The 55,235-nt window shown below is 67.6% G+C and carries 57 protein-coding genes (2 of these 57 running past the window's edge); 25 read left to right on the top strand and 32 right to left on the bottom strand.

Features of this window, described 5'->3' with window-relative positions:
- From ACFVVI_RS19000 to ACFVVI_RS18980, 5 genes are all read right to left on the bottom strand, one after another.
- Positions 1-1,344 carry the 5' portion of a DUF2339 domain-containing protein gene (locus tag ACFVVI_RS19000; protein WP_387446127.1) on the bottom strand. The gene continues 861 nt to the left of window position 1, outside the view, so 1,344 of the gene's 2,205 nt are visible here — the first part of the coding sequence; the start codon lies at positions 1,342-1,344; the stop codon falls past the left edge of the window.
- A gap of 114 nt (positions 1,345-1,458) precedes the next feature.
- On the bottom strand, positions 1,459-2,130 hold the full coding sequence (locus tag ACFVVI_RS18995) for a DUF1707 domain-containing protein (RefSeq protein WP_378653837.1): 672 nt from the start codon (positions 2,128-2,130) through the stop codon (positions 1,459-1,461).
- A gap of 62 nt (positions 2,131-2,192) precedes the next feature.
- Complete coding sequence (locus ACFVVI_RS18990) at positions 2,193-2,843, bottom strand: response regulator (RefSeq protein ID WP_378916257.1); 651 nt, start codon at positions 2,841-2,843, stop codon at positions 2,193-2,195.
- A 16-nt stretch (positions 2,844-2,859) separates the two neighbouring features.
- Positions 2,860-4,038, bottom strand: coding sequence for a MacS family sensor histidine kinase (macS, locus tag ACFVVI_RS18985; RefSeq protein ID WP_387446126.1), 1,179 nt, complete (start codon positions 4,036-4,038; stop codon positions 2,860-2,862).
- Positions 4,019-5,260 (bottom strand): AI-2E family transporter, encoded by a 1,242-nt coding sequence (locus tag ACFVVI_RS18980; protein ID WP_378989211.1) that lies wholly within the window; start codon positions 5,258-5,260, stop codon positions 4,019-4,021. The genes macS and ACFVVI_RS18980 overlap by 20 nt, the downstream gene beginning before the upstream one ends.
- A 72-nt stretch (positions 5,261-5,332) precedes the next feature.
- Here ACFVVI_RS18980 and ACFVVI_RS18975 point away from each other — a divergent pair, with 72 nt between their 5' ends.
- Both ACFVVI_RS18975 and ACFVVI_RS18970 read left to right on the top strand, forming a co-directional pair.
- Entirely contained in the window at positions 5,333-6,916 is a 1,584-nt protein-coding gene (locus ACFVVI_RS18975; protein WP_378989532.1) for an adenylate/guanylate cyclase domain-containing protein, read from the top strand.
- Between the two features lie 9 nt (positions 6,917-6,925).
- Positions 6,926-7,999, top strand: coding sequence for a YbhN family protein (locus ACFVVI_RS18970; protein WP_378989212.1), 1,074 nt, complete (start codon positions 6,926-6,928; stop codon positions 7,997-7,999).
- Here ACFVVI_RS18970 and ACFVVI_RS18965 read toward each other — a convergent pair whose 3' ends face one another.
- Together ACFVVI_RS18965 and ACFVVI_RS18960 are read right to left on the bottom strand one after the other, a co-directional pair.
- Positions 8,000-8,356 carry a DUF3054 domain-containing protein gene (locus tag ACFVVI_RS18965; protein ID WP_378989213.1) on the bottom strand — a complete coding sequence of 119 codons (357 nt, stop codon included), beginning with the start codon at positions 8,354-8,356 and terminating at the stop codon, positions 8,000-8,002.
- A gap of 73 nt (positions 8,357-8,429) precedes the next feature.
- Complete coding sequence (locus ACFVVI_RS18960) at positions 8,430-10,109, bottom strand: NTF2-like N-terminal transpeptidase domain-containing protein (RefSeq protein WP_378989214.1); 1,680 nt, start codon at positions 10,107-10,109, stop codon at positions 8,430-8,432.
- A gap of 396 nt (positions 10,110-10,505) precedes the next feature.
- Between ACFVVI_RS18960 and ACFVVI_RS18955 the strand changes: the two genes are divergently transcribed.
- Positions 10,506-11,066 (top strand): hypothetical protein, encoded by a 561-nt coding sequence (locus tag ACFVVI_RS18955; protein ID WP_378635010.1) that lies wholly within the window; start codon positions 10,506-10,508, stop codon positions 11,064-11,066.
- 202 nt (positions 11,067-11,268) lie between these two features.
- Positions 11,269-11,715, top strand: coding sequence for a type II 3-dehydroquinate dehydratase (gene aroQ, locus ACFVVI_RS18950; RefSeq protein WP_387446125.1), 447 nt, complete (start codon positions 11,269-11,271; stop codon positions 11,713-11,715).
- On the opposite strand, the gene ACFVVI_RS18945 is transcribed toward aroQ, so the two are convergent.
- Positions 11,712-12,158, bottom strand: a complete 447-nt coding sequence (locus ACFVVI_RS18945) for a nitroreductase/quinone reductase family protein (protein ID WP_387446124.1) — start codon at positions 12,156-12,158, stop codon at positions 11,712-11,714. The two genes, aroQ and ACFVVI_RS18945, sit on opposite strands and share 4 nt — an antisense overlap.
- 180 nt (positions 12,159-12,338) lie before the next feature.
- On the opposite strand from ACFVVI_RS18945, the gene ACFVVI_RS18940 reads away from it, so the two are divergent.
- The 3 genes from ACFVVI_RS18940 to ACFVVI_RS18930 are packed head-to-tail and all read left to right on the top strand — an operon-like array spanning position 12,339 to position 14,345.
- Positions 12,339-13,268, top strand: coding sequence for an ABC transporter ATP-binding protein (locus tag ACFVVI_RS18940; RefSeq protein ID WP_379311834.1), 930 nt, complete (start codon positions 12,339-12,341; stop codon positions 13,266-13,268).
- Positions 13,265-14,113 (top strand): ABC transporter permease, encoded by an 849-nt coding sequence (locus ACFVVI_RS18935; protein ID WP_387446123.1) that lies wholly within the window; start codon positions 13,265-13,267, stop codon positions 14,111-14,113. Before ACFVVI_RS18940 ends, ACFVVI_RS18935 begins: the two co-directional genes overlap by 4 nt.
- Entirely contained in the window at positions 14,103-14,345 is a 243-nt protein-coding gene (locus tag ACFVVI_RS18930) for a helix-turn-helix transcriptional regulator (RefSeq protein ID WP_056823747.1), read from the top strand. The genes ACFVVI_RS18935 and ACFVVI_RS18930 overlap by 11 nt, the downstream gene beginning before the upstream one ends.
- Before the next feature lie 46 nt (positions 14,346-14,391).
- Here ACFVVI_RS18930 and ACFVVI_RS18925 read toward each other — a convergent pair whose 3' ends face one another.
- Positions 14,392-15,057 carry an NAD(P)-binding domain-containing protein gene (locus ACFVVI_RS18925; protein WP_387446122.1) on the bottom strand — a complete coding sequence of 222 codons (666 nt, stop codon included), beginning with the start codon at positions 15,055-15,057 and terminating at the stop codon, positions 14,392-14,394.
- Entirely contained in the window at positions 15,057-15,938 is an 882-nt protein-coding gene (locus ACFVVI_RS18920; protein WP_387446121.1) for an NAD(P)-dependent oxidoreductase, read from the bottom strand. The genes ACFVVI_RS18925 and ACFVVI_RS18920 overlap by 1 nt, the downstream gene beginning before the upstream one ends.
- A gap of 176 nt (positions 15,939-16,114) precedes the next feature.
- Between ACFVVI_RS18920 and ACFVVI_RS18915 the strand changes: the two genes are divergently transcribed.
- Positions 16,115-16,459, top strand: a complete 345-nt coding sequence (locus tag ACFVVI_RS18915) for a winged helix-turn-helix transcriptional regulator (RefSeq protein WP_378989533.1) — start codon at positions 16,115-16,117, stop codon at positions 16,457-16,459.
- A 3-nt stretch (positions 16,460-16,462) separates the two neighbouring features.
- Here the strand turns inward: ACFVVI_RS18915 and ACFVVI_RS18910 are convergent, their stop codons facing one another.
- Positions 16,463-17,599 (bottom strand): glycerate kinase, encoded by a 1,137-nt coding sequence (locus tag ACFVVI_RS18910; protein WP_378989220.1) that lies wholly within the window; start codon positions 17,597-17,599, stop codon positions 16,463-16,465.
- Positions 17,600-17,757: 158 nt separating this feature from the next.
- Here ACFVVI_RS18910 and ACFVVI_RS18905 point away from each other — a divergent pair, with 158 nt between their 5' ends.
- Positions 17,758-18,069, top strand: coding sequence for a GNAT family N-acetyltransferase (locus tag ACFVVI_RS18905; RefSeq protein ID WP_387446120.1), 312 nt, complete (start codon positions 17,758-17,760; stop codon positions 18,067-18,069).
- Here ACFVVI_RS18905 and ACFVVI_RS18900 read toward each other — a convergent pair.
- Entirely contained in the window at positions 18,063-18,821 is a 759-nt protein-coding gene (locus ACFVVI_RS18900) for a lysophospholipid acyltransferase family protein (protein ID WP_378634992.1), read from the bottom strand. The two genes, ACFVVI_RS18905 and ACFVVI_RS18900, sit on opposite strands and share 7 nt — an antisense overlap.
- A gap of 105 nt (positions 18,822-18,926) precedes the next feature.
- Here ACFVVI_RS18900 and ACFVVI_RS18895 point away from each other — a divergent pair, with 105 nt between their 5' ends.
- The 3 genes from ACFVVI_RS18895 to ACFVVI_RS18885 all read left to right on the top strand — a co-directional run bounded on the left by ACFVVI_RS18895 (position 18,927) and on the right by ACFVVI_RS18885 (position 20,837).
- A complete protein-coding gene (locus tag ACFVVI_RS18895; RefSeq protein WP_378989221.1) occupies positions 18,927-19,565 on the top strand; it encodes a YqgE/AlgH family protein in 639 nt (212 codons plus the stop codon).
- A gap of 67 nt (positions 19,566-19,632) precedes the next feature.
- Positions 19,633-20,142: a sigma-70 family RNA polymerase sigma factor gene (locus ACFVVI_RS18890; protein WP_067455024.1), complete on the top strand. Its 510-nt coding sequence runs from the start codon at positions 19,633-19,635 to the stop codon at positions 20,140-20,142.
- On the top strand, positions 20,139-20,837 hold the full coding sequence (locus tag ACFVVI_RS18885) for an anti-sigma factor family protein (RefSeq protein WP_387446119.1): 699 nt from the start codon (positions 20,139-20,141) through the stop codon (positions 20,835-20,837). The genes ACFVVI_RS18890 and ACFVVI_RS18885 overlap by 4 nt, the downstream gene beginning before the upstream one ends.
- Before the next feature lie 52 nt (positions 20,838-20,889).
- Here the strand turns inward: ACFVVI_RS18885 and ACFVVI_RS18880 are convergent, their stop codons facing one another.
- The 3 genes from ACFVVI_RS18880 to ACFVVI_RS18870 form a co-directional block, all read right to left on the bottom strand.
- Positions 20,890-21,672, bottom strand: a complete 783-nt coding sequence (locus tag ACFVVI_RS18880) for an ABC transporter permease (RefSeq protein ID WP_378989223.1) — start codon at positions 21,670-21,672, stop codon at positions 20,890-20,892.
- Positions 21,669-22,628, bottom strand: coding sequence for an ATP-binding cassette domain-containing protein (locus ACFVVI_RS18875; RefSeq protein WP_387446118.1), 960 nt, complete (start codon positions 22,626-22,628; stop codon positions 21,669-21,671). The genes ACFVVI_RS18880 and ACFVVI_RS18875 overlap by 4 nt, the downstream gene beginning before the upstream one ends.
- 119 nt (positions 22,629-22,747) lie before the next feature.
- A complete protein-coding gene (locus ACFVVI_RS18870) occupies positions 22,748-23,275 on the bottom strand; it encodes an EXLDI protein (protein WP_378989225.1) in 528 nt (175 codons plus the stop codon).
- 140 nt (positions 23,276-23,415) lie between these two features.
- Between ACFVVI_RS18870 and ACFVVI_RS18865 the strand changes: the two genes are divergently transcribed.
- From ACFVVI_RS18865 to ACFVVI_RS18850, 4 genes are read left to right on the top strand one after another with little or no spacing between them, the layout of a single operon-like run.
- Positions 23,416-25,137 (top strand): thiamine pyrophosphate-binding protein, encoded by a 1,722-nt coding sequence (locus ACFVVI_RS18865; RefSeq protein WP_387446117.1) that lies wholly within the window; start codon positions 23,416-23,418, stop codon positions 25,135-25,137.
- Positions 25,134-25,793, top strand: coding sequence for an SRPBCC family protein (locus ACFVVI_RS18860; protein ID WP_378989227.1), 660 nt, complete (start codon positions 25,134-25,136; stop codon positions 25,791-25,793). The genes ACFVVI_RS18865 and ACFVVI_RS18860 overlap by 4 nt, the downstream gene beginning before the upstream one ends.
- A gap of 2 nt (positions 25,794-25,795) precedes the next feature.
- Entirely contained in the window at positions 25,796-26,809 is a 1,014-nt protein-coding gene (locus tag ACFVVI_RS18855; protein WP_387446181.1) for a 3-oxoacyl-ACP synthase III family protein, read from the top strand.
- Between the two features lie 11 nt (positions 26,810-26,820).
- Entirely contained in the window at positions 26,821-27,834 is a 1,014-nt protein-coding gene (locus tag ACFVVI_RS18850) for an aminotransferase class I/II-fold pyridoxal phosphate-dependent enzyme (protein ID WP_387446116.1), read from the top strand.
- A gap of 89 nt (positions 27,835-27,923) precedes the next feature.
- Here ACFVVI_RS18850 and ACFVVI_RS18845 read toward each other — a convergent pair whose 3' ends face one another.
- The 6 genes from ACFVVI_RS18845 to ACFVVI_RS18820 form a co-directional block, all read right to left on the bottom strand.
- Positions 27,924-28,271, bottom strand: coding sequence for a hypothetical protein (locus ACFVVI_RS18845; protein ID WP_387446115.1), 348 nt, complete (start codon positions 28,269-28,271; stop codon positions 27,924-27,926).
- A 112-nt stretch (positions 28,272-28,383) separates the two neighbouring features.
- Positions 28,384-28,635, bottom strand: a complete 252-nt coding sequence (locus tag ACFVVI_RS18840) for a hypothetical protein (protein WP_387446114.1) — start codon at positions 28,633-28,635, stop codon at positions 28,384-28,386.
- 497 nt (positions 28,636-29,132) lie between these two features.
- Positions 29,133-29,441, bottom strand: a complete 309-nt coding sequence (locus ACFVVI_RS18835; RefSeq protein WP_387446113.1) for a hypothetical protein — start codon at positions 29,439-29,441, stop codon at positions 29,133-29,135.
- A 75-nt stretch (positions 29,442-29,516) separates the two neighbouring features.
- Complete coding sequence (locus ACFVVI_RS18830; RefSeq protein ID WP_378989232.1) at positions 29,517-29,810, bottom strand: hypothetical protein; 294 nt, start codon at positions 29,808-29,810, stop codon at positions 29,517-29,519.
- A gap of 613 nt (positions 29,811-30,423) precedes the next feature.
- A complete protein-coding gene (locus ACFVVI_RS18825) occupies positions 30,424-30,831 on the bottom strand; it encodes an SdpI family protein (protein ID WP_378989233.1) in 408 nt (135 codons plus the stop codon).
- Between the two features lie 152 nt (positions 30,832-30,983).
- Entirely contained in the window at positions 30,984-32,399 is a 1,416-nt protein-coding gene (locus tag ACFVVI_RS18820) for an RNA-guided endonuclease InsQ/TnpB family protein (RefSeq protein WP_387446112.1), read from the bottom strand.
- Between the two features lie 95 nt (positions 32,400-32,494).
- On the opposite strand from ACFVVI_RS18820, the gene leuS reads away from it, so the two are divergent.
- Positions 32,495-35,335 (top strand): leucine--tRNA ligase, encoded by a 2,841-nt coding sequence (gene leuS, locus ACFVVI_RS18815; protein ID WP_387446111.1) that lies wholly within the window; start codon positions 32,495-32,497, stop codon positions 35,333-35,335.
- A gap of 116 nt (positions 35,336-35,451) precedes the next feature.
- On the opposite strand, the gene ACFVVI_RS18810 is transcribed toward leuS, so the two are convergent.
- Both ACFVVI_RS18810 and ACFVVI_RS18805 read right to left on the bottom strand, forming a co-directional pair.
- Entirely contained in the window at positions 35,452-36,240 is a 789-nt protein-coding gene (locus tag ACFVVI_RS18810; protein WP_387446180.1) for a polysaccharide deacetylase family protein, read from the bottom strand.
- A gap of 194 nt (positions 36,241-36,434) precedes the next feature.
- Positions 36,435-37,124 carry an SDR family oxidoreductase gene (locus ACFVVI_RS18805; protein WP_387446110.1) on the bottom strand — a complete coding sequence of 230 codons (690 nt, stop codon included), beginning with the start codon at positions 37,122-37,124 and terminating at the stop codon, positions 36,435-36,437.
- A gap of 85 nt (positions 37,125-37,209) precedes the next feature.
- On the opposite strand from ACFVVI_RS18805, the gene ACFVVI_RS18800 reads away from it, so the two are divergent.
- Complete coding sequence (locus ACFVVI_RS18800) at positions 37,210-37,752, top strand: DUF6069 family protein (RefSeq protein WP_379318613.1); 543 nt, start codon at positions 37,210-37,212, stop codon at positions 37,750-37,752.
- A gap of 54 nt (positions 37,753-37,806) precedes the next feature.
- Positions 37,807-39,147: a glycogen debranching protein gene (locus tag ACFVVI_RS18795; protein ID WP_378989237.1), complete on the top strand. Its 1,341-nt coding sequence runs from the start codon at positions 37,807-37,809 to the stop codon at positions 39,145-39,147.
- Here the strand turns inward: ACFVVI_RS18795 and ACFVVI_RS18790 are convergent.
- On the bottom strand, positions 39,144-39,830 hold the full coding sequence (locus ACFVVI_RS18790; RefSeq protein WP_387446109.1) for a pentapeptide repeat-containing protein: 687 nt from the start codon (positions 39,828-39,830) through the stop codon (positions 39,144-39,146). The genes ACFVVI_RS18795 and ACFVVI_RS18790 overlap by 4 nt on opposite strands.
- 130 nt (positions 39,831-39,960) lie before the next feature.
- On the opposite strand from ACFVVI_RS18790, the gene ACFVVI_RS18785 reads away from it, so the two are divergent.
- Positions 39,961-40,695, top strand: a complete 735-nt coding sequence (locus ACFVVI_RS18785) for a glycoside hydrolase family 25 protein (protein WP_387446108.1) — start codon at positions 39,961-39,963, stop codon at positions 40,693-40,695.
- Between the two features lie 67 nt (positions 40,696-40,762).
- Here the strand turns inward: ACFVVI_RS18785 and ACFVVI_RS18780 are convergent, their stop codons facing one another.
- The 3 genes from ACFVVI_RS18780 to ACFVVI_RS18770 all read right to left on the bottom strand — a co-directional run bounded on the left by ACFVVI_RS18780 (position 40,763) and on the right by ACFVVI_RS18770 (position 44,333).
- Entirely contained in the window at positions 40,763-42,823 is a 2,061-nt protein-coding gene (locus ACFVVI_RS18780) for a PhoX family protein (protein WP_387446107.1), read from the bottom strand.
- 155 nt (positions 42,824-42,978) lie between these two features.
- Positions 42,979-43,779 (bottom strand): hypothetical protein, encoded by an 801-nt coding sequence (locus ACFVVI_RS18775; protein WP_378989241.1) that lies wholly within the window; start codon positions 43,777-43,779, stop codon positions 42,979-42,981.
- A 38-nt stretch (positions 43,780-43,817) separates the two neighbouring features.
- A complete protein-coding gene (locus ACFVVI_RS18770) occupies positions 43,818-44,333 on the bottom strand; it encodes a lipoprotein LpqH (RefSeq protein WP_379315771.1) in 516 nt (171 codons plus the stop codon).
- A gap of 158 nt (positions 44,334-44,491) precedes the next feature.
- On the opposite strand from ACFVVI_RS18770, the gene ACFVVI_RS18765 reads away from it, so the two are divergent.
- From ACFVVI_RS18765 to ACFVVI_RS18750, 4 genes are read left to right on the top strand one after another with little or no spacing between them, the layout of a single operon-like run.
- Positions 44,492-45,799, top strand: a complete 1,308-nt coding sequence (locus ACFVVI_RS18765; protein ID WP_387446179.1) for a hypothetical protein — start codon at positions 44,492-44,494, stop codon at positions 45,797-45,799.
- Positions 45,799-46,908, top strand: coding sequence for a hypothetical protein (locus ACFVVI_RS18760; RefSeq protein ID WP_387446106.1), 1,110 nt, complete (start codon positions 45,799-45,801; stop codon positions 46,906-46,908). The genes ACFVVI_RS18765 and ACFVVI_RS18760 overlap by 1 nt, the downstream gene beginning before the upstream one ends.
- Complete coding sequence (locus ACFVVI_RS18755; protein ID WP_387446105.1) at positions 46,908-48,422, top strand: tetratricopeptide repeat protein; 1,515 nt, start codon at positions 46,908-46,910, stop codon at positions 48,420-48,422. Before ACFVVI_RS18760 ends, ACFVVI_RS18755 begins: the two co-directional genes overlap by 1 nt.
- A 44-nt stretch (positions 48,423-48,466) precedes the next feature.
- On the top strand, positions 48,467-49,705 hold the full coding sequence (locus tag ACFVVI_RS18750) for a CHAT domain-containing protein (protein ID WP_387446104.1): 1,239 nt from the start codon (positions 48,467-48,469) through the stop codon (positions 49,703-49,705).
- Between the two features lie 4 nt (positions 49,706-49,709).
- Here the strand turns inward: ACFVVI_RS18750 and ACFVVI_RS18745 are convergent, their stop codons facing one another.
- From ACFVVI_RS18745 to ACFVVI_RS18725, 5 genes are all read right to left on the bottom strand, one after another.
- The gene (locus ACFVVI_RS18745) at positions 49,710-50,777 is read right to left on the bottom strand and encodes an alpha/beta hydrolase (protein WP_387446103.1); all 1,068 of its coding nucleotides are present in this window, start codon (positions 50,775-50,777) and stop codon (positions 49,710-49,712) included.
- Between the two features lie 137 nt (positions 50,778-50,914).
- Complete coding sequence (locus ACFVVI_RS18740) at positions 50,915-51,211, bottom strand: hypothetical protein (protein ID WP_378989247.1); 297 nt, start codon at positions 51,209-51,211, stop codon at positions 50,915-50,917.
- Positions 51,212-51,323: 112 nt separating this feature from the next.
- Complete coding sequence (locus ACFVVI_RS18735; protein ID WP_387446102.1) at positions 51,324-52,049, bottom strand: amino acid ABC transporter ATP-binding protein; 726 nt, start codon at positions 52,047-52,049, stop codon at positions 51,324-51,326.
- A 76-nt stretch (positions 52,050-52,125) separates the two neighbouring features.
- A complete protein-coding gene (locus ACFVVI_RS18730) occupies positions 52,126-53,907 on the bottom strand; it encodes an ABC transporter substrate-binding protein/permease (protein WP_378989248.1) in 1,782 nt (593 codons plus the stop codon).
- A 122-nt stretch (positions 53,908-54,029) separates the two neighbouring features.
- Entirely contained in the window at positions 54,030-54,824 is a 795-nt protein-coding gene (locus ACFVVI_RS18725) for an LLM class F420-dependent oxidoreductase (RefSeq protein WP_387446101.1), read from the bottom strand.
- A gap of 136 nt (positions 54,825-54,960) precedes the next feature.
- Between ACFVVI_RS18725 and ACFVVI_RS18720 the strand changes: the two genes are divergently transcribed.
- Positions 54,961-55,235, top strand: partial view of an ABC transporter ATP-binding protein gene (locus ACFVVI_RS18720; RefSeq protein WP_379314159.1) — the 5' end (the start) only. It continues 805 nt past the right edge of the window; the window shows 275 of its 1,080 coding nt (coding positions 1-275); the start codon lies at positions 54,961-54,963; its stop codon lies beyond the right edge, outside the window.

The following is a 55,235-nucleotide window of genomic DNA, read 5'->3' as shown; positions in this document are numbered from 1 at the left end:
GGCCGCGAGGCCGAGCAGGACAGCGGCCAGAGCCGCGGTGATCGAGGCGCTCACCATTCGGTCGAACAGTACGGCGACGGCGAGCACCGGAAGGGCGGTCAGCGCGATCGTGATGCTCGCGGTGATGTCATCGTGCCTGCGCCGCACCGCGAGCAGCGCGCCGACCAGACCGACCACCGCACAGGCGATCGCGGCGACCAGCAGACCCTGCCGCTGCTGCGCCTCCGAGCCGGAGATCACCCCTTCGATCCCGCTGAACGCCACCATCCCCAGCACGGCGAGCACCACCGGCACAGTGCGCGCCACGTGGAGCACCGGCCAATCCCTGCGCATCTGCACCGGCACCCCGGCCGCCTGCAACACCACCAGGAACCCGAGCAACATCAACTCGGTGGTCAACGCGGGTGACAGCACCGCGGCCCCCACCACCACCCCCACGGCCAGCGGCTGCGACTGCCACCGCACCGCGATTCCCACCCCGATCAACGCCACCACCAGCGCCACCGCGAGCCCCACCCCGCCAGGGACCCATCGGTAATATCCCGTCACCGCAACGACATCCAGATACATCCCGGCGATACCGGTGGCCACCAACGCGATTGCGCCGACCCGGCCGCCGGGCCGACCGAAGACCCGCCACCCGAGACCCACGAGGACCAACGAAAGCCCCTCCCCAGCAACGACTCTCGCTATCGGGCCGAAGAACCCCGCCTGTGCGGCCAACACCAACAGCATCAGCACGCCGACCAAGGTCACGCCGACCCCGGCCACCGCCAGCACCCGGGAAATCACCCCTTCCCGCTGCCACCACGGCACCCGAGCCTCGCGCCCCGGCCCACGCATCTGCATCGGCATCGGCATCGGCATCGGCATCGGCGCGAAGGGTCGACCAGCCGGATAAGTTCCCTGCCCCCACCCGGACCCGACCTGACGCCCCTGCCCCGCGCCCACGGGCACAGCCGCTCCCGGCGCAGGCGCGTAGGTCGCTGTGTGGCCACCACCTGGCCACTCCGCCGGACCGAGGTCAGCGCCCCGAGGCGGACCGCCGCGACCAGGCCCGAAGCCCGCAACAGTCGGCGGGCCCACAACGGGCGCAGGCCCCACAGCAGGCGACCCCGCAACAGCCGCAGGCCCCACAGCAGGCGACCCCGCAACAGCCGCAGGCCCCACAGCAGCCGCACTCGACTTCGAGGGCACCACCTCACCCGCGCGCAGCGCTTCTTCGGCCCGCAACTGCGCGGAAAGCACGTCCAGATCGCCCCCCAGCTGACCCATCCTGGCGCCCAGCGCGGTGAACTCCCCCGAGAGCCGCGCTACGAGCGCGGGATCAATAGCGGTACTCATATCCCCATCGTCGGCGCCCGACACCCGCCGAACATGAGTAGAAACCCCCGTCAGCCCCCGGTTCCTACCCGAATCAGCCCGGGTAGCCCTCGATGTCTCCCCGACTACCCGGGATCATGACCCCAGAAACCGTCGCCACTGCACCATCAACGGATACTTCGCCGTCACCGACCCGAACCGGATACGTCCGTGCACAACAAGGTGCAGAGGTCCGATCGGCGGCCCCGTACGCACCTTGTTGTTGGCCGAGGACCCCACCAGATCGAGACCGTTGAGGTCGACGGTGGCCGCCGCTGGGACGAGCAATGTGAGGCTCGTGCAGTAGTCGTCGACCTGAATCTCCACGATCTGCGTCTGCATCACCGCCTCGGTGAAGTCCAAGGTCACCCCGGACATCAGGTTGTTGAGGTGCAGCACCGGCGGCACCTGCCACGGCCCGCGTCGATGCACCCCCGACAACCGGCTGCGGATCGCGCTCGGATTCGATCCACCGGCCGGAACCGGGATGTGTCGTGGGCGCGGCATCGCGGCGGGCTGCGGTGTGCCCGCCACCCGCATACCGGGCAAGTCGACCAGCACGGCGTTGAGTTCACCGCGGGTCTTGGCGGCCAGCGCGGTGTCCATCCGCTCGGTGAACTCCCCGAGCGACAACATGCCGAGCCCGACGGCACGCTGCAGTAGCTGACCGACATGCTCACGTTCGGCATCGGAAACACGCAGCTCACGGTCACCGACGGGACCAGCCGTCGCGGCACCGGGTACGAAGAGGGATTCAGGACCGCCCATGTCATCGAGGGTAGCCAGACACCCCTACCGAGCACATCAGGGCAAACCCCTAATCACTGTGGCTACTCGAGCCCCTGCTCGATCGCGTAGCGGGTGAGTTCGACCCGATTCGCCAGCTGCAACTTGCGCAGCGTCGCCTGCACGTGGTTCTCCACGGTCCGGTGCGAGAGATTCAATCGAGTAGCGATCTGCTTGGCCGACAACCCCTTGGCCACCATCCGCAGAACTTCGGTCTCCCGCTCGGTCAACGACGGCCGATGCGGCTGATCGGCGGCCGCCGGTGCGGTCGCCATCCGCCGATACTCGCCGAGCACCAACCCGGCCAGCCCGGGCGTGAACACCGGCTGACCAGCGGCAGTGGCCGTCACAGCGTCGATCAGCTCGGCGGCGGACGCGCTCTTCACCAGATATCCGCTGGCTCCGGCCTTGATCGCGTCGAGCACATCGTCGCGCTCGGCCGAGGCCGACAGCACCAGCACCCGGCTGTGCGGTGACACCCGCAGCACTTCGGCGGTGGCCGCGGCCCCGTTCCCGTCGGTGAGCTGCATATCCATCAACACCACGTCCGGCTGTACGGCCGCGGCCCGGCGGGAGGCCGTGCCGACGCCGTCGGCGGTGGCCAGTACCTCGAAACCGGCTTCGGCGAGATCGCGCGAAACACCCTCACGCCACATCGGATGGTCGTCGACCACCATCACCGTGATCACCGGCATCGCCCAGCTCCTCTTCTCAGCGCGCCGGATGGCGCGGAATCCGGAATTCCCACTCGGTACCGAGGTCCGCGCCCTCGGTCAACAACTCTGCACTGCCGCCCAGCGTCTCGATCCGGCCGACGATCGACCGCGAAACCCCCATCCGCCCTTCGGCTTCGGCCGCTTCCAGCCGTCCCGTCGCGATCCCCACACCGTCGTCGCGCACGCTCACCACCAAGCCGTCACCGGTGTCTTCGAGCAGCACATAGGCTTTCGCGTCGGCGCCGGCGTGCAGCGAGACATTCGACAGCGCGGTGTTCACCGCCGCCGCGATCTCCTGGGCGACCATCCGTCCTACCAGCACCGGATCGCCCGGCGTGGCCACCGATATCTTCGGCGTGGCGTGCGCGGTCAGCAGTGGCCGCAGATCCACGTCGCCCGACCCCGGATCTGGCAGCTCCGCCTGCTCGGACAGCAGCACCCGCAACGCCACCTCCTGCTCTCCGGCCCGCTGCGCGAGTTCCTGTGCGGGCCCGCCTATCTCGCTTCCACGGCGTTTGATGAACGCCAGCACCTGCAACACCCCGTCGTGCACCTCGCGAGCCAGCCGCTCCCGCTCCTGCGCCGCCGCCGTGATTCGCAAAGCCCGTTCGAGCTGCCCCTGCGCCCGTCGAGCGGTATTGGCGGCCAACCCGAGCGCCAACCCGACCGAAACGAGTACCGGTGCGGTCGCGTCGCCCCAGACGTCCTGTCCCCACTGATCCCGCACGGTCACCACGACGGCCGACATGGCAAGTCCGGCGCCAACACCCGCGACAGGTCCGCGCAGAATGGCCATCGAGATCACCGAGTTCGCGATCCACAACGTCGTCGGCAGGGTCTGATGTCCGTGGTACCAATCGTAGTCCGCGACAAGCCGAGTCGAGGCGATCAGCGCGATCGTCACCACCTGGTCGCCGAACACCACCCAGCCGCGGATCTTCCCGGTCGCCTCGGGGAAGTACCACTGCGACAGCAGCAGCGCCGAACTGCCCGACCAGATCGCCATCACCGCGATCAGCATCCAGCTCAGTCGCGGATGCTCGTAATACGACACCGACGCGATCTGCTGACCGATCGCGTACAGCAGCGTGACCAGCCGAAACGCCTGCGCCGCCCGCCACAGCGGCGCGGTGGCGGCGTCGGCCGAGCTCAGCTCAGCGGTGTGAGTCCGCATCGCCGGACTCGGCTTCTTCCATGCGCAGCCGCTTCGCCACATCGAAGCGGCCCGGCGGCTCCGGCTTGTCGGGTTCGGCGCTGAACCGTTTTCGCTCCTCGGTGGCGACCAGCTCGCCGAAGGCCTCCTCCGGACTGTCGGCGAGCAGATAGCGAATCGCCGTGTTGCCCACCGCGATCAACGGCACGGCGAGCAGTGCGCCCGCGATCCCGCCGACGACCAAGCCCGCGGTGATGGCCAGCACCACGGCCAGCGGATGGATACTCACGGCCCGCCCGAGCAGCAGCGGTTGCAGCACATGGCCTTCCAGCTGCATCACCGCGATGATGATGCCGAGCACGATCAGCGCGGTCACCAGGCCCTTGGTGACCAAGGCGATGAACACGGCGACGAACCCGGCGAAGAACGCGCCGATGATCGGGATGAACGCGCTGATGAACACCAGCGAGGCCAGCGGCAAGGCCAACGGCACATGCAGAATCGCCAGCCCTGCTCCTATACCGATCGCGTCGACGGCGGCCACCGCGACGGTGGCACGCACGAACCCGACCAGCGTTCCGAAGCCCAGTTCACCGGCGGTGCGGACCTTTTCTCGGTGCGCGGTGGGGATGATCCGGGTGACGAAGTTCCAGATCTGATCTCCGCCGTAGAGGAAGAAGATGAGAATGAACAGGATCAGGAAGGCACCGGTGAGAATGTGGCCGATGGCGGTGGCGGTGGTCAGCGCGCCGCTGGTCAGGCTCTCGCGGTTGTCCTGAATGGTGCGCACGATGGTGTCGCCCGCGCTGCGGATCTGCTGATCGCTCAGATGGGGCGGACCGTTGATCAGCCAGTCCTGCACTTTGTGCACGCTGTTGGTGACCTCGTTGGACAGCCCCGGCACACCGTCGACGAACTGTTCGACGACGAAGGTCAGCACCCCCGCCAGCAGACCGATCGACCCCAGCAGCGCGACGAACACGCCCAGCGAACGCGGAATCCCCACCCGCTGCATCCAATCGACCATCGGCGCGAGCAGCGCGGCGGCGAGCAGCGCGATGGCCAGCGGGATCACCACCGTGGCGAACTTCTGCACGAGCATTCCGACCGCGAGCAGGGCGCCGAAGATGATCAGCAGCCGCCAACTCCACGCGGCGGCTTTGCGGACCAGGGGATGAACTGCCTCGGCGTCCGAGCGCCACGGCGTTGACGCGGTCCCGGAATCTACCTTCTGGTCGGTCACTCGAGAGAGCCTATCGGTCCGAACGCTAGATTGGTGGTCGTGTCGGCGCCCCTGGAAGCGGTCAAACAGACCATGCGAACGCGCTGGCCGCTGTATCTGACGTCTGTGCTGCTGGCGAACGCCTTCGGCGCGGTGCTGGTGTGGGCCTTCATCCAATACGGCCTGCCGGTTCCGGAGGGCGATCCGGGTGGGGTGCGCCAGACCGGTCTGCTCGCGCCGCTGCTCGTTTTCGGGGTGGCCGCGGTGCTGAGCATCTTCGCCGCGGCCCTCATGCTGCGGCCGGTGATGCGCTGGCAGATGCGCGGCGGGCCACCGAGCAGACGCGAGCAGATGGCGGCCCTGCACGTGCCGCTGCGGCAGTCGATCGTGCACCTGGTGCTGTGGATCATCGGCGGCGGGATCCTGGCCGCGCTGATCATCACCGAATCGCCCGAACTGGCGGGGGCGGTGATCGTCACCGAATGTATGGCCGCCACCATCGTGTTCGGCTTCACCTACATGCTGGGTGAACGCATCCTGCGCCCGGTCGCCGCGGAGGCGCTGACCGAGGGCACCTTCGACCACACGCTCACCCCCGGCGTCGGCACCCGGATGGCGATGACCTGGGGCATGGGCACCTTCGCGCCGACCATCGCGATCGTGCTGCTGTGCGTCACCCAGATCTCCTCGGACGTGAAGTTCTCGGCGAAGTCGCTCGCGATCTCGATCCTGCTGCTGTGTGGCGTGGTGATCCTGCAGGCGCTGGCGCTGTCGATGCTGACCGGTTCCTCGATCTCCGACCCGGTGCGGCAGTTGTCCCAGGCCATCAACAGGGTGCAGGCCGGCTCGCGTGACGTGCAGGTGGAGGTCTACGACGGGAGCGAGATCGGGCTGTTGCAGGTCGGCTTCAACCGGATGATGGACGAGGCGGCCAAGCGCCGCAAGCTGCAGGAACTGTTCGGCCAGCACGTCGGCGAGGACGTGGCGCAGCGGGCACTGGACTACGGCACCGAACTCGGTGGTGAGACCCGATTCGTCGCGGTGCTGTTCGTGGACATGGTCGGTTCCACCGCCGCCGCGGCCGAACGCCCGCCGACCGAGGTGGTGAGCCTGCTCAACGAGTTCTTCCGGGTGGTGGTCGACGTGATCGACAGCCACCACGGTTTCGTCAACAAGTTCGTCGGCGACGCGGCGCTCGCCATCTTCGGCGCCCCGCTGGATCGCCCCGACGCGCCGAGCGCCGCCCTCGCCGCGGCCCGCGACTTGCGCGAGGCCCTGCGCGAGGTGACCAGCCTCGATATCGGCATCGGCGTCTCGGCGGGCCTGGCGGTGGCCGGAAACATCGGCGCCGCAAATCGTTTCGAATACACCGTGATCGGCGACCCCGTCAACGAGGCGTCGCGGCTCACCGAATTGGCCAAAGATCATCCCGGCCGCGTTCTCGCTTCGGGCAGCGCGCTCTACTTCGCCGACGAAAGCGAGCAAGAACATTGGATAACCGGAGACGAGGTCCAATTGCGCGGCAGACGCAGAAAAACCCGCCTGGCCTGGCCGAAGTCGGCGATCGCCGCGCCGCGCGGGGACGAGGAAGAACAGATGCGTTCGTTGGGCGTACCTGCGCCTTCGCTCCGGCCGTGCGCAGTCTGCGGACGGCCGGAAGCCGACTGTGTTCACTAGGCTGAGACCGTGACGGCCGACGGCGACCTAGCAGGCGCACCGGCCGAGCGCCGCCGCCGCCGCTTTCGGTGGGTCAAGTGGGTGCTCGGCGCGGTGATCCTCGCGCTGCTCGTCGGCGAAGGCGTGTACCTGTGGCCCCGCCTGCACGAATCCTGGCGCACGCTCACCGAGATCCACTGGGGCTGGCTGTTCCTGTGCATCGTGTTGCAGGCGATGTCGATGAGCGGTTTCGGGCGGGTGCAGAAACAACTGCTGCACGCCGGTGGGGTGGACGTCAGTCAGGGGAAATCGGTATCGGTGGTCTACGGCGCGACCGCGATGTCGCTGACGCTGCCCGCCGGACAGGTCTTCTCCACCGCGTTCACCTATCGCCAGACCCGGCGCTGGGGCGCGAGCCCGATCGTGGCCTCCTGGCAGCTGGTCTTCTCCGGCGTGGTCGCCGCCGCGGGGCTGGCGCTGCTCGGGATCGCCGGCGCCGCGCTGGTCGGACAGGGAATCGGCTTCAAATTCGTCGTCTCGCTGGTGGTCCTCGCCCTGGTGGTGTTCGCAGGCAACTATCTCGCCCGCCATCCCGGCACGCTCGAGGCCGTGCTGCGGCGGGTACTCGCGCTGGTGAATCGGCTGCGGAAGAAACCCGCCGATCACGGCATCGCCAAGCTGGCCGAGATCCGGGCGCAACTCGAGTCGGTCGATCTGGGGAAGAAGGACGCGGCGCTCGTCGGGGTGTGGGCGCTGGTGCACCGGTTCGCCGACGTGGCGTGTCTCGGCACCGCCTGTTACGCGATCGGCGCCGATCCCAAGTTGTCCGGGCTGCTCATCGCCTTCGCGGCGGGCAAGGCGGTGGGGTCGATTCCGTTCGCGCCGGGCGGCATCGTCTACGTGGACGCGACGCTGATCTACAGTCTCACCGCGGCCGCGGGCCTGCCCGCCGCGCAGGCCGTCGCGGCCGCGTTCGTATACCGGCTGGTCAGCTTCATCCTGGTCGCCGTGGTCGGCTGGATCGTCTTCGCGTTCCTGTTCCGCACACCACAGGCCGACGACGAAGAATACGAGCAAGAGTTCAAGCAGCAGCGACGAATCTGATCAACGCAGCGCGCGAATGGCCGCCCGCCAACCCAGCAGGAACAGCGCGAGGACGCAGGCCGCGACGATCATGAAACTCAGTGCGACGCCCTGACCGCTGATGGCGCGCAACACCATCCCGCCGACCAGGGTGCTCGCCCAGATCAGAATTCCGGTGGGCCACAACGCCGTTGCGTCGAACCGCGTGTTCCGTGCGAGGTAGACCGCTAAAATCCAGCCGAGGATCAGTCCTAACCCGAAGGGCCACACCGTTTTCAGCAGACCGGCGATGACGGCTTCGTCGTGACTGCGCCTCCCGATCGCGCAGAAGACGATCACCAATAGAGCATCGATACCGAACGGCGCGTATCTCTTCACCGACGTAGCGTAACCGGTCAAGATCGACTTCGAGACCGGGTTCATAGCCACTGAGCAGTGATAACTCTCGCTTTTACGGCTCCGGCGTCGCCAGCGATTTCAGCAGCACGGCCGCGAGTCGTGAAGTGGCGTCACCACTGTCGACATCGGCGATGTGCACCGCGAAGACCAGGTCGCCCATCGTCGCCAGCAGCCAACCGTCGGCACCGCCCGTCGCGGCGAAGGCGGTGATATCGCGGAATCCGCGCAGGGCGGCGGTTTCGGGCTTGCCGATGCCTTCGTTCATCATTCCGCGCAGCCGGTCGACCGCGGGCTGGGGCAGCGCGGGAACCGGCGTATCGGTGGTGCCCGGCTTGCCCGCCTCGATCATCGGCGGCGCCACCGACCCCCGCGAAATGGCCGCCGCGGCGATCGCCATCCCGAAGGGGCTCACCTGCACCGCGTCGGCGCCCGCACCCTGACGCACCTGCTCGGTGCTGCGGCCGGGCGTGCTGATCCGCCCGGTCACCTCGTCGAGCCCGGCCACCTTGAAGTCGACGCCGACGCCGAGCGCGGTGGCCGCCTCGGCCGCCTCCTGCACGGTGACGTCCTGCGGCGGCTTGTTCTTGATCGCCGCGGCCACGGTGCGGAACAGCTCCATCGTGCCGCCCGCCGGGAACAGTCCGGTGAAGGCGATCGGTCCCTTCTCCGTCGCGTACGAGTTCTGCGCGACCGCGACGACCGCACCGGTCGACGGCTGAATGGCCACGACCGTGGCCGCGGTCCCCGCGCTCACCACGGCGTCTTCGGCGGCGCGCTGTAGTCGCTGATCCATCGTGGCGGCGATGTCCGGCCCGGCCGGTCCCTGGTATCCGGCCACCTGGTTGACGAACCTGCCGTCGGCCTCGAAGATCTGCACACCCCAGCCCGCGGTGGCCTCGAGGCTGTCCTGCCACACCTCGCGCAGCGCGTCGAGCATCGGCGAACGGGTGCGCCGGTCGGCCGAGATCAGTTTGGGCTGCTTCTCCATCACCACACCCGGCACCTTGGCCATCCGTGGTTCCAGGATCGCGAAATCCCCGTCACGCAGGTTCACCGCGACGATCGGCTTGCCCTGCGAGCCTGCCAGCTGCTGCATCAGCGACGGCCCGGTGATCAGGGGCGCGACCGGCTCGATGGCGTCGGCGAGCGCGTTGGTGGTGCCGACGAGGTCGCCGGTGCGGCTCGGGTCGATCTTGATGACGTTGAGCGTCTGCTCGGTCATCAGCGTTTCGCCGGGCAGGTCGACAACCTTGGGCGGCGGCTTCGCGGTGGTACGCACGAGCTTGACGGTGCGATTGTTCGTCAGCTGCGGCATGACCACCGCGGGCTCCCAGGAGATCCGCCAGCCGATGGCGAGCTTGCGCACGGTGCCCTGCAGTGTGTAGGTCCAGTCCTTCTTCTCGCCGAAGTTCCAGGCGACTTCCATGCTGAAGATCGCCGACTGCTTGTCGAGGTCGATAACCTGCGACGCCTCGTAGTCGACGGTGCCCGTTTGCAGGCCCTCGAACATTTGCTTCATGGTTGCCGAAGCGGCAGCGGGGTACGAGGTCAGGTCGGCGGCTTTGCCGTAGTCCTGATCGTCGAGGTACTCGGTGAACCGCTGGACCACCGTCTCCGACTCGCTCGTCTTCCCACCCACTCCGCACGAGCACAGCGCGATGGCGAGGGTCGCAACCCCCGCGATCGCCATTGCGCCCCGGACGCGAAAGCGGCGGGATCCCCACACATCCATATCGCCCACTCTTCACTCTTGCCACTCCGGTAACAAATCCACCGTACCGGAAGTTGACCCGTCTCCAATGCCCCGGTCAGTCGGGATACTCCCCGACCTCGACACCTCGATTGTGCCGGAAATCTCGCCCCGATGAGGGTCCGTTTTCCAACCTCGCCCAGTAAGCGGCAACAACTGCTGCGTCAACCGTACCGACAGCCGCGCCAGGTGGTGCGGATCTCGCATTTGTCCGGCGATTCAACGCGAGGGTACCCAGGCCGCCTCCGCCCACACGCACGGCATCGCCTTTACCGAGTCGATACGCACTCGTTCACGCAGAGCGGAATTCACTGCGCTGATATCGGCGTAATCTTGTAATCAACGCAACGTGCGCAAGACAGATAGCAGGTGATTTCCATGCGGAACGATCGACGCGAGCGCGGATTCGGCCGACCCGGCGGATGGCAGCAAGCCGACCTTCCCGATCCCGCCGACGCCCCCGACTGGTTCGCCGGACGATTGCCCGCCGACTGGTTCACCGGGCCGGTGGACATCGAGATCGACCGCGACGAGATCGTCGTGGTCGGCGAACTGCCCGTCCCCGGCGACGCGAGCACCCCGGCGGCCACGAAAGAAGGCGCGCTGGCCCGCTTCCGCGAGTCGACCCGCCCGGCCCGCATGCAGATCGCCGACGAGGCCCAGCGGCGTTACGGCCGCAGCGTCGCGTGGGGCGTGCGAGTAGACGGCGAACGGATCCTGTTCACCCACCTGGCCGTCCCCGTGATGACCCGTCTCCGTCAGCCCGAACGCCAGGTCCTCGACACCCTGATCGACGCGGGCGTCGCCCGCTCCCGCGCCGACGCCCTGGCCTGGACGGTCAAACTCGCAGGCAAACACGCCGAAACCTGGCTGGCCGAACTCCGCGAAGCCATGCGCAAGGTCGACGACCTGCGCTCGGAGGGCCCGACGGGCTTGTAGCCCCCCAGCGAAACGGGTACGGCCCGTATGTCCCTACCCAAAGGGCCCCGCCCTGATCTGGACTGACCGGAGGGTGCGACGAAGGAGTACCCGGAGGGAGGGAAGATCAGGGCCCCCAGGGGCCCGCTCGAGCGCGCCAGCGCTCCAAAAACACAGCCACCACACGATCCGGGACAGGTCCAACCTGGATACAGTGGCCTGCATGGAAACCGAGCAGGCCACTGGTCCCATCCTGGTAATCAACGGACCGAACCTGAACATGCTCGGTACCCGTCAGCCCGAGATCTACGGCGCCGACACCCTCGACGATGTCGTCGCACTGTGCGAGCAGACCGCCGCCCGATTCGAACGCAAGGTCATCGCGTTCCAGTCCAATCACGAAGGCGCGCTGATCGACCGGATCCACCAGGCCCGCGGCGAGGTGTCGGCCATCGTCATCAACCCCGGCGGCCTCACCCATACGTCGGTGGCCCTGCGCGACGCCCTGGTGATCCCGGAGGTGCCGATCGTCGAGGTGCACATCAGTAATGTGCACGCGCGCGAGGAGTTCCGGCACCATTCGTTCGTCTCCCCGATCGCGACCGCGGTCATCGCCGGCCTCGGCATCCAGGGCTATGCCGCCGCGATCGAATACCTGAGCAAGCTCTAGCTGAGCCGGAAGACGGGGAAACCCGGTGCGATAGCGATCAATTCGGCATCGGTCGCGTCTTTGGTGAGGCCCTCGAAGAACTTGCCGACCTCCCAGCCCCACTTCTCCAGGTACAGCCGGAGCAGCGGCACCTTGTCGGTGTCGGCGACCTCGGTGGCGGTGAACCGTTCGGTTTTGCGGCCGAGGCGCAGTTCGCCATCGCCCGCCACGCGCAGATTGCGCACCCATTGGACGTGCCCACGCGGCGCGACCAGGTAGCGCTCGCCGTCGGCGGCCGTCATCACGTTGACCATGGTGGTGCGCCATTCCCCGCTCTTGCGGCCGCGCACCGCCAGCAGCCGCGACCCCATGATGCTGATCCCCAGCTTGGGCAGCAGGTTGGCGATCTTGTTGACGATCGGGTCGATGCCGGTCGGGGGGAGGTGGCGGGTCGCGTTGTCCATGTTGATCACTCCTGAACTGTGAGCACTGCTCTCTGTTGAGTACAAGCATGCGCGCTCCGCGAGCCGAAGTCAAGAGCAGTGCTCACAGTTTTCGGAATGTCCCATTTCGGCGAAGCATTGCCACGATAAAATGTAGTACGTATGCTACAAATCATCGAAGGTCGATGACTGGGAGGACTCATGGCTTCGAACAACAACGCTGTTCTCGATGTCGCGCAACTACGGATGCGGTACGACGAGACCGACGTCCTGCACGATGTGACATTTCAAGCCGAGCGCGGGGAAGTGCTCGTCATGCTCGGGCCCAACGGCGCGGGCAAAACCACCACGATCGAGATCCTCGAGGGGTTCCGCAGGAGGTCGGCCGGCCAGGTCGAGGTGCTGGGGGCCGATCCCGAACACGGTGACGAACTCTGGCGCGCCCGCATCGGCGTGGTGCTCCAATCCTGGCGTGACCACGCGAAATGGCGAGTGGCCGAACTGCTCGGCCATCTGGGTGGGTACTACAGCCCCTATTCCACGGCCCGGGTGACAAGACCGTGGGACACCGATGAACTCATCGAGTTGGTCGGGCTCACCGATCAGCGCGATGCGAAGATCGCCACCCTGTCCGGCGGGCAGCGACGCAGACTCGATGTGGCGATCGGCATCGTCGGCCGACCGGAACTGCTCTTCATGGACGAACCGACCGCGGGCTTCGATCCCGCTGCCCGGCGCGACTTCCACGATCTGGTCCATCGATTGGCCGATCTGGACGAGACCACCGTCCTGCTCACCACCCACGACCTGGACGAAGCCGCGAAACTGGCGGACCGGATCCTGATCCTGGCCGGTGGCCGGATCATCGCCGACGGCTCGCCGGAGGAGCTCAGCGCCGCCACCGCGGGCGAGGCCGAGGTGCGCTGGACCCGCGACGGCCAACGTTTCGTCCACACGACGACCGAGTCGACGAAGTACGTCCACGAACTGTTCAAACAGCACGGCGACCTGATCGAGGACCTCGAGGTGCAGCGCGCGTCGCTGGAGGACACCTATATGGCGCTGGTCCGCCGTTTCGAATCCGGCACGGCCGCCGAACCCGTTCGCTCACTGCAGGAGGTCACGCGATGAATCCCACGCTGGTAGCGGTCAGGGGCGGCCTGGCCGCGATATGGATCGAACTGCGGCAGCTCTACACCAACGGAACGAGTCTGGTGGCCCAGTTCCTCACTCCCACACTGTTTTTGATAGCGATCTTCTTCCTGCGCGACCGGACCTACCAGGACACCGAGCTGTCACTCGGTGAACTCGCGGTGCCCGGCCTGCTCGGCAGCATCATCGCGTTCAACGGGCTGTACGGCATCGCCGAGGTCCTCGCCCTCGACCGGGAGGACGGAACCTTGCTGCGCGCCAAGACGATTCCCAACGGCATCCTCGGCTACTTCATCGGCAAGATCGGCACGACCGCGGCCGCGGTACTCGTCCAGCTGGTGGTGGTGCTGACCATCGGTGCCGTGATCGTCGGTGGATTCTCGATGCCCGGCGGCGGCCTGGTCACGCTGGCGTGGGTGATCCTGCTCGGTCTGCTGGCCACCCTGCCGATCGGCGCCATCCTGGGCGGACTGATCGTCGGCGCCCGCGACATCTTCCTGCTGACACTGCCGCTGATGGGACTGATCGCCATTTCCGGCATCTGGTACCCGATCACCGCGCTCCCCGGCTGGGTGCAGGGCCTGGCCCAGCTGTTCCCGATGTATTGGCTCGGCCTGGGCATGCGCTCCGGGCTGCTCCCCGCCGAGGCGGCGGCCATCGAGATCGACGGGTCGTGGCGGCACCTCGAGACCGCCGCGGTACTCGGCGTATGGTCGATCGTCGGGTTGTTGCTCGCGCCGATCGTGCTGCGGCGGGCGGCCCGCCATGAGTCGGGATCCAGCGTGGCCGTGCGCCGCGAGAAAGCGATGCAGCGTGCCTTCTGAGGTCATCTACAACCGCATCGCGATGTTGCGCGCCGAGCGCGGCATCTCGCGGCGGGACCTGGCCGAAGCGCTCGGTGTGCACTACCAGACCGTCGGCTACCTCGAACGCGGCGAATACAGCCCCAGCCTGCACCTGGCCCTGCGGCTCGCGGCCTACTTCGAGGTAGCGGTGGAAGTGGTGTTCTCCACCGAGCCGTTCCCCAGATTGGGATCGGGCGCCGAGACCGCGTGACCACCGAAAACCGTTCGGCACCACCGTGCCGAACGGTTTCAGCGTGTCATCCGCGAAATACCTGGAACGTCGATTCGGGTGTACCGGCAGCTCGCTCCCAATATGACGAAACCGATTCGGCCAGAACGGTGTCCACGCCGACCTCGGCACCGGTCGCCACCACGTGTCGCGCGCCGGCCGCCATCATTCGCAGGTACGCCGGATCGGGCGGACCCCCGTCCTCGGCGATTCCCGCCCACGCGGCGTACAGCTCGCCGACACTGCCCAGTGACCGCTGGGCGTAGGGCATGAACCGGGCTATCTCGGAACCGGACCGGTCGATGATCGCCAGCGCCTGCTCGTGCGGCTGAGCCATCACCCCACCGGCGAGAAATTCGCCGCCGCGAGCCCGGACGAACGCCGCCCCCTGCCGAGTCCGCTGCGGCGAATCCGAGGACAGGTTGACCACAACCTTGCCGGTCAGATCGGCGCCGCCGAGAATCTCATCCATGGCGTCGTAGTGGGTCAGGCTGAGCACGATGAGCTCCGCCGCCGCCACCGCGTCGGCGACCGTCTCGGCGCGATGGGCACCCAGGCCGTCGGCCTTGCCGGGGGTGCGGTTCCAGACCGTCACCGTGAAACCCGCGGCGCGGTAGGTGCGCACGATCTGCTGCCCCATCGGGCCGAGGCCGATGACGGTGACCGCCTCGGCCGCTCGGCCGGAAGTCGACATCAGGACGCCTCGCCGCGGAACAACGCGTACGGCGAGATCTGCCTGCCTGTCGCCTCGGACGCGGTGACGGCCTTGCGCCAGAACGACTGGGCGAGCTGGGACAGGCTCGCGTCGACGCCTGCCTCTTCGCTGGCGTCGATGATGTGCTGGGCGCCCGCGTCCATCATCTTCAGGTGCGAGAGCTCCGCGAAGCCGCCTGCCTTGTTCGCCTCGGCGAACTGTTCGATGAAGAACGGGTAGGCGCCGGCGGAGCGGACGGCGAACGGTACGAACTGGTCGATGCTGTGGCCGGAGTTCGCGATCATCGCCGACGCCTGGTCGAACGCCAGCAACCACGGATGGAAGGTGATCAGCAGGGCCTGGTAGAAGATCTGGGCCAAGCCGTCGTCCGCGCCCAGGTATTCCTGCGGGCTGAGCGGGCGCAGCAGCTCGGCGTGCGCGTCGAAGACCGTCTTCGGGCCGCTGTAGAAGATGTAGGACGAAGGATGGACGATGTTGTCGCCCGCCGACATCACGCCGCCGGAGAGGAATTCGGCGCCCCGCTCGCGAACCCACCGCGCGCCCGCCCGCGCCTTGTCCGGTGAATCGGAGGACAGGTTGGCGATCACCTTGCCGGGCAGGTGGTCGATCGCCTGGCCGAGCACGTCGTACATGGCGTCGTAGTGGGTGAGGCTGAGCACGGAGACCTCGTTGGCATCGAGCGCCTCGGCGACGGTGCCTGCGCGCTCGGCACCCAGCGCCACCATGGCATCGACCTTGGCGGTGCTGCGATTCCACACCGTCACCTCGACGCCCGCTTCGAGGAAGGCCCTGGTCATGGCCTGGCCCATCGGGCCGAGGCCGAGAACGGAAACGGAACGGGGAGCGGTCTGCTCGGACATGGTGTGGCCCTTCGATTCTCGATACTGGTTGGTTCGGCGCCGCTTTCCATGGTGGTCGGCGCGAGTATCGTCGGGAAGACCGAACGTTCGGGTGTGGTTGCTTACCCAGAGGTTCGAAATACGGTCAGAAGGGTGTGGCGACGTTGAGCAGTGACGCAGATCACGATGTGTGCGGTATGAGCCTGGCCATCGACGTCGTCGGCGGTAAATGGAAGCTGCACCTGATGTGGGTGCTCGGCGCCGGGCCGCAGCGATTCGGTCAGATCCGGCGGATGCTCGAGGGTGTGAGCGAGAAGGTGCTCGCCGAGAACCTGCGGCACCTGGAGAGCACCGGCGTGGTGCACCGCGAGATCTTCCCCGAGATCCCGCCGCGGGTGGAGTACTCGCTCACCCCGCTCGGCGAGGCCCTTCGCCTCGCGCTGGAACCGCTCGAGACCTGGGGCGACGAGAATCGCGAGGCGCTGGCCACCACTACCCGGCCGACTGCCCCGCAGCCTTCGTCCTCCCGAATCGCGCTGTAACCGTCAGCGCATCCGGCACAAGTGCTCCATGGCGATCCGCTCGCCGATGCGTTCGAGTAGGTCGGCCGCCGCGATGATCGAGCGCGCGGGATCGGGCTCGAGGTCGCTGAGCGGATAACACGCGGCGAATCCCGCGGCTCGAATCTCCCCTGGCGACAACAGGGTTCGCCCTACCGCCGCGATCACCGGCACGCCCGCCTTCTTCGCCGCCGCCGCGACCCCGACCGGCGCCTTCCCGTGCATGCTCTGGTGATCCAGTGAGCCCTCACCGGTGACTACCAGCCTGGCCCCCTCGATGAGGGCCGGGAATTCCAGCAGCTCGAGCAGTACATCGATCCCGCTGCGCACCTGCGCGCCCAGCACCGCGAGCGCCCCGAACCCGGTGCCGCCCGCCGCGCCCGCCCCACCGATCTCCGCATAGCCCCTGCCCAGCACGGCCGCCCAGTTGGTAAGCCCCGCCTCAAGTTTCAGCATCTGCCGAGCACTGGCGCCCTTCTGTGGCGCGTACACCGCTACCGCACCAGCCGGCCCGAGCAACGGATTGTCCACATCGCAGGCCAGCGTGAACAGCGTCGTCGCGACCGCCGGATGCAACCCACCTCGATCCACCGAGGCGACCTGCTCGAGCAACGCGGCCACGTCCCCGCGGCCCGCCAGTTCCCGCCCCTCCTGATCGAGCAACCGCAACCCGAGCGCCCGCAGCAACCCCGACCCACCGTCGGTCGAAGCGCTGCCGCCGAGCCCGAGCACGATCTCCCGCGCCCCGCCGTCGAGCGCGTGCACGATGGCAACCCCCAGCCCGAACGTATCGGCCCGCAGCGGATCCAGCCGCCCACCGGGCAACTTCACCAGCCCCACGGCAGCCGCCAACTCCACCACCGCGGTATCCCCCCGCACCGCGTACACCGCCGTCGATTGCTCCCCCGTGGGCCCGGGCGCGGCGACCTCCACCCGCTTCCACCCCGACGCCACGAAGGCGTCGACCATCCCGTCACCACCGTCGGCCACCGGCACACACCGCACCTGCGCCTTCGGAGCACGCCGAGCGATTCCCCTGGCCAGAGCCCTGGCCACCTCCGGCGCGGTCAACGACCCCTTGAACTTGTCGGGAGCGAGCACGACAAGCGGTTCGCCGGCCATCTGTTCCGCCTCTCCGTGTATTCATAGTGTCGTTTCCGAGCTCGACCGTTCGCTCTCGGCCTTTCGTCAGGCGCGCAACGGCTCGGAGGTGGTCGGGGAGTGACCCATGTTCTCATTTGCTCAGTGGGTTGTCCTCCCGAACACGGTAGCGTCGACCTATGGCGACCGAGGTCCGCAACAACACCGCGCTCGAGCGGTTCGAACTCACCGCCGACGGTCAACCCGCCGGCTACATCGAATACCAGGACACCGGGGACGAACGCGCCCTCGTGCACACCGAGATCTACCCCCGATTCGAAAGCCGAGGCCTGGCGAACACCCTGGTCAAAGCCGCGCTGGACACCAGCAGAGACCAAGGTTTCAGCGTCCTGCCGATGTGCCCGGTCGTCCTGCATTTCATCACCACCCGCCCCGACTACATCGCCTACGTCCCGCAACGAGCCAGAGAGTTGTTCGGTCTACCTCAGTAGCGCGCGACGGCCCCGTCGACAGCCAGTTGCAGCTCGTCTTTGACCAGCCTGGCGATGTCGGCGGGTCGCTGCGGCAACTCGAGAATCGGCGCCCGGAAGTAGGCGCTGCCCGACACCACCTCAGCCGCGGTCGGTTCGACACCGGCCGCATAGGACCCGTAGTTCATCCCCATGGCGACCAGCGCGGGCGCGGCGTCCAGTTTGGCCGCGCGGAACGCGATATGCCCGATTCCGCTGCCGACCGCCTGCACCTTGGTGTGATCTACCTCATTGCACGTCCCCTCGGGGAAGATCGCGAGGTGATCACCGGCGGCCAACCGCTGCGCGCACACATCCATCATCCGCTGACCTGCGGCATTGACGGCGCGAATGCCGTGGTCTTTGCCGCGGAACACCGGGATCCCGCCCATCATGTCCACCTTGCGCCGCTGCTCGGGATCTAGGAAGAGCTCGTCCTTCGCCAGCACCCGCACCCGCCCGATCTTCGAGCGCAGCGGTGAGCGCCACGCCGTCGCCGCGACCGTGTACGGGTCGCTGGTCGAGAGGTGGTTGATCGCGTAGATCACCGGCCGACCGCTGCGGATCAGCGCCTTCAACTGCTGTTTCGCGCCTTCGGCGAACGTCACGCGCGGCCGGAACCGCCGGGCCAGCACCGCGTACGAGGCAAGCGCCTTCCACCTGTTCTGCTGATGCCGCAGGTAGTAGTCGTACACAGCGTCGTTGTCGTCGAGCAGGACTTCGGGCGAGTGCATAGCGCGACCCTACCGGTCGATCGCGGGGTCCACGCACGAAGAAATTCCGGTTCCGATCCGCTGCGCGGGAAGCGCGCACCGCCGCTCCAATGCGATGATGGCTCGGTGGCAGGCGGAGACGACCCGGACGAGCGCCGGACTCGCGACGGGCACGGCGACGATCGGCGGCGCGGTCAGCCGGCGGTGAACGTCCGCGCGGGCAATCTGCTGGTGTCCGCGACAGACCTGGTGGAACCTACTTTCCGGCGCACCGTCGTGTATGTGATCGAGCACAACGACGCGGGCAGCCTCGGCGTGGTGCTGAACCGGCCGAGTGAGACCCCGGTCGTGGATGTGCTGCCCGCCTGGGCGGACCTGGCCGCCACCCCGACCGATCTCTACATCGGCGGCCCGGTCAAACGCGATGCGGCGCTGTGCCTGGGGGTGCTGCGCGCCGGCGTCGACATCTCCGACATCCGCGGCCTGCGCCGGGTCGACGGCCGGGTGGTGCTGGTCGATCTGGACGCCGACCCCGCCGAGATCGGACCGCTCCTGGACAAGATCCGGATCTTCGCCGGCTACGCGGGCTGGTCGATGGGCCAGCTCGACGGCGAACTCGACAACGACGATTGGATCGTGGTCTCGGCGCTGCCGTCGGATCCGATCGCCACCGACCGCCACGACCTGTGGTCCGCGGTCTTGCGGCGTCAGCCGTTGCCGCTGGCCCTGCTGGCGACACACCCGATTGAACTCGAACGCAACTGATCCCGTTACTCCTTCACACGAGCAGGAGTGACATATGAATTTCGACGAGCAGTGACCAGGGCCGCCGATGAACGATGGTCGCGACGAACTGATGCGCGCGCTCTATGCCGAGCACGCACCCGCGCTGTGGCGTTTCACCCTCGGCTTGGTACGCGATCCCGGCCGGGCCGAGGACATCGTGCAGGAGACTCTGCTGCGCGCCTGGCAACGCCCGGCCGTGCTGGAGCAGACCGAGACCTCACCGCGCGCCTGGTTGTTCACCGTGGCTCGTAATCTCGCGGTCGACGAGCATCGCAGTGCCAGGCACCGCCGCGAGTTCGGCACCGACAACCCACCCGAGCAGGTGAGCCCCGACCAATCGGATCGGGCGCTCGACGGCTGGCTGGTCGCCGACGCGCTCAGCACGCTCAGCCCGGATCATCGCGAGGTGATCGTGCGGGCCTACTATCGCGGCCTCGGCATGGCCCAGATCGCCGACGAGCTGGGCATCCCGCCGGGGACCGTGAAATCGCGCTTGCACTACGGCATGCGCGCCATGCGACTCGCGCTACAGGAGATGGGGGTGACGAACCGATGACCGACCTCGCCGACGAGTACAGCACCTGGGACGCGGCCTATGTCCTCGGTTCGCTCGGCGCCGCCGAGCGGCGCGAATACGAGGCGCATCTGCTCGGTTGCGCGCCCTGCCAGCAGGCCGTCGCCGAGCTGTCCGGGCTGCCGGGCATGCTCGCCCTGGTCGACCGCGATACCGCGCTGTCGATGATCGCCTCGCCCGAGCCGGCTCCGTCACAGGTCCCCGATCTGCTCCCGTCGCTGGCCGCGGCGGCCGAACGGCGCAGGCGGCGGCGGCGCTGGACGAGTATCGGCAGCGCGGTGGCGGCTGCCGCGGCAGCGGTGGCGATCGCGATTCCGGTGACCGTCACCGTGGCGCGCTCGGAGACGCCGACCGAGCAGATCGTCGCGGAGCAGCAGATGCAGGCCGTGGAGCAGACGCCGGTGAGCGCGCAGGTGAAGCTGGTGCGCGACGGTGACCGCACGCGCCTGGTGATGACCTGCAGCTACGCGCCGAGCGCCTACGGCTCCGGCTACACCCGCACCTACGGGCTGGTGGTGACCGCGGGTGAGCAGCGCTTCGAACTCGACCGGTGGCCCGCGGGCCCCGGCACCGAGCTGACGGTGGATCGCACCATCGACGCCCCGCCGGATTCGATCAGCACAGTGGAGATCACGTCCGTCGATTCCGGCCGGACGGTCTTGGTCGCCCAGGTCTGAACGCGACACGGTCCGGTCTCCGCGGGGGAGACCGGACCGTGTGCGCGACAGGCTACTTCGCTTGCTTGCGGAAGATCGACTTCGACCACAGGAAGCCGCCGCCGGCGATGACCGCGCACCAGACCAGCGAGACCCAGCCGTTGGCGCCGATCTCGGTGCCCATCAGCAGTCCGCGCAGCGTCTCGGTGATCGGGGTGAAGGGCTGGTATTCGGCGAACTGACGCATGCCGACCGGCATCGTGTCGGTGGCGACCAGACCACTGCCGAGGAAGGGCAGCAGCACGATGGGAAACGGTGCGTTGCTGGCACTTTCGGGAGTGGGCGAGAGCAGGCCGAGCGCGATGGCGAGCCAGGTGAAGGCGAAGGTCACCAGGGCGAGGAGCCCGAACGCGCCGACCCACTCCACGACGTTCGCGTTCGGCCGGAAGCCGACCAGCATCGCGACGGCGGTCATCGCGACAACACCCGCCATCGCCTGGATGAGCGCTCCGAGCACATGCCCGGTGAGCACCGACGACTGCGAGATCGCCATCACCCGAAAGCGATTCACGATGCCCTTGCTCGCGTCGGTGGCGATCGAGACCGCTACCGACACCGTCAGGTAGGCGGGCAACAGCAGCATCATGCCGGGCGCCAGATAGTCGATATAGCTACCGCCCGAGGACTTCTCGAGCGCCCCGCCGAAGACGTACTTGAACACCAGCATCAGCACGATCGGCATGATGATGATGCTGAACGTCATGCTGGGATAGCGCTTGACGTGAATCATGTTGCGCCGCAGCATCGTCATGGTGTCGGCGACGGCGTAGGACTTGGACTTGATCTGAGTGGTCATCGCAGAGACTCCTGCTCGGTGGTGGCGCGGCCGGTGAGGGTGAGGAAGACGTCGTCGAGGTTGGGGGTGTGCACGGAAATGCCGCCCGCTTCGATGTTTTCGGCATCAAGGAGGTCGAGGACGGCACGCAGGGAACGCACGCCGCCGTCGCTGGGCACGGCGAGGGTCAGCCCGTCGGTGCCCTCGACCACCTTCGCCGTCGAGCCGAACGCGCGCTGAGCGGCGTCCACATCGGGCTGATCGGTGAAGTCGATGCGGATGTGGCCGCCGGGGATCAGGCGCTTCAGTTCTGCCGCAGTGCCTTCCGCGACGATTCGGCCGTTGTCGAGCACCGCGATGCGATCGGCCAGCTGGTCGGCCTCCTCGAGGTATTGCGTGGTGAGGAAGACGGTGACGCCGAGATCGTCGACCAGGCCGCGGATGATCTCCCAGATGGAGCGGCGGCTGCGCGGATCGAGGCCGGTGGTCGGTTCGTCGAGGAAGATCACCCGCGGATTGCCGACCAGCGTCATCGCCAGATCGAGCCTGCGGGTCATGCCGCCGGAGTAGGTGCTCGCGGGCTTGTCGGCTGCCTCGACCAGGTCGAAACGTCGCAGCAATTCGTCGGCGAGCGTGCGGGTCTCGCGGCGCGGCAGATGGTTCAGATCCCCCATCATGTGCAGGTTCTCCCGGCCGGTCAGTAGCTCGTCGACCGCGGCGAACTGCCCTGTGACGCCGATCAGCTCGCGCACCCCGCCTCGGTCGGTCGCCACATCATGGCCGCCCACGGTGCACTCGCCACCGTCGGCGGCGATCAGTGTGGTGAGGATCTGCACGGTGGTGGTCTTGCCCGCGCCGTTGGGGCCGAGCAACGAGAACACGGTGCCCTCGGCGACGGTGATGTCGATGCCGTCGAGAACTGTTTTGTCGCCGTAGGCCTTTTGGAGACCGCGTGCGGTGATGGCCGAGTTGACCATGATCGTCCCTTTCCACAGGATTACATTCATTGCTGCGAATAAGTGCATGAGTTATCGACACAGCCCCCAGGGGCTGCGGTTGATGTGTGCGGTGTGTGGTTGTTCGTCCGAGGACGGAGCTAGATGTCGAGTTCCTCGATCTGCGGGTGCGCGGTGATGTCCTCGACCTTGCGATAGAGCTTGTCGGGCACGCGATCCTTCAGGGCTTTCAGGTCGTCGAGGATCTCGTACTCGTAGTCGCCCCAGTCCCACGGCCGGTCACCGATGCCGAACATGCGGCGCCAGTACTTCCAGTCCTTCATGTCGCCCGCGGCGTCCCCGGTCGGGTATTCCGACCACAGCGCCGAGTGCGTGTGGAGCACGAGCTTGCCCTTGCGGCTGCGGTAGACCTGCTGGTGCAGCACCCGCTTGTCGCCGACATCGCGCCATTCACCCAGCAGCACGCCCTGGAAGCGCACCTGCCGGACACCGTCGCGACCCACCTGCAGGACAACCTCTTCGAAGCCGGCCTCACGACCTTCCTCCAGTTCGATGAGCCTGCGCAGCGCGCTGACCACGGTGCTGGAGAGGTTTCCGCCGACGAGCTCCTGCGCCCGCTGGAACACGGGGAGATCGTCGTCGGCTACGTAGATCGTCTTGTTGGGCATGAACCCACTATACGTATATGTGTACGTACACACAAGGGGTGGTTTTCACCCACCCTCTGAACTCCCCCTCGGCGCGCCTCGTAACCCCATCAGACGCGGTGCACCACAGCGTCACATTTCGTCGCGGAGAAGGAGGTCCGATGCCGGACAGAGTGGTGGACTACCTGGTACGAACGGTAGCCGACCGGGGAATCACCCAGATTTTCGGCGTCGACGGCGCCAATATCGAGGACCTCTACGACGCGATCTTCGAGGCGGACGGCGCACCGGCCGGCATCGTCGCCAAGCACGAGTTCTCCGCGGCGACCATGGCCGACGGATATGCGCGCAGCACCGGCGGGCTGGGTGTCGTGGCCGCCACGTCCGGCGGTGGTGCGGTGAATCTCGTTGCCGGACTTGCCGAATCGTTCACCTCCCGGGTTCCGGTGCTGGCGTTGATCGGACAGCCGCCGACCAGCCTGGAAGGTCTCGGCGCGTTTCAGGATTCGAGCGGCTTGTCCGAATCCATCGACGCGGCAGCGTTGTTCGCGACGATCAGCAAGTACTGCGCTCGGGTGACCGATCCGCTCGAGCTGCCCGCACAGCTCGCCGCGGCGATCACAGCCGCGGAGAGTGGTGGACCGGCGGTGCTGCTGATACCGAAAGATGTTCAGCAGCAACTGATGCCGGATGTCATCGTCGCGCGACAGTTCGACACCGTTGCGACCCCATCCGACGGAGTACGGCCAGATCGCGCCTCGCCGATTTCGCCGGCAGCGACGTCTCCGCACACGATCGCGACCGAACTCACCAATGCCCAGCGCACCGGGAAGGTGGTGATCATCGCCGGTGACCAGGTCGCCCGCGACGATGCCCGTGCGGAACTCGCCGAACTGGTCGCTACACTCGATGCCGCCATCGGTGTGGCCCCCGATGCCAAGGACGTGTACTCCAACACCGGTCCCGGCTACTGCGGTGTGGCGGGCAGCATGGGCCATGCCGAGCTGGTCGAAGCCCTGTCGGCGGCCAGCGCCTGCCTGCTCGTCGGCACCCGCCTCCCGGTCACTGCCCGCGCGGGGCTCGACGCGGCCCTCGCCGACCTGCCGGTCCTCAGCATCGGCGCACATGCGCCGTACCTCGCGGCCACCCACGCCACCAGCGCGGATCTCGCGCAAACCATCGCGACGCTGCTGGCCGACATCGGAGCGGGGGCCACAACAAGCCGGGGTTCCGCCGAGCTCACGCCGATGCCCGTCCCCGCAGCGGCGGGACCCGGCCTGCGCTATCGCACCGTCGTCGAGGCGATCCAGCGCGCGCTGCCCGAGGGCGCCGACATTTTCGCCGACGCGGGTAACACCGGCGCTTCAGTGGTGCATTACCTACGGGTACCCGAGCGCGGACGTTTCACGGTCGCACTCGGGATGGGCGGAATGGGCTACGCGTTCGGTGCGGGTATCGGATCCGCGTTCGCCCGCCGCGACGCGCCCGACGGCCCGCACCGCACCGTCGTCATCGCCGGTGACGGCTCGTTCTTCATGCACGGCATGGAAATCCACACCGCGATCGAACACGACCTGCCCATCACCTTCGTGGTGTTCAACAACAACGCGCACGCCATGTGCGTCACCCGTGAACAGCTCTACTACCGGGACCGCTACAGCTTCAACCGTTTTCAGCCGTCACATCTGGGAGCAGGCATCGCCGCCATGTTCCCCGGGCTGCCCGCCCGCACCGTCTCCGACGCACCCCGATTGTCCGGCGCACTGGATCTCAGCTTCGCCGCCACCGGGCCGTCGTTCCTCGAAATCCTCTGCGACCCCGACGAAGTCCCGCCTTTCCTCCCCTTTCTGTCAGCCCTCGAATCATCCAGGAGCACACCGTGACCACCAGCGCCCTGCCTGCCCTGTCCGACATCCCCGAGGAGGTGGTGCCCGGCGTCCTCCGCATCGAGAACTCCGACCGCGAGACCACAACGCCGATCATCATGGACATGCTGAGGTCGGTGTATCCGCACGACCAGATCTTCGGCGACTACTGCCCCGTGCAGACCTACATCGCGGCCCCGCCGCGTGAGGTCTACGAATACCTCGCCGACACCCGCTCGCTCGAGGAATGGACCTACAGCCTGCGCGGATTCACCGAGACCGAGGAGCCCGGCCTGTGGCTGTCCTACGACCGTCTCGGTGACGCGACCAAGTGTTTCACCCGCACCGTCGCCCATCCCGACGCGATGACCGTCGACTATCACTGCGCGTGGGACCAGTCCGAGCACCTCTGGATGATCTACCTGATGCGGGTGGTCGACGCCCAGGTGGTGTTCAACAAACCCGGCTCGGTGGTGACGTGGATCAACTGCAAGCACCCCTTCTACGACGAGAACGGCTACCCCGAAACCGCGCCGCCGAAGCGGCCCGTCTGGGTCGGCGACTTCTGGGAGATGTTCTCCGCCGGACACCAGCTCGAGCTGGACAACCTCAAAGCCATTTGTGAATACCGCGCGGCCAACGGGCTGCCGATCAAGCCGGAGTGGATGCAGTGAACATGCCGCAGGTGAGTCTGATCGACGTCGCGAGCTATCTGCCCGGCGACCCCGTCCCGACCGACTACTTCACCCAGTTCTCCCGCTCGGAGCGGATGGCGAAGAACGTGATGTTCCGTTCGCCGACCGGCCGTCATCACATCGGCCGCGACGAAACCGCCGTCGACATGGCCGAGCAGGCTTTCGCCCAGCTGCGCGAACGCCACGGCGCCGACCTCGCGTCCGAGATCGACATCATCATCACCCACACCCAACTGCCCGACAATCCGGTGCTCGGCGCGGGCCCCGAACTGGCTCGCCGGCTCGGCGCTCGTCCGTCGCAGGTACTCGATGTGCACAACAGCGGGTGCGCCGCGTTCGTCCAGATGATGGCGATGGCCCGGATGATGATGGCCACCAGCGAGGCGAAGACCGCGCTGATCGTCGCCGCGCAGAATTGTGCGGGCCCGGTGTTCACCCAGCCCGATATCCGGAAATTGGCGCAGGCGCCGGTGCCGGGCGACGGGTGCGGAATCGGCCTGCTGCGCAAGGATGATTCGGGCCCGATCCTCGATATCGAAACCCGCACCTATCCTGAATTCGCCGGTGACATGGACTTTTCCACGAACGGTCCGCGCAAGTACTGGGAGCCGGGCGAGGGCCAGGGCTGCGTGAGCTTCTCCGAATCCAAGATCACCAAGGTGTTCGCGCGTGGCAATCGGCTGGTGCCGGAGGTGGCGCTGGAGGTCTGCAAACGGATCGGGGTGAAGAGCAGCGATATCGACACCTTCGTCACCAATCAGCCGAACCGGCTGTTCCTGCGCAACTGGCACGACGCGCTGGAGCTGCCCGCCGAACGCCATCCCGATACCTTCGACCAGTGCGGAAACCTGTTCGCCGCGGGCATTCCCGTCACTCTCGATGCGGAGAACCGAGCAGGCCGGTTGCGCAACGGGTCGGTGGTTCTGCTGTCGGCGTTCGCGCACGCGGGTGATTTCGCCGGTGCGGCGGCTATTCGCTGGGGCGCGGCGCGATGACTGTGCGGCTGGTGGAACCGACGATCCCCTCCCGTCGGTTCCATGCCACGGCGACACCCACGCTGTTCGACCTCGGTCTCAGCGAGAACCCCTTTCCCCCACTGCCCTCCGTGCTGGCAGCGGTGAATGCCGCGCTCACCCAGGCCAACCGGTATCCGGAGTTCCTGCCGGAGGAACTGCCGCGGGTGATCGCCGACCACCTCGGGGTCTCGCCCGACGATGTGGTGGTCGGCGCGGGGGCCACCGGTGTCGCCATGCAGGTGATGCGGGCGCTCGGCACCGGTGAACTTCTCACCGGCACACCCACTTTCGACGGCTACCCGATCATGGCCGAGATGGCCGGGATGACCCTTGTCCCGATCCCCCTCGACTCCGGCGGCAATCAGGATCTGACCGCCATGCGCCGCTCGGTGAACCGGCGCACCTGCCTGGTCGTGCTGTGCCGCCCGCACAATCCCACCGGCACCGTCCTCGACGCGACGGCGGTGCGCTCCTTCCTCGCCGCGATACCGCACCGCGTACCGGTGCTCCTCGACGAGGCCTACGTCGAATTCCTCGATCCGGCGGACCGTCTCGATATCCACACCCTGCTGCACCGTCACCCGAATCTGTTGATCCTGCGCACCTTCTCGAAGGCGTACGGACTGGCCGGGCTGCGGATCGGCTACTGCGTGGGCCGCGGAAAACTGATCGAACGAATCCGCCACCAGCAGTTGCCCTTCGGCACTCCCACCGCGTCCATCGCCGCGGTGCGCGCCGCCTACGCGGCGGGCACGGAACTCCGCGACCGGGTCGACCGCATCAACCGCGAACGCGACCGCCTGCGAATCACTCTGCGTGCCTGCGGAATCGACGTACCGCCCAGTCACGCGAACTTCCTCTATCTCCCCGGACCCGGCGTGGCCACCGCCCTGCGCCGCGCCGGTATCAAAGCGAAGGCCTACCCGGACGGCAGCGCTCGCATCACGGTCGGCGATCCCGCCGCAGGGCACGCCGTCCACGCCGCCCTCGTAGACCTGCGGTAACCCGTCGACAACGGAACCCGACCCGGCCACCGGCCGGGTCACCACGACCGGGACCCGGCCCCCTCCACCAGGTCCCGGTCATCCGCGGTTCAGCACCCGCCGCCGCCACCACAGCCGCCCCCGCCGCCGCACCCACTCCCGCCACCACAACTACCCCCGCTGCCACCATCACCGCTGCCTCCGTCGGTCCCGGCGAACCCGGCACCGGCACTCCCCGCGGCAAGCCATCCCGACCTGCGCGCAGCGCCACCGGTGCCCCGCTTCGGCCGCAGCACGATCCGGGTGACGCCCATGACGAAGAACACCAGCGAGCCGAACAGGATCGCCGCCGTGAACATCCATCCGTATGCCGCGGAGATCAGCCCGACAATCAGCAGCACCAGCGCCCCGGCCATGTACTCCCTGCTCCCCCGCAGGTCAGAACGCGTAGCTGCCATCGGAAACCTCCTGCGAATGTCGAACGCGTGGTGCGACCGGGTATGTCTGGACCGACCGTAATCGCTGGTCCTTGCAATTCGCTTTCAGGCAGCCCGACGCGGCAACCAGTCCTCAGTCGCCACCGCCGTAGGTCGAGCTCAGCGAGTCCGCGTCGTCGATCCCTCGTCGACCGGCCTTGCCGCCGGTATCGATCCGCAGACGCTGGTATTTCGACCGCAAGCGGCGCGAATTCCGGAAACTCAGCACACCGCCGATCGTCAGCAGTGTCACCGCGAAGCCCAGCAGGCCGAGGCCGGCCAGCGGCGAATGGCCGGCGGCGATCAGCCCGACCAGAGCTACCAGAATTCCCGCAGCGTAGAGCATGAAGATTGTCCGTTCAGATATCAGCAGCTACTTCCGCCGCCGCCGCAACTACTGCTACTTCCCCCACCGCAGCTACTTCCCCCACCGCAACTGCTGCTACTGCCGCCGCCGCAACTGCTGCCGCTGCTGGATCCGGAGTCGCTGCTCGCCGACCAGGCGCTGCCGCTGGACCAGCTGCTGTCCGTGGAGCTCCAGCCACTCGAGCCCGAGCGCCGTGCCCGCGAGTGGGTGCGCGCCCGCTGTAGATTCGCGGCCCGCTGCGCGCGCCTGGTCCTGTCGGCCGGGGTATCGGTCGCCCGAATGATCATCCCGATGATCACCACCGGACCTCCGATGACCAGAACGGCAAATACCGCGACTACGACGATCGCGAGCAACGTGGCGATCACATCGATGAAGTTCATGGGGACCCCCTACCTGGATCGGTATGTCGAGGCCGACCGTAACCGCGCGTTCTTGCAATCCCCTTGCGTCCGACCAACGGTGAGAACGCCCGGTCAGCAGCCCCCGCCGCCGCCTCCCCCACCACAACCGCCGCCGCCTCCGCCGCCGCAACTGCTTCCGCTACTACCGCTGTCGCCGGAGCCGTACGTGCCCGCAGCAGCGGCTCCGCCCGCGGCCCAACCCCGATCGCGGCGGCCGCCGGAGTGCGTCTGTCGTTGTCCGGACGCGCGGTTGAGCTGGACACAACCGGTCGCGATGAAGCCCACCGAGACCAAGATGACCAGCACACCGAGCACCGGTTCGAATGCGCCGATGAACAATCCGACGAAGAACAGTGCCAGTCCGAGCCCGAATACCTTCATGATTCCCCCCAGATCAGTTGTTACTACGTTGTACCCGAACGCTTTCCGTGCAAAACGATGTCGCAGCAGCGACCGTCAATCACCACTGGTCGACGAATAGTCACCGCTCGACGAATCACTGCGGCCACCTCCACTCGACCACGCCGACCGTCTCCGGCTCGTCGCACGCCGCACCTGCCCCGACGTCGCACGCCGACGCGCCCGACGAACCGCGGCCGCGTCGCGTTCGGTTCTGGCTTCCGGTGTGGCACCGAGCATGACGAGCCCGAACAGCACCAGCACGATCGTGGTCGCCAGCAGCACTGCTCCGATACCACCGCCGAGCAACAGCCCGACTACAGCGACGATGAACGCCACGACAAAGACCATGGTTCCTCCCCCGAGATGAGCGCCGCCGCAGACCGGCGACACCGAATTACCTAGGCCACGATTCCCACCACGCCGAGCCCTCCGACAAGAGGACGAGAACAGTGGCGGCGACATTGCTGAGACGCACGAGCCCTACCTTCGGTATGTCGAGGCCGACCGTAACCGCGCGTCCTTGCAATCCCCTTGTGGTTCAACCACTGACGAGGGTGCGGTCAGCGATCATTCGCCGCCGCCACCCCCACAGCCACCGCCTCCGCAGCCACCGCTACAACCGCCGCCGCCGTGCCCGCCGCTGCCGCTGTTTCCCCCACCGCCGCCGTGCGACTGCCCGCCGCCGTCACCGAACCAGCTGACCCCGCCCGCGGTCGACCCCGCGGCCCACCACCGCTTCGACTTCCGAGAACCTCCGGGATCGCGAAAGGCGAGAACGCCACCGACCACCACAGCGACCGCCCCGACGACAATCAGCACGATCCCCGCGGTCGCCGAATAGCCGGTAGTGATCGCCCCGATCAGCGCAAGAACAAGCCCAGCCCCAACAACCTTCACAATTCCCCCCGATCAAGGTCCTGCCTCCTGTTGTACCGGAACGCAGGACCCTGCCGCTAGAGGGTTAGTTGGCGGGGGCGCAGGTGTCGCGGAGGGAGCAGCCGCCGCAGGAGGAGCCGCAGCCGCCGACGGGGGCGGGCGGGAGGAGGGGTTCTACTGTGCGGGCGGCGGCGTTGGCGCCTGCGCCGAGGGTGAAGATGGCGATGACCGCGACGAGTGCGGCTACGCCGACGCTCGCGAGACCACCGGCGACCAGCACGACCAGTCCGCCGGCGAACAGCAGAGCACCCGCGCCGACGGAGGTGGGGGCGGCGATGCGGTTGGCGATGCGGAAATTGTCGTCACTGTGCAGCGCGGCTTCGGTGGTGACACCGAGGAAGCGGTTGCGGGGCAGTTTGCCGAGCAGTCCGAGCACGCCGGTCACAATCGCGACCGCGGCCAGCGCGAACAACAGGAGAGCGACGACGACCATTCATGCAGGCTAGCGCACCCGTACGAATGGCTGATCAAGAGCTCCCCGGCAGGGTGACGGCCCACACAATTCCTACGACGTTCTACGCTGTTCCAGCGTGTCCGAGAATCACGGTGGTGATTCCTGGCACCGTCCTTCTCGGACGTCCTCGCTTACGCGGCCGATGCCGGGTCAGTGTCGATTTCCGCTTCTTCCGGGCTGGTTTCACCGACACCAGAGTGTCGGCCAGAGCCTTCCCGTCCACGGACATTGATAACCGGGGCTCGCGCTTCGGGCTCCCGAGCCTGGAGTTGTCTTTCGCCCCAGGCGGCGAGATTGACCGCGGCGTTGAGATCGCGATCAAGACTGTGCTTGCAATCGGTGCAGGTAAAAACCCGCTGGGCCAGCGACAATGCCGCTACACGAGATCCACAGCCCGAGCAGGTCTTACTGGAGGCAAACCACCGGTCGGCGATCAATACCTGCCCGCCGTACCACTGTTGCTTGTATTGGACTTGGCGGGCGAACTCACCCCATCCAGCGTCACTGATCGCACGTGCGAGGTGGCGATTGCGACGCATCCCGTCGATGTTCAGGTTCTCCAACACAATTCGGTCGTGGGTTTTGACCAGATCATGTGACACCTGATGCAGCGCGTGGACGCGCGTATTGCGGACACGGCGATGATGCTGCGCAAGGCACGCGACAGCTTTTCGACGGCGGTGTGATCCTTTCACCCGGCGATTCACATCCCGAGCCAGCTGCCGCTGCTTTCGGGTCCCGGCTGCAAGGCGAGCGGGCCGGCCGACAACCCGCGCCACCTCGCTGCCGTCGGCCGTAGCCGCGACGATCAATGCCGACAAACCCCGGTCGACCCCGACCCAACCACCAGCATCGTTCTGGCCACGAGCCGGATGCTTGAATCCGACGTGCCGGTCGCAGGCTTCGACAGTCAGTGAGACCGACCACCGGCCGACCTTCTCGACGAGGGTCGCGGACACGATCTTCGCCCGGTTCTTCGCAAGCATTCGCCGCAATGGCCTGGTGTCCTCGGATACCCCGACTACCCCGATCCCGGGCAACCGCACCGACCGCGGTGTGGTGTCCGCACCGACTCGGATCGGAGGCCGAGTGCCGCTGGCGTACTTGTTGCGCAGACGAAACGATCGCTTCCCGGACTTCTTCTTGAACCGAGGAAAACCGACCTTGTTGCCGGTACCGGACTGGGCCGTCGCCCATGCGGCCAGGCCATGGCCGAGGTCTACTGCGGCTTCCTCGAACACTTGCTGGCAAACCGCCGTTCGCCAGGTCAATCCTATTTCTACAACCTCGGCTGTACCGGCCGTATCCACTGCGATCATCCGTCCTGCCCGCTCAGACCGCTTGAACGTATTGAACGCGTTGATCTGGTCGAATCCTGACCACGGGACTTTCACAGCCGGATCTCGACTGCGCTTGTCCATGCCTGTTTTCACCCCGGCCAGGCAATGGTTGTACGCAAACCGCGCAGCGCCGGCATGCCGCGACAGGACCGATCGCTGCTCGACCGTCGGTTCGAGGCGATATCGGAACGTCGTGTGGCGTGCCATTCGCCGGAGTCTGCCAGGACGTACCGACAATAACTGCTCCGATACTCTGTTAGACGATGTTTACCGGGGATCGGCGAGAACAAGAAGGCAGGACCGTGCAGGACACTCGTGCAACCGAGACTGACGTACCTCAGCACCGGTACAACGCCGAGCTGGCTGGGCGGATCGAACGCCGCTGGCAGCAGAACTGGACCGAGCGCGGCACCTTCAACGCGCCCAACCCGGTCGGGCCGCTCGCCGGGGAGACGCCGGCCGACAAGCTGTTCATCCAGGACATGTTCCCGTTCCCCTCGGGCGCGGGCCTGCACGTCGGCCACCCGCTGGGCTATATCGCCACCGACGTCTTCGGCCGCTACCACCGCATGCGTGGGCGCAACGTGCTGCACGCGCTCGGCTACGACGCCTTCGGTCTGCCCGCCGAGCAGTACGCGGTACAGACCGGCGCGCACCCGCGGGTGACCACCGAGGCCAACATCGCGACCATGCAGCGTCAGCTGGACCGGCTGGGCCTCGGCCACGACCCGCGGCGTTCGTTCGCCACCACCGACCCCGAGTACTACCGGTGGACGCAGTGGATCTTCCTGCGCATCTACAACGCCTGGTACGACCAGGAAGCCGGTCGGGCCCGGCCGATCGCGGAGCTGGAAGAGCAGTTCGCCACCGGCGCTCGTCCGGTCCCCGAAGGTGACTGGAACACTATGTCGGCCGCTGAGCGAGGCGCGCTGATCGACTCGTACCGCCTGGTGTACCAATCGGATTCGATCGTCAACTGGTGCCCGGGACTCGGCACCGTGCTGTCGAACGAAGAGGTCACCACCGACGGGCGCAGCGAGCGCGGGAACTTCCCCGTGTTCCGTAAGCGCATGTGGCAGTGGATGATGCGCATCACCGCCTACTCCGACCGTCTGGTCGACGACCTGGATACCCTGGACTGGCCGGACAATGTGAAGTCCATGCAGCGCAACTGGATCGGGCGCTCGCGTGGCGCCCAGGTGCGGTTCGACGCCGACGGCGAGACCATCGAGGTGTTCACCACTCGCCCCGACACCCTGTTCGGCGCGACGTACGTGGTGCTGGCCCCCGAGCACGAGCTGGTCGACAAACTGACCGCCGCCGCCTGGCCCGCCGATACGGATGCCCGCTGGACCAACGACAGCGCCACCCCCGCGGAAGCCGTTGCCGCATACCGCAAGTCGATCGCGGCGAAGTCGGATCTGGAACGTCAGGAGAACAAGGAGAAGACCGGCGTCTTCCTCGGCTCCTACGCCACCAACCCGGCCGACGGCTCGCAGGTGCCGATCTTCATCGCCGACTACGTGCTGAGCGGCTACGGCACCGGCGCCATCATGGCGGTGCCCGGCCACGACAGCCGTGACTGGGATTTCGCGACAGCGCTGAACCTGCCGATCATCGAGGTGATCGACGGTGGGAACGTCGCCGAAGCGGTCCATTCCGGCGAGGGCAAGCTGGTGAATTCCGGCTTCCTGAACGGGCTTTCGGTCGACGAGGCCAAGGCGACGATGATCGGCCACCTCGAAGCCGAGGGTCACGGCACCGGCACCGTCCAGTACAAGCTGCGCGACTGGCTGTTCGCCCGTCAGCGGTACTGGGGCGAGCCGTTCCCGATCGTCTACGACGCCGACGGCGTGGCTCACGCGCTGCCGGAATCCATGCTGCCCGTGGAACTTCCGGAGATGGAAGATTTCGCGCCGGTCACCTTCGACGCCGACGACGCCGACTCCGAGCCGTCCCCGCCGCTGGCCAAGGCCACCGATTGGGTGAACGTGGAGCTGGATCTGGGCGACGGGCCCAAGCAGTACCGCCGCGACACCAATGTGATGCCCAACTGGGCCGGATCGTCGTGGTACCAGCTGCGCTACGCCGACCCGACCAACGCCGAGACGTTCTGCGCCGAGGAGAACGAGAAGTACTGGCTCGGCCCGCGCACGGGTGAGCACGGCCCGAACGATCCGGGCGGTGTCGACCTGTACGTCGGCGGGGTGGAGCACGCGGTGCTGCACCTGCTGTACGCGCGGTTCTGGCAGAAAGTGCTCTTCGACCTGGGCGATGTGTCGGGCAGCGAGCCCTACCGCCGCCTGTACAACCAGGGTTACGTGCAGGGTTACGCGTACACCGACGAGCGCGGTGCGTATGTGCCCGCCGCCGAGGTCGTCGAACGTGACGCGAAGTTCTTCTGGACCGGGGCCGACGGCGTCGAGATCGAGGTCTCCCAGGAGTACGGCAAGATCGGCAAGTCGCTGAAGAACGCCATCTCGCCCGACGAGATGTGCGACCTCTACGGCGCCGATACCTTCCGCTTCTACGAGATGTCGATGGGTCCGCTCGACACCTCGCGCCCGTGGGCGACCAAGGACGTCGTCGGCGCGCACCGCTTCCTGCAGCGCGTCTGGCGCCTGGTGGTCGACGAGGAAACCGGCACGGTGAAGGCCACCGACGCCGCACCCTCGGATGAAACCCTGCGCCTGGTGCACCGCACCATCGCCGGCGTCGACGAGGACCTGGCCGCGCTGCGCGACAACACCGCGGGCGCCAAGCTGATCGAGCTGACCAACCATCTCACCAAGAACTACCCCACCGGCGCCCCCCGCGCCGCCGTGGAACCCCTGGTGCTGATGCTCGCTCCGCTGGCTCCCCACATCGCCGAGGAACTGTGGGAACGCCTGGGCCACACCACCTCCCTGGCCCACGGCCCCTTCCCCGCCGCCGACCCCGCACTGCTGGTGGCGGACTCGGTGGAATACCCGATCCAGGTGAAGGGCAAGGTCCGCAGCCGAATCCAGGTCCCCGCCGACGCCGACCCCGCGTCGATCGAGGCCGCCGCCCTGGCCGACGAGAAGGTCATCGCCCTGCTCGACGGTCAGGCGCCCCGCAAGATCATCGTGGTGCCGGGAAAGATGGTCAACATCGTGCCGTAGCCGCCTCCCCGGGTCTGTCGGCCAGACCCGGGTACGGGGAGAGTTGGGGACGCGGCAAGCTTTGTGAGGTGGGCGGGTCAGCTCGTGCCCGGTGAGTTACCCATGTTCTTGCGAGATCAGCTTCGTACTTCCAGGACGTCGTTCAGCGTGACCAGCGCCAGGTTGCGTGACCTGATGATGTCGACCAGCTGGCCGTAGCAGTGGGTGACCGGTGGGAAGTTGGCGTGGCCGATGACGATCGACTGGGCGGCGAAGTATTTGTGCGCGCACTCGATCAGGTATTCCTCGGTGATGAGACCCGAGTCGGACAGGGAGCCGTACCACATGGCGGGGACGGTGTAGCCGAGGTCGGCGGCCACTTTGTCGACGGTGGCGTTGTGGTATCCGAACGGCGGTCGATAATACGGGGTACCGTCGACGCCGAAGTTGTTGCGCAGGAACGTTTTCGTGCGACCGAGCTGGTCGGCCACCTCGGTGTTGCTGATCTTGGTCAGGGCGGCGTGGTCCCAGGTGTGGTTGCCGAGCTGGATCTGGCCCGATTCCACCAGCGGGCGCAGCGCGTCGCGGTGGATGGTCCAGGAGTCGTAGTAGCCGGTGACGAAGAAGGTGAAGCGGGCGCCGGTGTCCTTCGCCCATTTCACGTACGCGCCGACGACTTCGGCACTCGCGCCGTCGTCGACCGTCAGTGCCATGGTGAGCCCCTGGCCGGGCAGCGCGGTGATGGGCTTCGGGGGAATGATCGACTTCGGCCCGCCCGGCGGGGGCGGGAGCAGGGGCTGGACGGGGGTCGGGGCGGGCGGCGGCGTGGGGATCTCGCCGCCGGAACCCGCCGCGACGGTCTCGCCCTCGGCGGTCGCGCAGCCGGTCAGCGCCACGGCGGTACCCGCGGCCAACATCGCCAGCATTCGACGTCTATCCACTTACCGAACCCCTACTCGAACCGGGTGCACCTCGCCACGAGCCAGGGCACGATCAAATCAGCGGCACGGTACCCACCGAATCCATCGAGCGCCTGAACCAGCGGATACCTCTGTGCGAATTCCAGCGCCGACCCCCTGGACGCAGCTATCGGCGACCATACCGAATCGCCCCGTCGCGGTCAGCGCGGCCGCAACACGATCTCGGTCGGATGCCCGTCCCGTGGGGTGTCGACGGCCGTTCGCACGGCACCGGCCACCGTTTCGGCGGTGAGGAACTCCTCCGGCCGGTACTCGCGACCCTCGTCGGCGACGATCGCCCGCTGCATATCGGTGTCGATGCGACCGGGGAACAGCGAGGTCACCCGCAGCGAGGGTTCCTCCTGACGCAGAGCGTCGGCGAAGGCCCGCAACCCGAACTTGCCGGCCGCATAGGAGCCCCAGCCGGGATGCGCGCGCAATCCCGCGCCCGAATTGATGAGCACCACGTGCCCGTTCGCGGCACGCAGTGCGGGCAGCAACACCCTTGTCAGCTCGGCAACCGCGATCAGGTTGACCTCGAGGGTTTCGCGCCACTGCTCGACCGAGGACTCGGCGACCGTTCCGAGGTCGGCGATACCCGCGTTGTGCACGAGGACGTCGAGTCGCGAGATCTGCTCGGCGGCCGCGGCCACCGCGGGGTAGTCGGTGAGCGCGACCGGCCAGCCCGTCGCCTCGGGCAGCTCGGTGAGAATCGGCTTCAGCGCGTCGGCGGTTCTGGCACCGAGCAGCAGGTCGTGGGTGGGCGCGAGTTCGCGGGCGATCGCGGCACCGAGTCCACGGCTCGCGCCGGTGATGAGAGCGGTCTGGGCGGGAGTACTGGTCACCGTCATACATCCCACGCTAGCGGGCACGGAGATCTCGACACCCTGGCCGTTTCCGCGCGCGGATGACAGCGACGACTAGTACCGTCGGACTATGACCGATCCCCGGTACAACTACGGACCAGCGGACCCGCAGTACCCCCAGCACCAGGGCCAGCCCCAGTACGGCCAGGGCCAGCCCCAGTATCCGCAGGGCGAACCGGAGCCCAAGGTCAATGTGGGCAAGCTGTGGGCAGGCGGTATCGGCACGGCCGTCGTGGCCGCGTTGCTGGTGGTCGTCGCGATCATGCTGATCCGCGGTGTGCTCGGCATCGCGATCCTCTCGCCCGAGGGCGCGGGTGCGTACGGCACCGTCTCCACCACCTCCTACGCCATCGCCGCCGCGGGCGCCGCGCTGCTGGCGACAGCACTGTTGATGGTGCTCTTGCTGGCGATGCCGAGCCCGCTCACCTTCTTCACCTGGATCTGCCTGCTCCTGACGGCCGTCGCGGTGATTCTGCCGTTCACGCTGGTCGCCGACCTGGACGCCAAGATCGCGACCGCGGCGATCAACCTGCTGGTCGGGCTGTGCATCACCACCATGCTCAGCTCGGTCGGGTCGGCGGCGCAGAACGGGTCGCGTCAAGCCGGGTACTGATCGTCACAGTGCCGTCGAGATGCCACCGGGCCTGCTCCACCGCAGAATAGATAGATGACCGACCCAGGTTTCACCTCGACGCAGCTCGCGGCCCGCGCCGCCTACCTCCTGCGGGGCAACGACCTGGGCACGATGACCAGCGCCGCGCCCCGCCTCTACCCGCACATGTGGAGCTGGGACGCGGCGTTCGTGGCGGTGGGGCTGGCGCCGTTGAGCGTGGAGCGGGCGGTGGTCGAGCTCGACACGCTGCTGTCGGCGCAGTGGAAGAACGGGATGATCCCGCACATCGTGTTCGCCAACGGTGTCGACGGATACTTTCCCGGGCCCGCGCGGTGGGAATGTCGCAAGCTGGCCAGCAACGCCCCCGACGGCCCCGATACCTCCGGCATCACCCAGCCACCGGTGCACGCCATCGCCGTGCAGCGCATCCTCGATCATTCCCGCAGGCACGGCCGCTCCACCCGCGCGGTCGCCGAGGAATTCCTGAACCGCCGCTGGCCTGATCTGGTGCGCTGGCACCGCTGGCTCGCGCATGCCCGCGACCCGAAGGAAACCGGGCGGATCACGCTGTATCACGGCTGGGAATCCGGCATGGACAACTCGCCGCGCTGGGACCGCGCGTACGCCAATGTTGTTCCGGGGACGGATCTTCCGCCGTACCGGCGGGCGGACACCTCGATCATCTCCGACCCCACCCAGCGGCCGAGCGACCGTGAGTACGACCGCTACCTGTGGCTGGTCGAGCAGATGCGGCGCGCGAACTACGACGATTTCCAGCTCACCTCGGTGATGAGTTTCGCCGTGGAGGACGTGTTCGTGTCGGCGATCTTCGCACTGGCCTGCGAGGTGCTCGCCGATATCGGCGAGGAGTACAAACAACCGCACGCCGACGTCCGCGAACTGCACGGCTGGGCCGACCGTTTCCGCAAGGGCGTGGTCGCCACCACCGACGAACGGACCGGCGCCGCAAAGGACTACGACGTCCGCCTGCAACGCTGGATCAGTACCGAGACCCTCGCCATGTTCGCCCCGCTGATCTCGGGTGGCCTGCCCCGCCACGCCGAGCGCGCCCTCCTCAACACCTTCGAGGGCCCACGCTTCTGTGGCCACCCCGACCTGCGCTACGCCCTGCCACCGTCCACCTCGCCGGTCGCTAAGGACTTCCGCTCCCGCGAATACTGGCGCGGCCCCGTCTGGCCGGTGATGAGCTGGCTGTTCTCCTGGGCCTTCGCCCGCCGTGGCTGGGCGGAGCGCTCCTACATGCTCCGCGCCGAAGGCCTGCGCCAGGCCAGTGACGGCAGCTTCGCCGAGTACTACGAGCCGTTCACCGGCGCTCCACTGGGGAGTATGCAGCAATCCTGGACTGCCGCTTCGGTGCTCGATTGGCTCGGCTAGTTCTCCGCGATGTCGGTGTGCCATTCGACGGTGATGCCGAGTTCGCGCGCGAGAGTCGACGCCAGTCCCTCCGGGTCGCCGCCGTTGATGGTGGCGCCGCGCAGGGCGGTGATGCCGTAGATGCCGGTGAGGTCGCAGTCTTCGAAGCGCAGGTTCTGCTGGATGCGGGCACCGGCGAAACGGGCTCCGACGAGGTTGCAGCGTTCGAAGCGGACGTTGCGGAACTCGGCGCTCTGGAAGTCGGCTTGACGTAGATCGCAGTCCCGGAGCACCACTGTGCGCAGGCGGGATTGGGCGAAGGAGGACAGGTCGGCGCGCGTGGAGTCGATCAGGACGTCGCGGAGAACACCTGCGGTCCACGACAATCCGGTGAGACGACCGTGCTCGATCAGGGATTCGATCATCGAGGAGTCATCGGCCTGAACGTTGGCCAGATCGCAGACCCGCAGCGTGGATTCGGCGATGGTGCTGTGGCGCAGGGTGCTCGGAAACCGAACGCTGTCGAACAGGCAGGCCTCGACGCTCATGCCGGAGACGTGACGCTCGGCGAAATCCGCGTCGCGATATTCGACGTCGGTGACGGTCAGTTCGTCGATCGGATCGTCGCCGGGCGAGACCGCGGGTCGCAGCGCCCCCGGCTTCGCCACCGCCGGTTCGAACCGCACCTCACGCTTGCGCGCCATGCCACCACTCCCTGTCAGCCGATGTCCGCACCAAGATACGGGCACGGGCCGACAGGCTTTCGGTAACTTTTCACAGACACACACCAACACCACTGGTCACACAGGCAACAAGTCACTACGGTCGACGGCCATGGACACCAAGCGCTGGAGTTCGACGGTTCGTGGTTGTGTTGCGCTCATCGCCCTGGTCTGCGCACTTCCCGCTACCGCGCAGGCGGAGCCCAGCGGGCCGGATGTGTCGTCCTGGCAGCATGTGGACGGCCGGATGATCGACTGGCACGCGGTGCGCGCGGCCGGACACCAGTTCGCGATGGTGAAGGCCACCGAGGGCCTGCACTACATCAATCCGTTCTTCGTGCAGGACAGCATTCTCATGCGGACCGCCGGGGTGGCGCGCGGGACGTACCACTTCGCGCGACCCGAGCTGCCGCCCGAACCGCAGGCCGCGATGTACGCGGCGACGGTCCTCGGCCAGAACGGGCCCCTCGACCTGCCCCCGGTGCTCGACCTGGAAACCTCGGGTGGCCTGGCTTCCGCCGCGCTCATCGACTGGACCCACCGCTACCTCAACGCGCTGCAAACCCTCACCGGCCGCACGCCCATCATCTACACCTATCCGCACTTCTGGAAGACCGCGATGGCCGACACCAGCGCCTTCACCCGGTACCCGCTCTGGATCGCCGACTACAGCGGCAACGACCAGCCCGAGGTCCCCGGCAACTGGCCCGCCTGGACCTTCTGGCAAACCACCGACCGCGGCACCGTCCCCGGCATCCACGGCGGCACCGACGTCAACATCTACAGCGGCGCGCAAGGCGACCTCGCCCGCTTCGCCAACATGTCGGGAATGTTCGGCAGCAGCTGAGGACAGACATGACAAAACCGCCACTCGCCCAGCCGAGTAGCGGTTTCGTCAGCGGATCGGGAGCCGGCTAGACGCCGATTCGTCCGCCGTTCTTCTTCCAGACGACCGCCACGGCGGGACGCGGCTGGGAGGTGCCGCCGTCGGGCCAGTGGGACTGTGGGTTGTCGGGGGTGGCGTCGTCGGCCTCGCCGGGGTGCTGGACCGACACGATGACGTGGGATTCGGTGACGATCGGACCGCAGGTCTCAGCGCCCTTGGGCACGGTGAGGAACTGCTTGGTCTCACCGCGGTTGGGGCCGTCGAGAATCACCGAGAACAGGCCGTCGTTGGTCTTGAGGGCGTTGCCGTCGGTGGAGATCCACAGGTTGCCGTACGGGTCGAAGGCCAGGTTGTCCGGGCAGGAGATCGGGCTGACCTTGGTCTTGTCGAAGCCGGCGAAGTAGGTGTCGGCGGCGGCGGGGTCACCGCAGACCAGCAGCAGCGACCAGGTGAAGTCGGTGCCGGTGTGGTTGTCGGTGAGCTCGAGGACCTGGCCGTTCTTGTTCAGCTTGCGCGGGTTGGCCTCGTCGACGCCCGGCTTGTCGTCCTTGGCGCGGTTGTCGTTGTTGGTCAGCGCCACGTAGACCTTGCCGGTGAACGGGTTGGCCTCGAAGTCCTCGGGGCGGTCCATCTTGGTGGCGCCGACCTTGTCGGCGGCCAGGCGGGTGAACACCGCCACCTCGGCGGCGGACATGCCGTCGACCAGGGACCTGCCCTTACCGTCGTCGCCGGTCTCGAGCAGCGGAATCCACTGACCCTTGCCGGTGAAGCCCTTGTCGGAGGGGACCGTTCCGCTGCCGTCGATCTTGTCGGCGTGGTCGCCGGTGAGCTTGGCGACGTAGAGGGTGCCCGCGTCGAGGATGGTCAGGTTGTGCCGCATCGCGGAAGCGCCGGTGCCGGACTGCATCTTGCGTGAGGAGATGAACTTGTACATGTAGTCGAACTTCTCGTCGTCGCCGGTGTAGGAGACGACATCACCGGAGTCGGTGACGTAGATCGACGCGCCCTCGTGCTTGAGGCGACCCATCGCGGAGTGCTTGATCGGCGTGGCGGCGGCGTCCCACGGGTTGACCTCGACGACATAGCCGAAACGGTTGGCCTCGTTGGGTTCCTGGCTCAGATCGAAGCGCTTGTCGGTGCGCTCCCACTGGTTCGGCGTGCCGCCCTTGGGGAAGCCGTAGCGCTTGACGCGCCCCTGCGGGTCGGAGGCCTTGTCGCCGTTGGCGAAGTAGCCGTTGAAGTTCTCCTCGCCGGAAAGCACTGTGCCCCACGGGGTCACGCCACCGGCGCAGTTGGCGAAGGTGCCGAGGACCTTCTTGCCCGAGGGGTCGGCACCGGTGACGGTGAACGCGCTGCCCGCGGCGGGGCCGGTGAGCAGGAACTCGGTGTCGGCGGTGATGCGGCGGTTGTACTTGCCGAAAACCGGGGTGAGCTTGCCCGAGCCCGCTTCGCCCTTGACCTCGACCACGGCCATGCCGTGGGCGGCCTTGGTGATCGCGATCTGCTCGTCGGTCGGGGCGTCTTTGTTGTACCCGCGGAACATCATCGGACCGGTGGTGTACTCGTGGTTGACCACGAGCAGGTAGCTGTTGGCCTGGCCCTCGATCGGCATCAGCGCGGCGAAGTCGTTGTTGTAGCCGAACTGCTTCAGCTGCGCCGCGGCGGTCTGCTTGTCGAAGTCGAACGCGGGGGCGTCGGCGAAGAGGGGGTCACCCCAGCGGATGACGACCTGCTGGTCGTAGCCCTCCGGAATGGTCAGCGCGTCTTCCTTGTTCGGCGCCACCGCGGTGAACGCCGTTCCGGTGCCGGGGGTTCCGGCCGGAGTCGGGGCCGGGGTCTTCGCGGCCTCGGAGTCGTCACCACAGGCGGCCAGCGCACTCGCGGCGCCGACGGCCAGCACCGCGGCCGCGCCGCCCTTGATCAGGCCACGGCGGTTGAGGCCGCTGACGATGTCACCGAAGTAGGCACCCTCGGAGGTGTTCGGGGGCTCGTGAAAGCAGGCGTTGCCGCACTTGTATTCACAGGTCAGGGCGGCGCGTGCCGACTGACCGTCGTGCTTGACGAACAGGGCGAGCGGTTTCGGACTCACGGTGACTCCTGAGTAGAACGGACTCCGGGCACCGTAAGCAGCCCAAGCGAGCCATCGGGAACGCGTAGATGAACGGACGACCAAAACTCGGCGCGCGCTGTGACCGATCACGGATGGATCAGCCACGGCGCGCGCCGAGTGCGCGGGAGTTGTCATCAGGCGTTGACCGGAAGGGAGATCACCACTTCCTGCTCGTTGCCCGGAAGATAGTGCACCTGCACGATCCGGCCCACCTGCACGTGCCCGACCGCGGTGGGCGGCAGGTACTTCTCGGCGCGGGTCTCGAAGGTGGTGCCGTCCGGGCGGGTGACCACCAGACCGAGCGCGATCTCGGTGTAGCCGCCGCGGATGCGGCCGGGGACGTCCAGGCTGCGGACCACGGCCTGGGCGGCCAGCCCGCGTTCGGCGATGTCGAGCTTGCCGCGGGTGGTGATGCCCTTGCGGATGAGTGATTCGTTCATCGCGCGCTGGGCGGCGCCGTTGTCGCCGGAGCGGTCGACCTCGACCTTGTCGGTGCGGCCGGGCAGATACCGGACCGGCAGGACGACGCCCGGCTGCAGCAGGGCCAGTTCGGTGAGCGGCACGATCATCTTGGCGTGCGAGTCGAAGACCTTTCCGTCGGACCCCTCGACCCGGAAAGCGATCTTGACCTGCGGTTGGTCGTTCACCGAGACGCCGGTCTGCCGGAACGAGGTAATGGTGCCGATACCGACCGCGCCGTCGCGGAACTCGCTGCTGTTGCGGCCGGTGAAGGCTTCGAGGATGCCGTCGCCGGTGAAGGCGAAGACGATCGGGACGATGGTGAGCGCGATGATCGGCAGGGCCATCTGGGGACCGACCCAGCCGAGCATCGCGCCGGTGTATTCGTCGGGGGTGTAGGTGAGGCCGTAGAAGAGGTAGTAGCCGATGGCGAGGATTCCGAAGGCGACCGCGGCCGCACGCAGCTTGGATTTCATGATTTCTCCTTGAATGGATGCGACCGGGTCGCGAAGGGTCAGGCGCCGACGATGGTGGAGCAGGCGAAGGTGATGTCGAACTTCGCCGTCGACGGGCCCGCGAGCGGGTTGGTCATGTCGGCGCTGATGCCCTCGCCGGTGATGCGGTAGGTGTTGCCGTCCTTGGCCAGGGTCGCGGAACCGCCGGGCTGGCCGTTGCCGTAGCCGACGGCGTAGGGCAGGCCGTTGGCGCCGCCCTGGCTACCGCCGATGGCGACCGCCTGGACCTTGTCGCCTTCGACCGACGCGCTGACCGAGAGGCTGCCGTAGGTGGCGTTGGCCGTGTCGGTGAGCGCCAGGGCGAGGGTGCCCCCCTGCTTGGCACAGGTGGTGTCGAATTTCGCGGTGAATTCCTTGCCGTCGACAGTGGCGGTGGACTTGCCCGCGGCCGGGGCCGGAGCGGCCGATCCGGCGGTGCTCGGGGAGGCGGTGCCGGCATCGTCGCTGCAACCGGTGACGAACAGCGCGGTGGCGGCGGCGGAAGCGGCGAGGGCGGCGATCAGCTTGGTGTTCATGGTGGTTTCCGTTTCTCTCGGTGTGACCGGGCTGGTAACCCGTTGAGAGAAAGGTAGAAATCTTTACCCGCCTACCGATCCCAACTTTCGCGCTCGGCAACCGCCGCACCAGCCGCCGAAAATACCTATAACCTGGTCGGATGCGGAGACCGCGCGCCATGGTGCTCGATGAGGTGTGGCGAGGGCTCGACGGAGTCGACGCGCTGAGCGGGGCCGACGGCGGACCGTTGCGGCGGACGGTGAAGTTGATTCTCGATCCGCTGGTGCTGCGGCCGATGCAGCATCCCGGGCTGTCGTCGAGCATGCTCGACGAGGACGGGATCGCGCTGCTCACGGCACTGCTGCACGCGCAGTCCGATGCGCTGCGGGCGTGTGCGGCGTGGTTCGTCGTCCTGAAGCAGGTGCGGCGCAGGCTGCGGATCACCGAGGGCAACGCCCAGGATCTGTACTTCCAGCGCTGCTTCGAGCTGGCGACTGTGGACGGTGCGCCGGGCGACCGCGCGCACGCGAGGGCCGAGGCGACGCTGCGCGAAGTCCACGACAGCACCGGCGGGCGCACCACCGCCGCACTGAAACACCATGTCACCGACCCGGCTCGCGCGGCCGAACTGGCGCAACTGCTGGACATCGCCTGGGCACGCCGCCCGCTCGCCCCTTACGGCGCAAGGGATCTGGCGGCCGAACTGACCGAGCTGCTCGAAGCCTGCACGCTCGCCCGTTCGGGAGATCCGGCCGATGCGGGGCCGCTGTTCGACGACATCGTCGACAGCGGTGCCGGCACCCGGCGCGGGATCGCCCTGTGGCTCGCGCATCCCGACGCGGGCGCGGACGACCTGGGGCTCACCAGCTGTGCCAGCCCACAGCGCCCCGAGCTCGGCGCGTCCGCGTCGACCGCGAGTCTCGGTCTGCCCTTCGACCGGACCGTGTACGAGCGGGTCTTCACGGTGTTGCAGGGCAGCATCGATCGGACCGACCTCCCCGAGATTGCGGAGCTGGTCACGCGGGAGATCTCGCGCAGTTGTTCGCCATGGGGACTGCTCGACGAATCGCTGCGGGTCGCCGCGGCGGCGGGTACCGAACTGGCGCTGGGTCTCTCCCCGTTCGGTGCCCCGGCGGCGGTCCACCCGGCTCCTTCGTCGCGTGCGCACGACGTGGTCAACGGTCGCTGGCGGCGGGAAGGGTATGTGCTGCAGGCGCGTCGGTACGCGGTGCACGCGGTCGACGGGCAGACGGGACCGCTCGCGGCGGTGGCCGCCGAGTTGCACGCGCCGTGGCGGCCGTATTCGCGCAGGTTGTGGGTGCGTTTGCACGGTCGGGATGTGCGCGAGCTGCCGGTGTTCGATCCCGGTGAGCTGTGGGATCTGCTCGACGGTGTCGCCCGGTCGGTGATCCTGGACCACCGCACCCGGGTGAAACAGGCGCTGACCGCCGACACCGTGGCCGATGTGGAAGCGAGGGCCAGCTGATGACAGTCGTCCACCTGCGCCGTGCGGAGCCGGGCTTGCTCGTGATCGCTCCGGAGCGGACGCCACTGGTCACCGATGCCGCGCCAGGGCTCGATGTGCTGATTCTCGAGGTCGTGGGCGGGCATCTGAGCTGGAGCCTGTTCGACGACGAATCGGTGCCCGCCGCGGTACTCGATGACGTCGATGCCGCACAGGATTGGGTGTGGGCGGTGTACGGCGAAGAGGTCGCCTCGGCGCTCGCGGACAACCGGCCCGCGGCGCTGACAGCCGCGCCCGCTCGACGCGCGCCGGCGGCGGCCCTGCGGCGACTCGCCTACGCGCACTGGGCGAGCCGGTGGTGGCCCGCGTCGACCATCGACGGCATTCCCGCCCTGGATCCACGGCTGCTGGTCGAGGAAATCGGAATGCTCACCGCGCAATGCGAGATGGCGGTCGACGGCGATGACGGCGAGCACGGCACGGAGCGCGACGCCGGCTCGGGGAATCGCGGGTCGGGCACGCAGGAAGACTTCGGGTTATCCGACTCCACCGACGAGCGACGGCCGCTGGGCGAGTCGACAGGATCACGGGGCCGCGCGCAGGACTACGCCTTGGCGGCCGGCGGCGCCGACTCCTCCGATGGGCTGATCGTGGCGCGCGGCAGTGGTGGCTGGGACTGGCGACGGTGCCCGCCCGGCATTCTCGACGCGGGCGAGCACGCCGTGTCGTGGCAGGTGTCCCGCGCGGCCGGGGTATCGACGGTGCGGGTCAGCGTGGTCGCCGCGCCGGATTGCCGGCGACTCGTCCCCGAACACCTTCGGCCGCACGCGCGGGTTCGAGTGCGGCTGCCCGCCGACACCGAGCACGACCGACCGGGACCCGATGTCGAGATGCCCTTGCACCTGCGGGGCGATGCCTGGACCGGCTCGGCGCGAATCCCCGGCACACCGGAAAGCTTGCCGGAGATCACCGTTTTCGTGCCCGGTGTCGGTCCTGCCGATCCGCCGCAAGACGAGTCGGCCGCCCGGGAGCGGATCCGCCGATTCGCCCGCGCCCGGCTCACCGAACACACCGGCGACCAGCGCCTGAGCGCCGAAACAGCGGCCGCCGAAACAGACGAGGACTTCTGATGGCGGCCACGGGCAGGACATCCGATCGCGACGACGCCCAGCTCACCGCGGGGTACGCGGCCTATCAGCGTGGCGATGTGGTCGCGGCACTGGAGATCTTCGAGCGGGCGGCCGACGGTGCGGCGCCGCGATTGCGCAGCGCCGCGCTGATCAACGCCGCGAGTATGGCCGACGAGCTCGGCGAGCATCGGCGCTCGGTGGTGCTGTTCCGAACGGCATTGGCGGAAATGCCCGACGATGCCGCACATCAGCGACCTGCGGCATTGGTGAATCTGTCGCAGGCCTTCCAGCATCTGGGCGAGTTCGATGCCGCGCAGGATGTGCTCGAGCAGGCGCGTGTGCTGCTCGCCGACAGCACCGATCAGGGGCTGCTGCGGGTGGCGTGCCTGCTGTCGCTGACGGCGGTCGCGCTGCACCGGCAGCAGTGGGCGCGCGCCGGTGAGCTGGCGGTCGAATCTCTCGGTGTGACCGAGCGTTTCGCGCCGGAGCTGGCCGGTCACCCGCTGATGAACCTGGCGGCCTGTTCCTTCGAGACCGGTCGCTGGGAACTGGCTATCGACTTCGCTCGGCAGGGGGTAGCCGCCTTCGCCGCGGCGGGCGAGGCCGCCTCGGTCGCGGAGTCGCAGCAGAATCTGGCCACGATGCTGGTGCGGGCCGGGCATTTCGACGAGGCCGAGGAGCCATTGCTGGCCAGTCAGGAGTTCTTCGAGGCCGGTGAACTGGGCCACTGGTCCGGGATCGGGTCGAAGACGATGGGTTTTCTCGCCGAACGCCGCGATGACTTCGCTACGGCGCGTGCGTATTACGAACGGGCACTAGATCGGTTCGACTCCACCGGCGCGGTGGTGGACGCGGCGGACGTGCGGCTGCGCCTGGCCACCGTCGCCTGTGCGGAAGGCGATCTCGCTGCCGCCGAGCAGCTACTGGACACCTCGTTCGCGGCCTACGCCGCCCAGGGACTCGGGATGCACTGCGCCCAGCTCGACTACTGGCACGCCGAACTCCTCCACGCCTCGATCGAGCAAGCGGCACAACCGGATCCGGATCTGGTGGCCCGCGCGGTGTCCCTGGCGGTCCCCGCCGCCCTCGCCATCGACGCCGTCCGCCACACCCTCCCCAACGGCAACCAGCGTGAACACTGGCACCGCACCGTCGCCGAACCCGCCATGCGCGTTGCCTTCCGATGCGCCGCGCTCGCCGGAAACGGTCAACTGGTGAGCGATCTGATCGAGACACAGTGTGCTGGGACGACTCTCGATACCACCGCGTACTCCGACGTCACGGCGCCTACCCTCGAATTCCAGCTGTTCGATCCCGAGCCCGCCGAGCAGATCACCACACCGGCCCTGCAACTCGGCGCCGCGCTCGCCGATGTCGCCGCCGCCGCGGGCATCCCCGTCGCGCCACCACCCCGGCTGACCGACCGCGGCCGCATCGTCTTGGCGGACTTCATCTCCCACGCCGAGCAGCGCTACGGACGCCCCGTCCGCGACAGCCGGGTGATCGCGCTGTGAACGAGCCGGCAACGGGAACGCCTTCGGCTGCCGAGCTCAGCAGTGTGCCGACAGCTTTCATCAGGCTGGCCGACGCGGGTGACGTGTACGTGTCGTGGCGATGGGCCGACGACGCGTTGGCGCGCGGCGTAGCGGTACTGCCCCGAGACCACGTGCGCGAGACACTGCGATTGCTGACCGACGCGGTACCCGACCCCGCGCGACCCGACGATCTGCGCCGGGTCATGACCGAGGGTGCACTGGTCGATCCCGACGCGGAAAGTGCACTGGCGCAGGCTTTGTCACGCACCCTGCTGCCCTATGGGCTCGCCGTGCAGCTGTACGAACTGTCGCAGCGGGGGATTCGGCCGCATCTGCGGATCCAGCCTTCACCCAGGCTGGCGCAGGTGCCGTGGGAGATCCTCGCCCCCGATGCGGGAATCCGGCTGCTGGACATCGCCGATATCAGCCTGCTCGCACCGGTCTCGGTGGTGCACGCGCCGGATCGAATCGCGCACCGCTGGAACGACACTCGCGAGTTACCCGTGGTCGCGGTACTCGATCCGCGCGTGCCGGGGTTTCGCGCCGACTCCGAACTCGGCTCGGTACTCGGCAGGCCGTCGGCGGAAACCCTGGTGGCACAACACTTCGGCCGCTACGGAGAGCGCGTGGTTCCCCGTGTCGACGACGCGGTGGAACTGTTCCGCCGCGCCGACACCGACCGCGACTGGTTGTCCGAGGCGCTGCGGGCGGGCGCGAGCCGACTCGTCTACGTCGGCCATGTCACCGCTCCCGCACCGGAATCGGGACGCAGCGAACACGCCGAGCTCCACCTCAGCTGCACCGCCGACACCCGGGGCTTCGCGGCGACGAACCGCACCCATCGCCCGCTCTCGGCGAAAGACCTCCTCCTCGGCACCCATACGCTCGACTCCACCCCCGTCCCCGGACGTGACCGGTGGCCGATGCCGAGCCGCGTCGCCCTCATCGCCTGCGAAAGCGGCGGCGATCTGCGTTTCACCGAGGCCCTCGGCCTCACCACCGCGGCCCTCTCGGCGGGCGCCGAACTCGTCACCGCCACCCGCTGGCCGCTGCCCACCGACCATGCCTTCCACACTCTCACCCCCACCACGGGCCACCCGCTGCAAGCCGCGGTCTGCGCCGTGGACACCGCTCACGATTCCTCCACACCCGTCCCCACCCTGCTGACCTGGCAGCGATCACAGTTGTCCGCATGGCGGGACGCTCCGGCGGCCGAGAACTCGCCCCTGCTCTGGGCCGCCTTCGCCACCGTCACCGACTGACCGGCTATTCGGGCAGTCCCAAACCCGCGGCCAGCACCGGCCACGACCGATAGAAGGCATCACGCCAATAGCCCCAGGAGTGCGTGCCGCTCGCCTGACGGTCGAAGGTGGCGGGAATCCCCAACTCGTCCAGCCGGGACTCGAGGTTACGGGTGCACCAGTTGACCGCGGCCTCGATGATCCCGCCGACGACGAGCTGGTTGGCCAGGCCGAACGGCGTCGGATTCATCATGTACGGGTCGTCGATGCGGTCGTGCGGGCCCGGCAGGCCGGAGGCATCCGAGACGAACAGCCTGGTGCCGCGCAACTTCTCGGCGTGGACGACCGGATCGTTGGCGACCCAGGCCGGGTCGTCGTCGGCACCGTACATATTGCCGACGTCACCGCCGCCGTAGGTCTCCACGACCAGCTTGGTGAACTGCTTGCCGATCGGGTCCGAGATCTGCGCGCAGCCGCTGTAGCCGGCGACGGACTGGTAGAAACCCGGTTTGGCCTCGGCCAATTGCAGGACGGCCGTCGCGGTCATCGAGTTGGCGGCGATGGCGTTGACGCCGTTGGTGCCCAGTGCCGCGTCGACCAGCGGCGGGAGTTCGTCGAGGAGGAAGGTGCGCCATTTGTTACGGCCGAGCGCGGGGTCGTCTTGCTGCCAGTCGGTGTAGTACGCCCAGGCGCCGCCGATCGGCATCACCACGTTGACGTCCTTGGTGGCGAGGAAATCGCCGACATCGGTGTTCTGCCACCAGGTCGCGCGGTCCTCGCCGCCCCCGGCGCCGTTGAGGAGGTAGAGCGCCGGGCGCGGCACAGAGGCGTCTTTCGGACGCTGCACCTTCACGGTGATGCCCTTGTTCATCGCGGCGGAGAAGACCAGCATGGTCAGATTTCGATCATCGACCCTGCTCGAGATGATGTTCGAGCCGTTCGCGGTGGTCGGGGTCGCGAGGAGCTTCTTGGCTTCGACGATCGGATCGCGCCCGTCGGCCAGGCCGTTGCCCGCGCCGAAGGTGGCCGCGCACGCGGCCAGCACGCTGCCGACGACACCGAAAGCCATTGTGCGCCTGATTGTTCTGCCCATCTACCGAGAATCCCCATCCGTGAATCGGCAGGCATGACGCAGGCCGCAGGCACAGACATTATCCGGGGAACCGATCGATCGTCGAGCCAGAGGTAATACGGGCAGCCGACCCCGCCGGGGCGGGGTCGGCCCGGTGGTCAGTGATCGTCGTAATGGTCCGCGTGGGCGGCGTGGCGGTGGCCGTCGTGGATGTAGTCGACGTGGTCGCCGTGCGGGACGGCGACATGACCACAACCGGGGCCGTGTTCGTGGGTGTGGGCGGTGTGCTCGACGTGTGCTGTGGTCTCGCACTCGTCGAAGTGGCCGTCGTGTTCGCGGTGCAGGTGCCCGTCATGGACGTAGTCGACGTGGTCCTCGTGCGGAACGGCGACGTGGCCGCAAGTGGGGCCGTGGACATGGGTGTGCTGCGGGTGTTCGGCGTGCGTGGTGGTCATCGGCTCTCTCTTTCCGGTTTCCCGGAACGCGGTCCGGTACTGATCGAATGGAGCTCCAAGCACTTCCGACATTAGCAGTTGCGCATGCGTTGCTGCGAGGCCCCTTACCTGGTCAGAGGACCTGATCGAGGAAGCGGCGCAGGCGTGGGGTCTTGGCGTCGTCGAACAGGGCGTCGGGGGTGCCGGTCTCCACGACGACGCCCTGATCCATGAACACGACGCTGTCGGAGACCTCGCGGGCGAACCCCATCTCGTGGGTCACCACGATCATCGACATGCCGCCCGAGGCGAGGTCGGCCATCAGCGCCAGCACGCCCTTCACCAGCTCGGGGTCCAGCGCCGAGGTGGCCTCGTCGAAGAACATCAGCTCCGGTTTCATGGCCAGCGCGCGGGCGATGGCGACGCGCTGCTGCTGGCCGCCCGACAGCGAAGCGGGCCGGGCGTCGGCCTTGTCGGCCAGGCCGACGATCTCGAGCTGTTCGATCGCCAGCGCGCGGGCCTCGTCGGCGGACAGGCCGCGCAGTTTGCGGGGGCCGAGCACGATGTTGTCGGCGACGGTCTTGTGGGGGAACAGGTTGAACTGCTGGAAGACCATGCCGATGCGCTGGCGCAGCTTGTCGGGGTCGTCCTTCAGCACCGACTTGCCGTCGAGCAGCACATCGCCGGAATCGGGTTCGTGCAGGCGGTTGAGCACACGCAGCAGCGTCGACTTGCCCGAGCCGGACGGGCCGATGACGGTGGTGGCGTGGCCCGCCTCGACGTGGATGTCGACACCGCGCAGGATGTGGTTGTTGCCGAGCGTCAGATTGAGCCCGGTGCCGGTCAGCGATGCACTCATGCCTCCACCTCGCTGGCGCTCGGTTCCGCCATGACTGCATATGCAGCTGTGCTGGTCTGCCGCTCGCTACGCTCGCTCATGCGCCTCGCCCTTCTGTGATGACTGCCTGTTCGATCGGGTCGGCGGGAGTGGGCCTGCCGGTGCGCATGCGCTGGTCGATGTAGTTGACCAGGTGGGTGAGCGGGATGGTGAGCACCAGATACATCAGGCCCGCCGCGACCAGCGGGGACAGATTGCCGGTCTGGGCGTTGAGGTCGCGGCCGACGGCGAACAGTTCGCGCTGCGAGGCGAGCAGGCCGAGGAAATAGATCAGCGACGAGTCCTTGATCAGCGCGATGAACTGGTTCATCAGCGCGGGCAGCACCCGGCGCACACCCTGCGGGATCACCACCAGCGTCATCGACTGGCGGTACCCGAAGCCGATCGCGCGCGCGGCTTCGAGCTGACCGGGCTCCACCGACTGGATACCGGAGCGGAAGATCTCGCCGATATAGGCCGACGAGAGCAGCGCCAGCGCCACCGCGCCGAGCCAGTACGGGTTGCCGCCGGTGATATTGCGGACCACCGGGCCGATGCCGAGACCGATGAGCAGGATGATCACCACGGCGGGCAGGCCACGGAAGATGTCGGTGTAGACGCGGGCGGGCCAGCGCAACCAGCGGGTGCGGGAAATGCCCATCACCGCGAGCAACATGCCGATCGCGGTGCCGAGGACACCCGAGACCAAGGCCAGGATCAGGGTATTCGGCAGACCGGTCTTGATCAGATCGGGAAAAGCCTTGCGGTACAACGACCAGTCGAAGAACGTGTCCTTCAACTGTTGCAGCGTCGACTTCTGCGCGACCTGTTCGGTCTCGCCCGGCTGGTTCTCGGCCGCGAGCGCTTTGAAGTCCGGAAGCTGGGGTGTGGGAGCCGCTTTGGAGCCCGGCTTCCACCCCGGCGGGAGTTCACGGGGCACCCAATCGGCGTACAGACGGGCATAGGTGCCGTCCGCGATCACCGCGTCCAAGCCGGAGTTGAGCGCGTCGATCAGCGGCTGGTTGTTCTTGGCCACCGCGTAGCCGACGAAGTTGTCGAGGCTGAAGGTGTTCTGCGAGACCACGATTCCGTCGCCCGGTTTGATCGCGCCCTCGGCCTGCGCCGACGGTGCGACCCAGGCGTCGACCTGGCCGGACTTCAGATTCGCGTAGGCGGTGTTGTAGTCGGGGAACTTCACCGGATCCAGCTTCAGCTGGTTCACCACGAACTCGTCCTGCACGGTCCCCTGCACCACGGCGATGCGCGAGCTCTGGTTCAGGTCACCGAAGCCTTTCACCGCGCTGCCCTGCGGAACGACCAGGGAGAAGTAGCCGAAGTCGTAACCGTTGGTGAAGCCGACCAGTTCGCGGCGGGCATCGGTGGTGGTGATGTTGGACGAGCCGACATCGAAACGCTTGCCCGATACCTGGGCGAGCAGGCCCGCGAACTCGGTGCCGGAGAACTCGACGCGCAGACCGAGTTTCGCGCCGATCGCGGTCAGGAGTTCGTTGTCGAAGCCGGTGAAGGCGCCCTCGCTGTTGACACAGATGCTGGGCGGCGCGTCGGACAGGGTGCCGACGCTCAGGGTGCCCGGGTTGAGCAGGCCGAGCTTCGTGGTGTCGATCGAGTCGACCGGCGCCGTTGTCGCGGTGGTGTAGCGATCGGCGCCCGCGGTTTCGCCCGCGGCCAGATTGGTCGGCGCGGCAGCGGCGGCGCTCGGTCCCGGCGGCGAACAGAGGTCACGCGCGGAGCTGCTCTCGGAGCCGCCGCAACCGGTCGCCGCGACGCCGACGAGGAGCAAGAGGGCAGCGATCCGCGCCCGAGTTCGTACACCTGCCATGCCGATAGACCCTAGCCGCAACCTTGCACAGCGAAGGTTACGCAGCGCTGCGGCTCACGGTGTCGATCCACGGCGACAGCCGGTCGAGGCCCGGAAGCGGGTTCGCCGCAGCGTGATCGAAACTACGCGAGGCCCTCCAGGACGGCCGGGTTCGTCTCGTCACGCCATTCGATGGCGCGCCGGACTTCGGTGAGGTCGTAGCCGGGGCCGGAAACACCCACGGTGAACAGGGTGACGCCCGCATCGTGCAGCGCCTTCGCCTCGTCGCGACCCTGCCACTGCACCGAACGCTCGATCCGCGACTCGTCGGTACCGACGACGGCCGCGTGCTCGGCCAGCACTTTGTTCTTGTGGCCGAGAGTCGCCACGTCGGCGAAGGAGTGCCAGATGTCGGCGTACTCGGCGACCAGGCGCAGCGTCTTGCGCTCACCACCGCCGCCGATCAGGATCGGGATGTCGCGGACCGGCGGCGGGTTCAGCTTCCCGAGCCTGGCGGTGATGCGCGCCATGCTCTCCTTCAACAAGGTCAGCCTGCTGCCCGGCGTACCGAACTCGTAGCCGTACTCGTCGTAGTCACGCTCGAACCAGCCCGCGCCGATGCCGAGGATCAGCCTGCCGCCGCTGATGTTGTCCACCGTGCGCGCCATATCCGCGAGCAGGTCGGGATTACGGTAGCCGCCGCCGGTGACCAGCGCGCCGAGCTCGACCCGCTCGGTCTGCTCCGCCCACGCGCCGAGCATCGTCCAGCATTCGAAATGCGCGCCCGCCGGGTCGCCGGTGAGCGGGAAGAAGTGATCCCAGTTGAAGACAATGTCGACTCCGGCGTCCTCGGCCCGCAACACGGCATCGCGAATGAGCCCGTAATCAGGCGCGTGCTGCGGTTGAAGCTGGACTCCGATACGGACCGGACGACTCATCTCGCTGGCTCCTCGATGGCTCGGGTTGGCACCGCGACCGAGGCTACCCGGCACCGTTGTGGGCCGCTACGATCCCAGCGACCCACTACTCGGATCGTCCGGCACGTTCCTGCCGGGATGGGATGTTGATCTACGCATGGCTACCGTCACTTTCGACCGCGCTACCCGGCTCTACGCCGGTGCCACCAAACCCGCGGTCGACGCACTCGACCTGGAGATCGCCGACGGCGAATTCCTCGTACTCGTCGGACCCTCCGGGTGTGGCAAATCGACTTCGCTGCGCATGCTGGCCGGCCTCGAAGAGGTCAACGCCGGGTGCATCCGGATCGGCGACAAAGACGTGACCAACGCCGAACCCAAGGATCGCGATATCGCGATGGTGTTCCAGAACTACGCGCTCTACCCACACAT

It is taken from the genome of Nocardia sp. NPDC058114, assembly GCF_042884695.1.
Classification (GTDB): domain Bacteria; phylum Actinomycetota; class Actinomycetes; order Mycobacteriales; family Mycobacteriaceae; genus Nocardia.
The sequence above is the reverse complement of the archived record's forward strand: the minus strand, read 5'-3'. Positions and strand labels throughout refer to the sequence as shown.

What these genes read in the sequence shown, in the direction of transcription:
- ACFVVI_RS18995 (WP_378653837.1), bottom strand. Translation starts at nt 2,130, where the DNA reads ATGGGCGGTCCTGAATCCCTCTTCGTACCCGGTGCCGCGACGGCTGGT.
- ACFVVI_RS18990 (WP_378916257.1), bottom strand. Translation starts at nt 2,843, where the DNA reads ATGCCGGTGATCACGGTGATGGTGGTCGACGACCATCCGATGTGGCGT.
- macS (WP_387446126.1), bottom strand. Translation starts at nt 4,038, where the DNA reads ATGCGGACTCACACCGCTGAGCTGAGCTCGGCCGACGCCGCCACCGCG.
- ACFVVI_RS18975 (WP_378989532.1), top strand. Translation starts at nt 5,333, where the DNA reads ATGCGAACGCGCTGGCCGCTGTATCTGACGTCTGTGCTGCTGGCGAAC.
- ACFVVI_RS18960 (WP_378989214.1), bottom strand. Translation starts at nt 10,109, where the DNA reads ATGGATGTGTGGGGATCCCGCCGCTTTCGCGTCCGGGGCGCAATGGCG.
- ACFVVI_RS18955 (WP_378635010.1), top strand. Translation starts at nt 10,506, where the DNA reads ATGCGGAACGATCGACGCGAGCGCGGATTCGGCCGACCCGGCGGATGG.
- aroQ (WP_387446125.1), top strand. Translation starts at nt 11,269, where the DNA reads ATGGAAACCGAGCAGGCCACTGGTCCCATCCTGGTAATCAACGGACCG.
- ACFVVI_RS18945 (WP_387446124.1), bottom strand. Translation starts at nt 12,158, where the DNA reads ATGGACAACGCGACCCGCCACCTCCCCCCGACCGGCATCGACCCGATC.
- ACFVVI_RS18940 (WP_379311834.1), top strand. Translation starts at nt 12,339, where the DNA reads ATGGCTTCGAACAACAACGCTGTTCTCGATGTCGCGCAACTACGGATG.
- ACFVVI_RS18935 (WP_387446123.1), top strand. Translation starts at nt 13,265, where the DNA reads ATGAATCCCACGCTGGTAGCGGTCAGGGGCGGCCTGGCCGCGATATGG.
- ACFVVI_RS18925 (WP_387446122.1), bottom strand. Translation starts at nt 15,057, where the DNA reads ATGTCGACTTCCGGCCGAGCGGCCGAGGCGGTCACCGTCATCGGCCTC.
- ACFVVI_RS18920 (WP_387446121.1), bottom strand. Translation starts at nt 15,938, where the DNA reads ATGTCCGAGCAGACCGCTCCCCGTTCCGTTTCCGTTCTCGGCCTCGGC.
- ACFVVI_RS18915 (WP_378989533.1), top strand. Translation starts at nt 16,115, where the DNA reads ATGAGCCTGGCCATCGACGTCGTCGGCGGTAAATGGAAGCTGCACCTG.
- ACFVVI_RS18910 (WP_378989220.1), bottom strand. Translation starts at nt 17,599, where the DNA reads ATGGCCGGCGAACCGCTTGTCGTGCTCGCTCCCGACAAGTTCAAGGGG.
- ACFVVI_RS18905 (WP_387446120.1), top strand. Translation starts at nt 17,758, where the DNA reads ATGGCGACCGAGGTCCGCAACAACACCGCGCTCGAGCGGTTCGAACTC.
- ACFVVI_RS18900 (WP_378634992.1), bottom strand. Translation starts at nt 18,821, where the DNA reads ATGCACTCGCCCGAAGTCCTGCTCGACGACAACGACGCTGTGTACGAC.
- ACFVVI_RS18890 (WP_067455024.1), top strand. Translation starts at nt 19,633, where the DNA reads ATGAACGATGGTCGCGACGAACTGATGCGCGCGCTCTATGCCGAGCAC.
- ACFVVI_RS18885 (WP_387446119.1), top strand. Translation starts at nt 20,139, where the DNA reads ATGACCGACCTCGCCGACGAGTACAGCACCTGGGACGCGGCCTATGTC.
- ACFVVI_RS18880 (WP_378989223.1), bottom strand. Translation starts at nt 21,672, where the DNA reads ATGACCACTCAGATCAAGTCCAAGTCCTACGCCGTCGCCGACACCATG.
- ACFVVI_RS18875 (WP_387446118.1), bottom strand. Translation starts at nt 22,628, where the DNA reads ATGGTCAACTCGGCCATCACCGCACGCGGTCTCCAAAAGGCCTACGGC.
- ACFVVI_RS18870 (WP_378989225.1), bottom strand. Translation starts at nt 23,275, where the DNA reads ATGCCCAACAAGACGATCTACGTAGCCGACGACGATCTCCCCGTGTTC.
- ACFVVI_RS18865 (WP_387446117.1), top strand. Translation starts at nt 23,416, where the DNA reads ATGCCGGACAGAGTGGTGGACTACCTGGTACGAACGGTAGCCGACCGG.
- ACFVVI_RS18855 (WP_387446181.1), top strand. Translation starts at nt 25,796, where the DNA reads ATGCCGCAGGTGAGTCTGATCGACGTCGCGAGCTATCTGCCCGGCGAC.
- ACFVVI_RS18845 (WP_387446115.1), bottom strand. Translation starts at nt 28,271, where the DNA reads ATGGCAGCTACGCGTTCTGACCTGCGGGGGAGCAGGGAGTACATGGCC.
- ACFVVI_RS18840 (WP_387446114.1), bottom strand. Translation starts at nt 28,635, where the DNA reads ATGCTCTACGCTGCGGGAATTCTGGTAGCTCTGGTCGGGCTGATCGCC.
- ACFVVI_RS18835 (WP_387446113.1), bottom strand. Translation starts at nt 29,441, where the DNA reads ATGAAGGTATTCGGGCTCGGACTGGCACTGTTCTTCGTCGGATTGTTC.
- ACFVVI_RS18830 (WP_378989232.1), bottom strand. Translation starts at nt 29,810, where the DNA reads ATGGTCTTTGTCGTGGCGTTCATCGTCGCTGTAGTCGGGCTGTTGCTC.
- ACFVVI_RS18825 (WP_378989233.1), bottom strand. Translation starts at nt 30,831, where the DNA reads ATGGTCGTCGTCGCTCTCCTGTTGTTCGCGCTGGCCGCGGTCGCGATT.
- ACFVVI_RS18820 (WP_387446112.1), bottom strand. Translation starts at nt 32,399, where the DNA reads ATGGCACGCCACACGACGTTCCGATATCGCCTCGAACCGACGGTCGAG.
- ACFVVI_RS18810 (WP_387446180.1), bottom strand. Translation starts at nt 36,240, where the DNA reads ATGCTGGCGATGTTGGCCGCGGGTACCGCCGTGGCGCTGACCGGCTGC.
- ACFVVI_RS18805 (WP_387446110.1), bottom strand. Translation starts at nt 37,124, where the DNA reads ATGACGGTGACCAGTACTCCCGCCCAGACCGCTCTCATCACCGGCGCG.
- ACFVVI_RS18800 (WP_379318613.1), top strand. Translation starts at nt 37,210, where the DNA reads ATGACCGATCCCCGGTACAACTACGGACCAGCGGACCCGCAGTACCCC.
- ACFVVI_RS18795 (WP_378989237.1), top strand. Translation starts at nt 37,807, where the DNA reads ATGACCGACCCAGGTTTCACCTCGACGCAGCTCGCGGCCCGCGCCGCC.
- ACFVVI_RS18790 (WP_387446109.1), bottom strand. Translation starts at nt 39,830, where the DNA reads ATGGCGCGCAAGCGTGAGGTGCGGTTCGAACCGGCGGTGGCGAAGCCG.
- ACFVVI_RS18785 (WP_387446108.1), top strand. Translation starts at nt 39,961, where the DNA reads ATGGACACCAAGCGCTGGAGTTCGACGGTTCGTGGTTGTGTTGCGCTC.
- ACFVVI_RS18775 (WP_378989241.1), bottom strand. Translation starts at nt 43,779, where the DNA reads ATGAAATCCAAGCTGCGTGCGGCCGCGGTCGCCTTCGGAATCCTCGCC.
- ACFVVI_RS18770 (WP_379315771.1), bottom strand. Translation starts at nt 44,333, where the DNA reads ATGAACACCAAGCTGATCGCCGCCCTCGCCGCTTCCGCCGCCGCCACC.
- ACFVVI_RS18765 (WP_387446179.1), top strand. Translation starts at nt 44,492, where the DNA reads ATGGTGCTCGATGAGGTGTGGCGAGGGCTCGACGGAGTCGACGCGCTG.
- ACFVVI_RS18760 (WP_387446106.1), top strand. Translation starts at nt 45,799, where the DNA reads ATGACAGTCGTCCACCTGCGCCGTGCGGAGCCGGGCTTGCTCGTGATC.
- ACFVVI_RS18755 (WP_387446105.1), top strand. Translation starts at nt 46,908, where the DNA reads ATGGCGGCCACGGGCAGGACATCCGATCGCGACGACGCCCAGCTCACC.
- ACFVVI_RS18745 (WP_387446103.1), bottom strand. Translation starts at nt 50,777, where the DNA reads ATGGGCAGAACAATCAGGCGCACAATGGCTTTCGGTGTCGTCGGCAGC.
- ACFVVI_RS18740 (WP_378989247.1), bottom strand. Translation starts at nt 51,211, where the DNA reads ATGACCACCACGCACGCCGAACACCCGCAGCACACCCATGTCCACGGC.
- ACFVVI_RS18735 (WP_387446102.1), bottom strand. Translation starts at nt 52,049, where the DNA reads ATGAGTGCATCGCTGACCGGCACCGGGCTCAATCTGACGCTCGGCAAC.
- ACFVVI_RS18730 (WP_378989248.1), bottom strand. Translation starts at nt 53,907, where the DNA reads ATGGCAGGTGTACGAACTCGGGCGCGGATCGCTGCCCTCTTGCTCCTC.
- ACFVVI_RS18725 (WP_387446101.1), bottom strand. Translation starts at nt 54,824, where the DNA reads ATGAGTCGTCCGGTCCGTATCGGAGTCCAGCTTCAACCGCAGCACGCG.